This is a genomic window from Streptomyces sp. NBC_01803, assembly GCF_035917415.1.
Classification (GTDB): Bacteria; Actinomycetota; Actinomycetes; order Streptomycetales; family Streptomycetaceae; genus Streptomyces.
This window is the reverse complement of sequence record NZ_CP109073.1, coordinates 1,880,299-1,934,972: the sequence shown is the minus strand read 5'-3', so window position 1 is coordinate 1,934,972 and position 54,674 is coordinate 1,880,299. Positions and strand designations below refer to the sequence as shown.

General features: G+C 72.1%; 60 protein-coding genes, 1 tRNA gene and 1 pseudogene (1 of these 62 running past the window's edge). 35 read left to right on the top strand and 27 right to left on the bottom strand.

What is annotated here, in order from left to right; translation table 11 throughout:
- Positions 1-15 precede the first annotated feature (15 nt).
- Entirely contained in the window at positions 16-381 is a 366-nt protein-coding gene (locus tag OIE51_RS08220; protein ID WP_326596561.1) for a VOC family protein, read from the bottom strand.
- A gap of 938 nt (positions 382-1,319) precedes the next feature.
- Between OIE51_RS08220 and OIE51_RS08215 the strand changes: the two genes are divergently transcribed.
- Both OIE51_RS08215 and OIE51_RS08210 read left to right on the top strand, forming a co-directional pair.
- Positions 1,320-1,448, top strand: coding sequence for a hypothetical protein (locus tag OIE51_RS08215; RefSeq protein ID WP_326596560.1), 129 nt, complete (start codon positions 1,320-1,322; stop codon positions 1,446-1,448).
- Between the two features lie 61 nt (positions 1,449-1,509).
- Positions 1,510-2,493, top strand: a pseudogene (locus OIE51_RS08210) (recombinase family protein); the annotation flags it as partial.
- Between the two features lie 905 nt (positions 2,494-3,398).
- On the opposite strand, the gene OIE51_RS08205 reads toward OIE51_RS08210, so the two are convergent.
- A tRNA-Arg gene (locus tag OIE51_RS08205) sits at positions 3,399-3,470 on the bottom strand.
- Between the two features lie 157 nt (positions 3,471-3,627).
- Between OIE51_RS08205 and OIE51_RS08200 the strand changes: the two genes are divergently transcribed.
- The 24 genes from OIE51_RS08200 to OIE51_RS08085 all read left to right on the top strand — a co-directional run bounded on the left by OIE51_RS08200 (position 3,628) and on the right by OIE51_RS08085 (position 27,752).
- Positions 3,628-4,050 carry a response regulator gene (locus OIE51_RS08200; RefSeq protein WP_442811884.1) on the top strand — a complete coding sequence of 141 codons (423 nt, stop codon included), beginning with the start codon at positions 3,628-3,630 and terminating at the stop codon, positions 4,048-4,050.
- A complete protein-coding gene (locus OIE51_RS08195) occupies positions 4,047-4,820 on the top strand; it encodes a DALR anticodon-binding domain-containing protein (protein WP_326596557.1) in 774 nt (257 codons plus the stop codon). Before OIE51_RS08200 ends, OIE51_RS08195 begins: the two co-directional genes overlap by 4 nt.
- A 31-nt stretch (positions 4,821-4,851) precedes the next feature.
- Positions 4,852-6,243, top strand: a complete 1,392-nt coding sequence (lysA, locus tag OIE51_RS08190; protein ID WP_326596555.1) for a diaminopimelate decarboxylase — start codon at positions 4,852-4,854, stop codon at positions 6,241-6,243.
- Between the two features lie 93 nt (positions 6,244-6,336).
- Positions 6,337-7,629 (top strand): homoserine dehydrogenase, encoded by a 1,293-nt coding sequence (locus tag OIE51_RS08185; protein ID WP_326600550.1) that lies wholly within the window; start codon positions 6,337-6,339, stop codon positions 7,627-7,629.
- An 11-nt stretch (positions 7,630-7,640) separates the two neighbouring features.
- The gene (gene thrC, locus OIE51_RS08180; RefSeq protein ID WP_442811883.1) at positions 7,641-8,726 is read left to right on the top strand and encodes a threonine synthase; all 1,086 of its coding nucleotides are present in this window, start codon (positions 7,641-7,643) and stop codon (positions 8,724-8,726) included.
- 538 nt (positions 8,727-9,264) lie between these two features.
- Complete coding sequence (thrB, locus tag OIE51_RS08175) at positions 9,265-10,191, top strand: homoserine kinase (RefSeq protein ID WP_326596554.1); 927 nt, start codon at positions 9,265-9,267, stop codon at positions 10,189-10,191.
- Between the two features lie 413 nt (positions 10,192-10,604).
- Positions 10,605-12,629, top strand: coding sequence for a transcription termination factor Rho (gene rho, locus OIE51_RS08170; RefSeq protein ID WP_326596551.1), 2,025 nt, complete (start codon positions 10,605-10,607; stop codon positions 12,627-12,629).
- Positions 12,630-12,727: 98 nt separating this feature from the next.
- Entirely contained in the window at positions 12,728-13,819 is a 1,092-nt protein-coding gene (locus OIE51_RS08165; RefSeq protein ID WP_326596550.1) for an LCP family protein, read from the top strand.
- A 240-nt stretch (positions 13,820-14,059) separates the two neighbouring features.
- Complete coding sequence (gene rpmE, locus OIE51_RS08160) at positions 14,060-14,284, top strand: 50S ribosomal protein L31 (RefSeq protein WP_326596548.1); 225 nt, start codon at positions 14,060-14,062, stop codon at positions 14,282-14,284.
- 126 nt (positions 14,285-14,410) lie between these two features.
- Positions 14,411-15,481 carry a peptide chain release factor 1 gene (gene prfA, locus OIE51_RS08155; protein ID WP_326596547.1) on the top strand — a complete coding sequence of 357 codons (1,071 nt, stop codon included), beginning with the start codon at positions 14,411-14,413 and terminating at the stop codon, positions 15,479-15,481.
- 16 nt (positions 15,482-15,497) lie between these two features.
- Complete coding sequence (prmC, locus tag OIE51_RS08150) at positions 15,498-16,376, top strand: peptide chain release factor N(5)-glutamine methyltransferase (protein WP_326596545.1); 879 nt, start codon at positions 15,498-15,500, stop codon at positions 16,374-16,376.
- Positions 16,377-16,392: 16 nt separating this feature from the next.
- Positions 16,393-17,040: an L-threonylcarbamoyladenylate synthase gene (locus OIE51_RS08145; RefSeq protein WP_326596543.1), complete on the top strand. Its 648-nt coding sequence runs from the start codon at positions 16,393-16,395 to the stop codon at positions 17,038-17,040.
- 11 nt (positions 17,041-17,051) lie between these two features.
- Positions 17,052-17,732 (top strand): arsenate reductase/protein-tyrosine-phosphatase family protein, encoded by a 681-nt coding sequence (locus OIE51_RS08140; RefSeq protein WP_326600546.1) that lies wholly within the window; start codon positions 17,052-17,054, stop codon positions 17,730-17,732.
- Positions 17,733-17,855: 123 nt separating this feature from the next.
- Complete coding sequence (locus tag OIE51_RS08135; protein WP_326596542.1) at positions 17,856-19,223, top strand: MraY family glycosyltransferase; 1,368 nt, start codon at positions 17,856-17,858, stop codon at positions 19,221-19,223.
- A gap of 201 nt (positions 19,224-19,424) precedes the next feature.
- On the top strand, positions 19,425-19,850 hold the full coding sequence (locus tag OIE51_RS08130; RefSeq protein WP_326596541.1) for a hypothetical protein: 426 nt from the start codon (positions 19,425-19,427) through the stop codon (positions 19,848-19,850).
- Positions 19,851-20,079: 229 nt separating this feature from the next.
- Positions 20,080-20,907: a F0F1 ATP synthase subunit A gene (gene atpB / locus OIE51_RS08125; protein ID WP_326596539.1), complete on the top strand. Its 828-nt coding sequence runs from the start codon at positions 20,080-20,082 to the stop codon at positions 20,905-20,907.
- 90 nt (positions 20,908-20,997) lie between these two features.
- Positions 20,998-21,222, top strand: a complete 225-nt coding sequence (atpE, locus tag OIE51_RS08120; protein WP_326596538.1) for an ATP synthase F0 subunit C — start codon at positions 20,998-21,000, stop codon at positions 21,220-21,222.
- 41 nt (positions 21,223-21,263) lie between these two features.
- Positions 21,264-21,827 (top strand): F0F1 ATP synthase subunit B, encoded by a 564-nt coding sequence (locus tag OIE51_RS08115; protein WP_326596536.1) that lies wholly within the window; start codon positions 21,264-21,266, stop codon positions 21,825-21,827.
- Complete coding sequence (locus OIE51_RS08110) at positions 21,824-22,648, top strand: F0F1 ATP synthase subunit delta (RefSeq protein ID WP_326596534.1); 825 nt, start codon at positions 21,824-21,826, stop codon at positions 22,646-22,648. Before OIE51_RS08115 ends, OIE51_RS08110 begins: the two co-directional genes overlap by 4 nt.
- Before the next feature lie 119 nt (positions 22,649-22,767).
- On the top strand, positions 22,768-24,339 hold the full coding sequence (gene atpA / locus OIE51_RS08105) for a F0F1 ATP synthase subunit alpha (RefSeq protein ID WP_326596532.1): 1,572 nt from the start codon (positions 22,768-22,770) through the stop codon (positions 24,337-24,339).
- 2 nt (positions 24,340-24,341) lie between these two features.
- Positions 24,342-25,271 (top strand): F0F1 ATP synthase subunit gamma, encoded by a 930-nt coding sequence (locus tag OIE51_RS08100; RefSeq protein ID WP_326596530.1) that lies wholly within the window; start codon positions 24,342-24,344, stop codon positions 25,269-25,271.
- Between the two features lie 2 nt (positions 25,272-25,273).
- The gene (atpD, locus tag OIE51_RS08095) at positions 25,274-26,728 is read left to right on the top strand and encodes a F0F1 ATP synthase subunit beta (protein WP_326596529.1); all 1,455 of its coding nucleotides are present in this window, start codon (positions 25,274-25,276) and stop codon (positions 26,726-26,728) included.
- Positions 26,729-26,843: 115 nt separating this feature from the next.
- Positions 26,844-27,230 (top strand): F0F1 ATP synthase subunit epsilon, encoded by a 387-nt coding sequence (locus OIE51_RS08090; RefSeq protein WP_326596527.1) that lies wholly within the window; start codon positions 26,844-26,846, stop codon positions 27,228-27,230.
- Positions 27,231-27,302: 72 nt separating this feature from the next.
- On the top strand, positions 27,303-27,752 hold the full coding sequence (locus tag OIE51_RS08085; protein WP_326596525.1) for a DUF2550 domain-containing protein: 450 nt from the start codon (positions 27,303-27,305) through the stop codon (positions 27,750-27,752).
- A gap of 5 nt (positions 27,753-27,757) precedes the next feature.
- Here the strand turns inward: OIE51_RS08085 and OIE51_RS08080 are convergent, their stop codons facing one another.
- The 12 genes from OIE51_RS08080 to OIE51_RS08025 all read right to left on the bottom strand — a co-directional run bounded on the left by OIE51_RS08080 (position 27,758) and on the right by OIE51_RS08025 (position 34,870).
- Positions 27,758-28,066, bottom strand: coding sequence for a gas vesicle protein K (locus OIE51_RS08080; protein WP_442811882.1), 309 nt, complete (start codon positions 28,064-28,066; stop codon positions 27,758-27,760).
- Entirely contained in the window at positions 28,063-28,293 is a 231-nt protein-coding gene (locus OIE51_RS08075; protein ID WP_326596523.1) for a gas vesicle protein, read from the bottom strand. Before OIE51_RS08075 ends, OIE51_RS08080 begins: the two co-directional genes overlap by 4 nt.
- Positions 28,280-29,164: a GvpL/GvpF family gas vesicle protein gene (locus OIE51_RS08070; RefSeq protein ID WP_326596522.1), complete on the bottom strand. Its 885-nt coding sequence runs from the start codon at positions 29,162-29,164 to the stop codon at positions 28,280-28,282. Before OIE51_RS08070 ends, OIE51_RS08075 begins: the two co-directional genes overlap by 14 nt.
- Positions 29,161-29,508, bottom strand: a complete 348-nt coding sequence (locus tag OIE51_RS08065; RefSeq protein WP_442811881.1) for a gas vesicle protein — start codon at positions 29,506-29,508, stop codon at positions 29,161-29,163. Before OIE51_RS08065 ends, OIE51_RS08070 begins: the two co-directional genes overlap by 4 nt.
- A 2-nt stretch (positions 29,509-29,510) precedes the next feature.
- Complete coding sequence (locus OIE51_RS08060; protein ID WP_326596521.1) at positions 29,511-30,452, bottom strand: SRPBCC family protein; 942 nt, start codon at positions 30,450-30,452, stop codon at positions 29,511-29,513.
- 6 nt (positions 30,453-30,458) lie between these two features.
- Positions 30,459-31,106 carry a hypothetical protein gene (locus OIE51_RS08055; protein ID WP_326596519.1) on the bottom strand — a complete coding sequence of 216 codons (648 nt, stop codon included), beginning with the start codon at positions 31,104-31,106 and terminating at the stop codon, positions 30,459-30,461.
- Positions 31,103-31,354, bottom strand: coding sequence for a gas vesicle protein GvpG (locus tag OIE51_RS08050; protein WP_326596518.1), 252 nt, complete (start codon positions 31,352-31,354; stop codon positions 31,103-31,105). Before OIE51_RS08050 ends, OIE51_RS08055 begins: the two co-directional genes overlap by 4 nt.
- Positions 31,354-32,109, bottom strand: coding sequence for a GvpL/GvpF family gas vesicle protein (locus OIE51_RS08045; RefSeq protein ID WP_326596517.1), 756 nt, complete (start codon positions 32,107-32,109; stop codon positions 31,354-31,356). The genes OIE51_RS08050 and OIE51_RS08045 overlap by 1 nt, the downstream gene beginning before the upstream one ends.
- A 3-nt stretch (positions 32,110-32,112) precedes the next feature.
- Entirely contained in the window at positions 32,113-32,583 is a 471-nt protein-coding gene (gene gvpJ / locus OIE51_RS08040; RefSeq protein ID WP_326596516.1) for a gas vesicle protein GvpJ, read from the bottom strand.
- A gap of 36 nt (positions 32,584-32,619) precedes the next feature.
- Complete coding sequence (locus OIE51_RS08035; RefSeq protein ID WP_326596515.1) at positions 32,620-32,928, bottom strand: gas vesicle protein GvpO; 309 nt, start codon at positions 32,926-32,928, stop codon at positions 32,620-32,622.
- Positions 32,929-33,002: 74 nt separating this feature from the next.
- The gene (locus tag OIE51_RS08030) at positions 33,003-33,671 is read right to left on the bottom strand and encodes a response regulator transcription factor (protein ID WP_326596514.1); all 669 of its coding nucleotides are present in this window, start codon (positions 33,669-33,671) and stop codon (positions 33,003-33,005) included.
- Entirely contained in the window at positions 33,668-34,870 is a 1,203-nt protein-coding gene (locus tag OIE51_RS08025) for a sensor histidine kinase (RefSeq protein ID WP_326596513.1), read from the bottom strand. The genes OIE51_RS08030 and OIE51_RS08025 overlap by 4 nt, the downstream gene beginning before the upstream one ends.
- A 167-nt stretch (positions 34,871-35,037) precedes the next feature.
- On the opposite strand from OIE51_RS08025, the gene OIE51_RS08020 reads away from it, so the two are divergent.
- Entirely contained in the window at positions 35,038-35,595 is a 558-nt protein-coding gene (locus OIE51_RS08020) for a hypothetical protein (protein WP_326600540.1), read from the top strand.
- A 27-nt stretch (positions 35,596-35,622) separates the two neighbouring features.
- Here OIE51_RS08020 and OIE51_RS08015 read toward each other — a convergent pair whose 3' ends face one another.
- From OIE51_RS08015 to OIE51_RS07995, 5 genes are all read right to left on the bottom strand, one after another.
- Complete coding sequence (locus tag OIE51_RS08015; RefSeq protein WP_326596511.1) at positions 35,623-35,955, bottom strand: DUF3140 domain-containing protein; 333 nt, start codon at positions 35,953-35,955, stop codon at positions 35,623-35,625.
- Positions 35,952-36,182, bottom strand: a complete 231-nt coding sequence (locus OIE51_RS08010) for a DUF2945 domain-containing protein (protein WP_326596509.1) — start codon at positions 36,180-36,182, stop codon at positions 35,952-35,954. The genes OIE51_RS08015 and OIE51_RS08010 overlap by 4 nt, the downstream gene beginning before the upstream one ends.
- An 81-nt stretch (positions 36,183-36,263) precedes the next feature.
- Positions 36,264-36,836 (bottom strand): cob(I)yrinic acid a,c-diamide adenosyltransferase, encoded by a 573-nt coding sequence (locus OIE51_RS08005; protein WP_326596507.1) that lies wholly within the window; start codon positions 36,834-36,836, stop codon positions 36,264-36,266.
- Between the two features lie 23 nt (positions 36,837-36,859).
- On the bottom strand, positions 36,860-37,615 hold the full coding sequence (locus OIE51_RS08000) for an ABC transporter permease (protein ID WP_326596506.1): 756 nt from the start codon (positions 37,613-37,615) through the stop codon (positions 36,860-36,862).
- 32 nt (positions 37,616-37,647) lie between these two features.
- Positions 37,648-38,433, bottom strand: a complete 786-nt coding sequence (locus OIE51_RS07995) for an ABC transporter ATP-binding protein (protein WP_326596505.1) — start codon at positions 38,431-38,433, stop codon at positions 37,648-37,650.
- Between the two features lie 80 nt (positions 38,434-38,513).
- Between OIE51_RS07995 and OIE51_RS07990 the strand changes: the two genes are divergently transcribed.
- From OIE51_RS07990 to OIE51_RS07975, 4 genes are all read left to right on the top strand, one after another.
- Complete coding sequence (locus OIE51_RS07990; RefSeq protein WP_326596503.1) at positions 38,514-39,152, top strand: TetR/AcrR family transcriptional regulator; 639 nt, start codon at positions 38,514-38,516, stop codon at positions 39,150-39,152.
- A gap of 199 nt (positions 39,153-39,351) precedes the next feature.
- Positions 39,352-40,200: a 3-hydroxyacyl-CoA dehydrogenase family protein gene (locus OIE51_RS07985; RefSeq protein WP_326596502.1), complete on the top strand. Its 849-nt coding sequence runs from the start codon at positions 39,352-39,354 to the stop codon at positions 40,198-40,200.
- 167 nt (positions 40,201-40,367) lie between these two features.
- The gene (locus OIE51_RS07980; RefSeq protein ID WP_326596500.1) at positions 40,368-40,661 is read left to right on the top strand and encodes an STAS domain-containing protein; all 294 of its coding nucleotides are present in this window, start codon (positions 40,368-40,370) and stop codon (positions 40,659-40,661) included.
- Between the two features lie 115 nt (positions 40,662-40,776).
- The gene (locus tag OIE51_RS07975) at positions 40,777-43,053 is read left to right on the top strand and encodes an ATP-binding protein (protein ID WP_326596499.1); all 2,277 of its coding nucleotides are present in this window, start codon (positions 40,777-40,779) and stop codon (positions 43,051-43,053) included.
- 9 nt (positions 43,054-43,062) lie between these two features.
- On the opposite strand, the gene nucS is transcribed toward OIE51_RS07975, so the two are convergent.
- Positions 43,063-43,734, bottom strand: a complete 672-nt coding sequence (gene nucS, locus OIE51_RS07970) for an endonuclease NucS (RefSeq protein WP_326596498.1) — start codon at positions 43,732-43,734, stop codon at positions 43,063-43,065.
- 32 nt (positions 43,735-43,766) lie between these two features.
- A complete protein-coding gene (locus OIE51_RS07965; RefSeq protein WP_326596497.1) occupies positions 43,767-45,170 on the bottom strand; it encodes a cation:dicarboxylate symporter family transporter in 1,404 nt (467 codons plus the stop codon).
- A 311-nt stretch (positions 45,171-45,481) separates the two neighbouring features.
- Here OIE51_RS07965 and OIE51_RS07960 point away from each other — a divergent pair, with 311 nt between their 5' ends.
- The 3 genes from OIE51_RS07960 (at position 45,482) to OIE51_RS07950 (ending at position 48,440) form a co-directional block, all read left to right on the top strand.
- Positions 45,482-47,098, top strand: coding sequence for a sensor histidine kinase (locus OIE51_RS07960; protein ID WP_326596496.1), 1,617 nt, complete (start codon positions 45,482-45,484; stop codon positions 47,096-47,098).
- On the top strand, positions 47,095-47,799 hold the full coding sequence (locus OIE51_RS07955) for a response regulator (protein WP_326596495.1): 705 nt from the start codon (positions 47,095-47,097) through the stop codon (positions 47,797-47,799). Before OIE51_RS07960 ends, OIE51_RS07955 begins: the two co-directional genes overlap by 4 nt.
- A 248-nt stretch (positions 47,800-48,047) precedes the next feature.
- On the top strand, positions 48,048-48,440 hold the full coding sequence (locus OIE51_RS07950) for an SCO5389 family protein (RefSeq protein ID WP_326596494.1): 393 nt from the start codon (positions 48,048-48,050) through the stop codon (positions 48,438-48,440).
- Here OIE51_RS07950 and OIE51_RS07945 read toward each other — a convergent pair.
- On the bottom strand, positions 48,409-49,536 hold the full coding sequence (locus OIE51_RS07945) for an LLM class flavin-dependent oxidoreductase (protein ID WP_326596493.1): 1,128 nt from the start codon (positions 49,534-49,536) through the stop codon (positions 48,409-48,411). The genes OIE51_RS07950 and OIE51_RS07945 overlap by 32 nt on opposite strands.
- A gap of 204 nt (positions 49,537-49,740) precedes the next feature.
- On the opposite strand from OIE51_RS07945, the gene OIE51_RS07940 reads away from it, so the two are divergent.
- Positions 49,741-50,058: an ATP/GTP-binding protein gene (locus tag OIE51_RS07940; RefSeq protein ID WP_326596492.1), complete on the top strand. Its 318-nt coding sequence runs from the start codon at positions 49,741-49,743 to the stop codon at positions 50,056-50,058.
- 100 nt (positions 50,059-50,158) lie between these two features.
- On the opposite strand, the gene OIE51_RS07935 is transcribed toward OIE51_RS07940, so the two are convergent.
- The 5 genes from OIE51_RS07935 to OIE51_RS07915 all read right to left on the bottom strand — a co-directional run.
- The gene (locus OIE51_RS07935; RefSeq protein WP_326596491.1) at positions 50,159-51,076 is read right to left on the bottom strand and encodes an ABC transporter permease; all 918 of its coding nucleotides are present in this window, start codon (positions 51,074-51,076) and stop codon (positions 50,159-50,161) included.
- Positions 51,073-52,512: an ABC transporter ATP-binding protein gene (locus OIE51_RS07930; RefSeq protein ID WP_326596490.1), complete on the bottom strand. Its 1,440-nt coding sequence runs from the start codon at positions 52,510-52,512 to the stop codon at positions 51,073-51,075. Before OIE51_RS07930 ends, OIE51_RS07935 begins: the two co-directional genes overlap by 4 nt.
- 78 nt (positions 52,513-52,590) lie before the next feature.
- Positions 52,591-53,355, bottom strand: coding sequence for an ABC transporter permease (locus OIE51_RS07925; RefSeq protein WP_326596489.1), 765 nt, complete (start codon positions 53,353-53,355; stop codon positions 52,591-52,593).
- Between the two features lie 3 nt (positions 53,356-53,358).
- Positions 53,359-54,276 carry an ABC transporter ATP-binding protein gene (locus OIE51_RS07920; RefSeq protein ID WP_326596488.1) on the bottom strand — a complete coding sequence of 306 codons (918 nt, stop codon included), beginning with the start codon at positions 54,274-54,276 and terminating at the stop codon, positions 53,359-53,361.
- Positions 54,277-54,385: 109 nt separating this feature from the next.
- Positions 54,386-54,674, bottom strand: the end of a protein-coding gene (locus tag OIE51_RS07915; protein WP_326596487.1) for a cellulose-binding protein. It continues 659 nt past the right edge of the window; 289 of the gene's 948 nt are visible here — the last part of the coding sequence; the start codon falls outside the window, past its right edge; it ends in the stop codon at positions 54,386-54,388.

Genomic DNA, 54,674 nt, shown 5'->3' with positions numbered 1-54,674 from the left:
GTCACGCCAGTGATGTCAGGAAGACGTCAGGCAGAAGGGGTGGCCAGCCGGATCCAGAAGTACGCGCCAGCGTCCGTCGCCGGGCTGATGATCCGGTTTGGCCGCGCCGAGTTCCAGCGCCAGCTCTTCCGTCGCATCCAGGTCGTCAGTGCGGAAATCCAGGTGGAACTGTTGCGGCACGTCCTGACCCGGCCACTGCGGAGCCCGGTATCCGTCAACCCGCTGGAATCCCAGATCACAGCCGGAGCCGTCCGACAGCGCGACGAACTCGTCCGTACTGAAGATCTCGCGCATCCCGGTCAGCGCACCGTAGAAGCCCGCCAGCGTCCGCGGGTCGGCACAGTCCAGAGTCACCCCTCGCAGTTCAGCGCCTGGCATCATTCGCTCCTTCGTGTCCGCGGGTCTGACTCCGTAAGCCGACGCTGCACGCGATCACCAGCCCACAGCCACACCGTACTCGCCACATCCACCACTGAAGTAACGGTTTAACCCGTGCCTCAGAGCAACGGGTGGCTGTGACCAGCGCTTTCGATACACGCCCTAGCGGACCTCATCGATCCCGGTTACCACGGCCGGATCGCCCTCGTCGTCACCTCACCCCCCTATGGCGCTTCCGCCCACGGCCAGGTCCGCTCCTCCCGGGAGACCGGCACCCCCGGCGTCGTCAAGAGCAACTGGCGCTACAGCCGCGACCCCCGCAACCTCGCCCACGCCCCCACCGATCACCTCCTCGCGGCTGTCACTCGCATCCTGGCCCAGTCGAACCGCGTGCTGCGCCCCGGTGGCACGGTCGTGGTCACCGCCCGCCCGTGGAGGGAACGCGGTGAACTCGTCGACTTGCCCACCGGCGTCCTGGCTGCCGGACGCCAGGCCGGGCTGGTGCCGGTCGAGCGCTGTGCCGCTCTGCTGGCCGGTATCCGAGACAACCGGCTCATCCTCCGACCCTCCTTCTTCCAGATGAAGAACATCTCCGACGCTCGCCGCACCGGACTACCCCTTCACCTCATCGCCCACGAAGATGTCCTCATCTTCCGCAAGCCCGGCGCGCATACCCCCAGCCGGAGTCAGTGCGGCAGACCCCGCCGCTCGGCGCCGTGCCGGACGGGGGTCCTCAGCTGTACGGCGAACCGCTGCCACGCGGTGCCACCTCTGGCGGAGACACCTCGGTGACTGAGGCCATTTCCCCCGCCGTCCCCCTTCCGGGGGACGGCGGGCTTGAAGAGCGTGCCGAGGTGGAGCGTCCATGGTCGTTGGTCGCCCGTCACGGGGCAGGGGCCGCCGATGACGGAGAGACACCGTCGGGAGCGGCCCGGCCCCGGGTGATCGTCGAGTACGTCGTCGTCGACGGCGAGGATGCTGAGGTCCTCCGGGAGCGTCAGGCCATGGCCATCCGAGTGGTCGTCGAGTGGGTCTTCCACCACTCCACGACCGCCGGCCGGGAAGCGTGAGAACGGCCGTGGGGTTCGTTGGCACTTCTCGCCGCGCGACCGTGGAAAGGTCAACAGCCCTATGCAGCACACGCCGTCCCGGGCCCATGCCTGGTCACCCCCCGTCCCTGACCGGCCATGGTCCGCAGCCGCCGTTCCCGACGTGCTCTCGGCCCCGGTCACCGTTCCGGTCGCGTGGCTCGGCCGTACCTCTACGGAGGATCAGCAGGACCCGACCCTCTCGCTTCCCCGCCAACTGGAGAACGCGAGGAAAGCCCTGCCACCGGGCTGGGTCATCGTCGCCCACTTCTACGACGTCGAATCCGGCCGCAAGGACCCTGACGCCCGCGGCCGGTCCGCCGCCTACACCCGATTCAATATCCCGATCCCGCGCGACGGCGGCATCGCCGACCTGCTGGGAGAGTCCCAGCGCCCCGATCGGCGTTTCGCCGCCGTCATCTGCGAATCCATCGAACGCGTCGCCCGCCGCACCTACTTCGGCACCAAGATCGAGTACCAGCTCGAACAGTCCGGTGTCGCTCTGTGCGCCGCCGACGAGCCCATCGTCACCGGCCGCCGCGCCAAGCGGGCGACGCCGGTCCTGACCCGCAGGGTCAAGCAAGCGGTCTCCGAGTGGTACGTCCTGCAGATGCTGGAGCTATCCTGGGACGGCTTCGTCGAACACACACGCCAAGGGTGGAACACCGGCAAACCACCCTACGGATACCTCGCCCAGAAGGTCCCTCACCCCGTTCCGGCCCGCCGCGCCGAAGGCCGAACCAAACACCGGCTCGTCCCGGACCCGGAACGGGCACCCGCCGTCACCAGGATCTTCCAGCTTCGCGCCCTGGACGGGCTTGGTTACGACAGCATCGCCGACCGGCTCAACCTCCGTCCCGACCGGTACCCACCACCCCAGCCGACCCGCTCTCACGCGGCTCTCGGCCGGTGGAGCGGATCCGCGGTCCGGGAGATCCTGCGCAACCCCAAGTACACCGGCTACCAGGTGTGGAACCGCCGCGCTACGAAGAAAGGCGGGCGCAACAACGACGCCACCGAATGGGTCTGGTCACCCCAGCCCACGCACGAACCGCTCATCACCCGCGAACTGTTCGACAAAGCAGCCGTTCTGGCCGGGAAACGCCAGGGATCACGCACAACCCCGGGACTGAATACGCACCCAGCAGCCCGCCGCTCCTACACCCTGCGCTCCTACGTGCGCTGCGACATCTGCGACCGACGCATGCACGGCAAGACGCGCCGTGGCATCGCCTATTACGCCTGTCAGCCCGACTCCAACGAACACCGTGACGAGGACTGGTACCGCCTCCACCCGCGCGGCCTGTGGATCCGCGAGGAAGTGCTCCTCACAGCCGTATCCGACTTCTTCACCACGCGCCTCTTCGGCCCTGACCGCCGCACGCACCTCGCCACCACCCTCGCGGCCGTGAAGCCGCCGGACGAGGACGCCCAAGCGGTAGAGCGGGCCGGGCTGGAACGTTCGATCACGGAGTTGGAACGCAGGCAGTCCCGGCTCATCCGGAGCCTCGCCGAGGGCATCGCGGGGGACGACACCGAGACGGAGAGGAGCTTTCGGGAGGCGATCCGCACCGAACATGCCGCGCTTGAGCGGCAGCGGCAGGACCTTCGCCGCCGACTCGCCGCGCTCGACGCCACGGCCACCGGGGGACCGCCTGACGATGACCCGAGCCTGCTGGACGCGCTGCCGCGACTCAACCTGAGAGTGGCCGACTGCCCGGAGGCCGTCCAGCGACAGTTGTACGACGCCTTCGGGATGGAAGTGCGTTACAGCCGCCCGCGCGAAGAGATCGCGATCCGGGTTCTGGTCACTGGCGACACTCTCGAAGCTGCGCAGCAGACCGCCGAGCAGCTAGGGAAGAAAGGCGAGCGGGACAAAAACCGGCTCGATTCGATGAACCGCCATGGATCAAAGCGTTCCCATGTTCTGGGTGCCCCCGGCAGGATTCGAACCTGCGCACACGGCTCCGGAGGCCGTTGCTCTATCCCCTGAGCTACGGGGGCGGTTGTCGTCTCGATGCGGCGACGGGTAGAACCCTACCAGCTCGGCGGAGGTCTCCCGCACTCCGCTTTCCGTACGTGGGTGCGGGTGGCGCTACTACCGGGTACTTCTTTGCGAAAGTGCCGGACGCGGGGTCGGGAGCGTGCTTACCCTTGGGGTGTGCCAGGCGCTCCCGGCCGGGTCCTTGTCGTTGACGACAGCCAGGTCATCCGGCAGTTGATCAGAGTGAATCTTGAGCTCGACGGCTTCGAGGTCGAGACCGCGTCCGATGGCGCCGAGTGTCTGGAGGCCGTGCTCCTCTTCCAGCCCGACGCGATCACGCTCGACCTCGCCATGCCCCGGCTCGACGGGCTGCGGACCGTCGCCAGGCTGCGGCACGATCCGCGTACGGCGGATATTCCGCTCGTTCTCGTCAGCGCCAGCGTTCTCGTGCGGGACCTGCCGTGCGGGGACGGCGGGGTCGACGCCGTGCTCGCCAAGCCCTTCGAGCCGGCCGAGTTGGTGCGGCTCGTGCGGCGGCTCTGTGACGAGGGACGGCCGCCCGCCGTGCGGCTGGCGGGGCCTCGTACGCTTGCCCCGTGACCCCGGCCCAGCTCTCCCGCGCCGTGCTGCGCTCCGCGCGTGAGCTGGGCGTGGCCGGCCCGCTGCCCGACCGTGTGCAATTGCGACCACGTGGGGACGGGATCTGGGGGACCGCGATCGCCCTGCGGCTGGCCGGGGCGGCGGGCCTGTCCGCCGACGACGTGGCCCGGGGCATCGGCGAGCGGCTCGTCGCCGTGCCGGGGGTGCGGGGCGTCGAGGTGCGCGAGGGCGGGTTCCTGCAGATCACGCTGGCCGAGGGGCATCAGGCGGACCTGCTCCGCGAGCTCACCGACGGGCCGGCGCCCGGAAATCCGCCCGAGCAGCTGCCCGAGCAGCTGCCCGAGGACCCGGCCAACGACGCCGCCCGCTGGGCCGAGGCCGCCGGAGGGCCGGTCTCGCTCGTGCAGCGCGACGAGAATCCACTGTTCCGCGTCCGCTACGCGCACGCCCGCGCCCAGGCGTTGCTGCGCGGCGGCCGGGCGCTCGGGCTCGCGCCCGAGCCCGGCGCCGCCGTGCTCGCGCACCGGAGCGAACGGGCGCTCCTCGCCGCCCTCGGCGAGCAGGTCACCGGCGGCGAACGGATGGCCCGGCGGCTGCTCCTCGTCGCCGACGCCTTTCTCGCGACGGAACGGGAGCGGTCCGCCCTGCCCGTCGGGGACGAGGAGCCCGCGGCCCGCCACCGGGCCCGGCTGGCCCTCGCCCGGGCCGCGGCGCTGGTGCTCGCCCGCGGACTGCGCGAGCTCGGCATCAGCGCGCCCGACCATCTGTAAGCCTGTAAGCGCGCACGAAGGAGACACGACCATGAGCCGTTCCGCTCATCCCGCCGGGCCACGGCACGCCGACGTGATGCCCGAGGGGCACTACACCGCGCCGCCCGTCGACATCAACGCGCTCGTGCCCAAGATCTGGGCCCGGACCGTGCGGCGCGGCGCCGACGGGGCGCTCACTGTCTCCGGGGTCGCCGTGCGGGAGCTGGCCCGCGAGTTCGGCACCCCGGCCTTCGTGCTGGACGAGGCCGACTTCCGCGCCCGCTGCCGTGCCTGGCACGACGCCTTCGGGGCCGGGGGCGACGTCTACTACGCGGGCAAGGCGTTCCTGTCGCGGGCCGTCGTCCGCTGGCTGGACGAGGAGGGGCTCAACCTCGACGTCTGCACGGGCGGCGAGCTCGCCACCGCGCTGGCGGGCGGCATGCCGCCCGAGCGCCTCGCCCTGCACGGGAACAACAAGTCGGTCGCCGAGATCGACCGCGCCGTCGAGGTGGGGGTCGGGCGGATCGTCATCGACTCGTTCCAGGAGATCGAACGGGTCGCCGCCGCCGCGGCCCGGCACGGCGTCCGGCAGTGCGTGCAGATCCGCGTCACGGTCGGCGTCGAGGCCCACACCCACGAGTTCATCGCGACCGCGCACGAGGACCAGAAGTTCGGGCTGGGGCTCGCCGATGGCGCCGCCGCCGAGGCCGTCCGCCGCGTGCTGGGGCAGCCGGACCTCGTGCTGGCCGGGCTCCACTCGCACATCGGCTCGCAGATCTTCGACGTGGCCGGGTTCGAGGTCTCGGCCCGACGCCTGGTGGCCCTGCTGGCGGACGTGCGCGACGAGCACGGCGTCGAGCTGCCCGAGCTCGACCTCGGCGGCGGTCTCGGCATCGCCTACACTCCCACCGACGACCCGCGCGAGCCGCACGAGATCGCCAAGTCGCTGGGCGAGATCGTCAGCCGCGAGTGCCACGTCTCCGGGCTGAGCGTGCCGCGGCTGTCCGTGGAGCCGGGCCGGGCGATCGTCGGGCCGACCGCGTTCACGCTCTACGAGGTGGGCACCATCAAGCCGCTCCCCGGCCTGCGTACCTACGTCAGCGTCGACGGCGGGATGTCGGACAACATCAGGACCGCGCTGTACGACGCCGAGTACTCGGTGGTCCTGGCGTCCCGTGCCTCGGACGCCGAGCCGGTGCTCGTCCGGGTCGTCGGCAAGCACTGTGAGAGCGGCGACATCGTGGTCCGTGACGCCTGGCTGCCGGCCGACGTCGCCCCCGGCGATCTGCTCGCCGTGCCCGCCACCGGCGCGTACTGCCGCTCGATGGCCAGCAACTACAACCACACGCCCCGCCCGCCCGTGGTCGCTGTCGCGGACGGCTCGGCCCGGGTCATCGTGCGCCGCGAGACCGAAGAGGATTTGCTGCGGCTGGACGTCGGCTGAGGAAGGCCGTCCGCATACTGAACGTGTGGCGGACGTTTCTTCGTATGTACGTGAGACTGGTAGTCCCTGAGTGATGTCGGAAGGCGAGGTCGAATCGTGCGCGCTCGTCCGTTGAAGGTGGCGCTGCTTGGCTGCGGAGTCGTCGGCTCGCAGGTGGCCCGCCTGATGGCGACGCACGCCGACGATCTCGCGGCCCGCATCGGCGCACCCGTGGAGCTGGCCGGAGTCGCCGTGCGGCGCCCCGGGAGGGCGCATGGCACGGTGGCCCCCGAGCTGATCACCACGGACGCCGCCGCGCTCGTCGCGCGCGGCGACATCGACGTCGTCGTGGAGCTGATCGGCGGCATCGAGCCGGCCCGCACGCTGATCAACTCCGCGTTCGAGCACGGCGCCAGCGTCGTCACGGCGAACAAGGCGCTGCTGGCCGAGGACGGCCCCGCGCTGTACGCCGCCGCCGCCCGGCGGGCGGCCGATCTGTACTTCGAGGCGTCCGTCGCCGGGGCCATCCCGCTGCTGCGGCCGTTGCGCGAGTCCCTGGCCGGGGACAAGGTCAACCGCGTCCTCGGCATTGTCAACGGCACCACCAACTTCATCCTCGACCGCATGGAGTCCAGCGGCGCCGGCTACGGCGAGGCGCTGGAGGAGGCGACGGCCCTCGGATACGCCGAGGCCGACCCGACCGCCGACGTCGAGGGCTTCGACGCCGCCGCCAAGGCCGCGATCCTGGCCGGGATCGCCTTCCACACCCGCGTCCGTCTCGACGACGTGCACCGCGAGGGCATCACCGAGGTCACCGCCGCCGACATCGCCTCCGCGCGGCAGATGGGCTGCACGGTCAAGCTGCTGGCCATCTGCGAGCGCACCGAGGACGGCCGCTCGGTGACCGCCCGCGTGCACCCGGCGATGATCCCGCTCAGCCACCCGCTGGCGTCGGTGCGCGAGGCGTACAACGCGGTCTTCGTCGAGGCCGACGCCGCCGGCCAGCTCATGTTCTACGGGCCGGGCGCGGGCGGCGCGCCCACCGCGTCGGCGGTGCTGGGCGACCTCGTCGCCGCCTGCCGCAACAAGCTCGGCGGGGGCCGCGGGCCGGGGGAGTCGGCGTACGCCCGGCTTCCGGTGAGCCCGATGGGCGAGGTCGTCACGCGGTACCACATCAGTCTGGACGTGGCGGACAAACCCGGTGTGCTCGCGCAGTGCGCCATGGTTTTCGCCGATCACGGCGTGTCCATCGACACCGTCCGGCAGACCGGCAAGGACGGCGAGGCCCAGCTCGTCGTCGTCACGCACCGGGCGTCCGACGCCGCGCTGAGCGCGACGGTCGAGGCGTTGCGCAGACTGGATACCGTGCACGGTGTCGCGAGCACCATGCGGGTCGAAGGGGAATAGGGAGCACTGCCATGGACGCACCCGTCATGTCCGCTACCACCAGCCGCCAGTGGCGCGGGGTGATCGAGGAGTACCGGGACCGGCTGCCGGTCACCCCCGAGACGCCCGTCGTGTCGCTGGGGGAGGGTGGCACTCCACTCGTACGGGCCCAGGTGCTCTCGGAGCGCACGCGCTGTGACGTTCATCTCAAGGTCGAGGGCGCCAATCCGACCGGATCGTTCAAGGACCGGGGGATGACGCTGGCGATCTCGCGGGCCAAGGAGGAAGGGGCCCGGGCCGTCATCTGCGCCTCGACGGGGAACACCTCGGCCTCGGCCGCCGCGTACGCGGTGCGGGCCGGGATGGTCTGCGCGGTGCTGGTCCCGCAGGGCAAGATCGCACTGGGCAAGATGGGCCAGGCGCTGGTCCACGGCTCGCGCATCCTCCAGGTCGACGGGAATTTCGACGACTGCCTGACGCTGGCCCGCGGCCTCGCCGAGAAGTACCCGGTGGCGCTGGTCAACTCGGTGAACCCGGTGCGGATCGAGGGCCAGAAGACCGCCGCGTTCGAGATCGTCGACATGCTCGGCGACGCCCCGGACATCCACGTGCTGCCGGTGGGCAACGCGGGGAACATCACGGCGTACTGGAAGGGCTACGGGGAGTACGCGGCCGACGGCCCGGCCTCGCGTACGCCCCGCATGTGGGGGTACCAGGCGTCCGGCTCGGCGCCGATCGTGCGCGGCGCGCCGGTGAAGGACCCGGCCACCATCGCCACCGCGATCCGCATCGGCAACCCGGCGTCCTGGGCCTTCGCCGAGCGCGCGCGCGACGAGTCGGGTGGGCACATCGACGAGGTGACGGACCGCCAGATCCTCGCGGCCTACCGGCTGTTGGCGGCTCAGGAGGGCGTCTTCGTGGAGCCGGCCTCGGCCGCCTCGGTGGCCGGCCTGCTGAAGGCGGCTGAGGAGGGCAAGGTCGATCCGGGCCAGCGCATCGTGTGCACGGTGACCGGCAACGGCCTGAAGGACCCCGACTGGGCCGTCTCCGGTGCCCCCCGCCCCGAAACGGTCCCGGTCGACGCGACCGCCGCCGCCGCCCGCCTCGGCCTGGCCTGAGACACGCGGCCCGGCGGGACCCCGGACCCGGACCACGACCCCGGACCCCGGACGCCGGCCACGGTCGGCACGCCGCTCCGTCGGCCCCGCGGCGCGGCGGCGACCGACTCACCGACGCCGCCGTCGTCCGCGAAGATCAACCAGCCGCCGGATGGCGGCACTTGTGCCGGGGAGACCCGGACCCCGGCCTCGGCCTCGGCCCCGGCACGTCGCCGGGTCCGGGCCGGACGTGCCTCACCGACGCCCGGCCCGAGTCACCGTCCCGGCCCGAGTCACCGTCCCGGCCCGGTCACCGTCCCGGACAGAGCACCGTCCTGGAGAGGAAAAGGGGACGCCCCGACACGCCCCGGGGCGGGGAGTGCGGAACGACACCGGTCGTCCCTGTATCGCGTCTGAACCTTCCTTCGATAGGCTGGTATTCGTCCCTCGCCGTGTCCTGCTCGCTGTCACCTCCGCGATGCAGGGCGCACGCCGCTGTTTCGGCGTCCCGCGCCAGCGGGGACATGCCGCACATCTCACCAAGGAGAGTCATCGAGCGATGGCCCATCCCGCCTTCCGAGCCGCCGCCGTACGGGTGCGTACGCCCGCGACCAGCGCCAATCTCGGGCCCGGTTTCGACGCTCTCGGCCTGGCCCTGGGTCTTTACGACGACGTGGTCGTCCGGGTGGCGGAGTCCGGGCTGCACGTGGACATCGCGGGTGAGGGCGCCGACTCCCTGCCCCGCGACGAGCGGAATCTCCTGATCCGCACCCTGCGCACCGCCTTCGACGCGCTCGGCGGGCAGCCGCGCGGCCTGGAGGTCGTCTGCGCCAACCGCATCCCGCACGGGCGCGGCCTCGGCTCGTCGTCGGCCGCGATCTGCGCCGGGCTCGTCGCCGCCAGGGCCGTGACCACGGGCGCGGAGAGCCGGCTCGACGACGCGGCGCTGCTGGAGCTGGCGGCGGAGATCGAGGGGCATCCGGACAACGTCGCGGCCTGCCTGCTCGGTGGCTTCACGCTGGCCTGGGGCGAGGGTGCCGCCGTCCGGGCGATCCGGATGGAGCCGGCCGCCACGATCGTGCCCGTCGTCTTCGTGCCCGCCCGTCCGCTGGCCACCGAGACCGCGCGCGGGCTGCTGCCGCAGTCGGTGCCGCATGTGGACGCCGCGGCGAACGCGGGCCGGGCCGCTCTGCTGGTCGAGGCGCTGACGCGCCGCCCCGAGCTGCTGTTTCCGGCCACGGAGGACCGCCTGCACCAGGACTACCGGGCGTCCGCGATGCCCGAGTCCACGGACCTGGTCACCCGGCTGCGGGCGGACGGCGTGCCCGCCGTCATCTCCGGCGCGGGGCCCACGGTGCTCGCCCTCGCGGAGGCCGGCGAGGCCGACAAGATCGCCCGGCTGGCGGGCGACGGCTGGACGGCCAACAGGCTGGCCCTGGACACGGTGGGAGCCTGCGTCCTGCCGCTGGCCGGAGCCGGTCAGTGACGCGGTCGCGCGGCGGCGACAGGGGGATCGCCGAAGAATGGGGAGAGGGGGAATGAAGGCAGGATCCAGTAGTGTTAATCTCAAGTCTGCACGTACCGCCCCGCTGGGCGCCGTGCTGAATTCCGGGGTCCCACCTCCTGGGACCACCTCTTCTTCCGGGAGCCTCCACTCATCTGCCTGAGCAGCCTGCCTGGTAGCACCGAGCGCACGCTCCGGAACCGGTGTGACGGTTTCCGACTCCGAGACCTCGGTTTCCGAAGCCCCCCGCACCACCACCTTGAAATGATCCTCCGCCGCGCGACGCGCGGGCGGGATTACCGCACCGGCCGGCCCACCGCACGAGGCCGCAGCCGGACAGCACGACCGGTCGCCGAGCCAGACAGGCCGACGTCCGCTCCAGGGAAGGACCCTTCGTGAGCGACACCACCGATCTGATGGGCGTGAGTGCCGACACCGCCGACAAGACTGCCGGTGCTGCCACCGCGTCCGCCACGGACGCTCCTGCCGCCACCGCCGCGCCGCGGCGCCGGCGCTCGGGTACCGGCCTCGACGGCATGGTTCTCGCCGAGTTGCAGCAGGTCGCCGCCAGGCTGGGGATCAGGGGCACCGCGCGGATGCGCAAGAGCCAACTGATCGAGGTCATCAAGGAGAAGCAGGCCGACGGCGGCGCGGGCGCCGCGCCGACGGCGAACGGTGACGGCAAGGCGGCTGACGCCGCGTCCGCCGAGAAGCCGAAGCGCCGCACCACCTCACGGGCCCGCACCGGTGAGGAAGCCGCTCAGCAGCAGATCGAGATCCCGGTCCAGGCCGCCGAGACCAAGGCGGCGCCGGCCGAGACCGGCGACCGGGACCGCGCCGACCGGACCGAGCGCGCCGACCGGACCGACACGGCGCAGGACGCCTCGGCCATCGGTGACGCGGCCAAGGCCGGCGAGGGCCAGTCCGACCGGCAGGGCAAGCGGGACCGCGACCGCCGGGGCGGTGGCAAGAACGGCGGCCAGGGCCAGGGCGGCCAGAGCCAGACCGGCAAGGGTGAGGGCCGCGGCGGCCGGGACAGCCGCGACAACCGGGAGAACCGTGACAGTCGCGGTGGCCGGGACAATCGTGACAGCCGTGACAGCCGTGACAGCCGCGACAACCGTGACAGCCGGGAGAACCGCGACGGCCGCGACAACCGTGACAACGGCGGTCCGGACGACGACTTCGACGGCGGACGCCGGGGCCGCAGGGGCCGCTACCGCGACCGCCGCGGGCGGCGCGGGCGCGACGAGATCAGCGAGCCGCAGGTCGCCGACGACGACGTCCTGATCCCGGTCGCGGGCATCCTCGACATCCTCGACAACTACGCCTTCGTCCGGACCTCCGGCTACCTGCCGGGCCCCAACGACGTGTACGTGTCGCTGGCTCAGGTCCGCAAGAACGGCCTGCGCAAGGGCGACCACGTCACCGGCGCGGTCCGCCAGCCCCGCGAGGGCGAGCGGCGCGAGAAGTTCAACGCGCTGGTCCGCCTGGACTCGGTGAACGGCATGGCCGCCGAATCCGGGCGCGGGCGCCCGGAGTTCAACAAGCTGACCCCGCTGTACCCGCAGGAGCGGCTGCGCCTGGAGAACGACCCGGGCGCGCTGACCCCGCGGATCATCGACATGGTCTCGCCCATCGGCAAGGGCCAGCGCGGTCTGATCGTGGCCCCGCCGAAGACCGGCAAGACCATGATCATGCAGTCGGTGGCCAACGCCATCACCCGCAACAACCCCGAGTGCCACCTGATGGTCGTCCTCGTCGACGAGCGCCCGGAAGAGGTCACCGACATGCAGCGCTCGGTGAAGGGCGAGGTCATCTCCTCGACCTTCGACCGGCCTTCGGAGGACCACACCACGGTCGCGGAGCTGGCCATCGAGCGGGCCAAGCGGCTCGTCGAGCTCGGCCACGACGTGGTCGTTCTGCTGGACTCGATCACCCGCCTCGGCCGCGCGTACAACCTGGCCGCGCCCGCCTCGGGCCGCATCCTGTCCGGTGGTGTCGACTCCGCCGCGCTCTACCCGCCGAAGAAGTTCTTCGGCGCCGCCCGCAACATCGAGGACGGCGGCTCGCTGACCATCCTCGCCACCGCGCTGGTCGAGACCGGCTCGCGGATGGACGAGGTGATCTTCGAGGAGTTCAAGGGCACCGGCAACATGGAGCTCAAGCTCGACCGGAAGCTCGCCGACAAGCGGATCTTCCCGGCCGTGGACGTGGACGCCTCCGGCACCCGTAAGGAGGAGATCCTGATGGGCAGCGACGAGCTGGCCATCGTCTGGAAGCTCCGCCGGGTGCTGCACGCGCTGGACCAGCAGCAGGCCATCGAGCTGCTGCTGGACAAGATGAAGCAGACGAAGTCGAACGCCGAGTTCCTGCTCCAGATCCAGAAGACCACGCCCACCCCGGGCAACGGCGACTGATCCGTACCGCTCCGCCCTCCGCCCCTCTCGGCCCGCCGCGGCCGAGGGGGGCGGAGGCATGACAGGCGAAGTCCGGCATATGGGGGCACAATGGGTGAATGGGCCCCCTGTCGGATAGTGAACGGGCGGCGGCGCGGCCCCGTCGTTCGGGGCGGGCTCGTCTGCTGCGGACCGCGGTCATCGCGCTGATCGCGGTTCTGGTGCTGACCGGGGCGGGGGCCGGGGCGCTGTATCTCAAGCTCGACGGCAACATCTCGCACATCGACATCGACGCCGCCCTCGGCCGGGACCGGCCCGCCGACAGCCCGGGCGACTCCCTCGACATCCTCGTCCTCGGCTCCGACTCCCGCTCGGGGGAGAACGGCGCCTACGGTGGCCCGGACGCCCAGGAGGACGCCCGCGCCGACACCGCGATGGTCGTCCACGTCAACGAGGCGCGCGACGCGGCCACCGTCGTCTCCATTCCCCGCGACACCCTCGTGCCCCGCCCCGCGTGCGAGCGCGGCGACGGCTCCACCGCCCCCGCCGAGCGCCGCGCGATGTTCAACGAGGCGTACACCGTCGGCGGCCCGGTCTGCGCCGTCAAGACCGTCGAGGACCTGACCGGCCTGCGCATGGACCACTACATCGAGGTGGACTTCAAGGGCTTCGCCGAGCTGATCGACACCCTCGGCGGCGTGGAGATCACCACCAGCGAGGCGATCGAGGACGAGGACAGCCACCTGAGCCTCCCGGCCGGTACCCACACCCTCGACGGCGAGCAGTCCCTCGCCCTGGTCCGCACCCGGAAGGCGATCGGCGACGGCAGCGACCTCAGCCGCATCGAGGTCCAGCAGGCGTTCGTCAAGGCGCTGGCCGGACAGGTCGGTTCCCTGGGGCTGACGACCAATCCCAAGCGGCTCTACGAGCTCGCCGACACCGCCACCTCCGCCGTGACCACCGACTCGGATCTCGCCTCGGTCTCCGAGCTCACCGGGCTGGCGCGCGACCTGGCGGACATCGGCCCGGCCGATCTGGAGATGATCACCCTCCCCGTCGCCCGCGATCCCGCCGACCCCAACCGCGTCGCGCCGCTGGAGCGCGAGTCCCGCCAGGTGTGGACCGCCCTGCGGCGCGACGAGCCGGTCCCCGAGTCCGCGATCCCGGACTCCGGCGACGACGGGGACGACACCCTCGTCGCCGACGAGTGACCGGACGGGTGACCGGGCGGGTGACCGGGCGGGCGACCGGGCGGGTGACCGGGCGGGTGACCGGGCGGGTGACCGGGCGGGTGACCGTCCCGCCGACCGGGGCGGGCGGCGGGAATAGCGGTGCCCCCGGGCTCGTTTTGGCAGGTGCGCCCAGTCCTGGCAGACTGGAGCGTCGGTCCCGGTTCACGGCGCGCATCCCGCGTGCCGACCCGGTGCCCTCCCGGAATCTAGGAGACGACCTTGAAGCGCGATATCCACCCGGAGTATGTCGAGACCCAGGTGAGCTGCACCTGTGGCGCGACGTTCACCACCCGTAGCACCGTCAGCGGGGGCAGCATCCGCGCCGACATGTGCTCCGAGTGCCACCCCTTCTACACCGGCAAGCAGAAGATCCTCGACACCGGTGGCCGCGTGGCCCGCTTCGAGGCGCGCTTCGGCAAGAACGCCGGGTCCGCCCGCAAGTAGCGACCCTGCCGGCGCCGGGCCCGGCCGCCCCTCACGGGAGCGGCCGGCTCGGCGCCTTTCGCGTCCCGCGCGCCCTGCCCGTCCGGTCCCCGAGTCCCATCCGAGTCCATCCCAGGAGCGCACACGATGTTCGAGGCGGTCGAGGATCTCATCGGCGAACACGCCGACCTCGAACGGCGGCTCGCGGACCCCGCGGTCCACGCCGATCAGGCCACCGCGCGCCGGTTCTCCAAGCGCTACGCCGAGCTGACGCCGATCATCACCGCTTACCGCTCCTGGCGGCGCTATGGCGACGACATCGAGACCGCTCGTGAACTGGCCCTGGAGGACCCGGAGTTCGGCGCCGAGGTGAAGGAGCTCCAGGCCCGCCGCGACGAGCTCACCGACGAGTTGCGGCTGCTGCTGGTCCCGCGCGACCCCAGCGACGACAAGGACGTCATCCTGGAGATCAAGGCGGGGGAGGGCGGCGACGAGTCGGCCCTCTTCGCCGGGGACCTGCTGCGGATGTATCTGCGGTACGCCGAACGGCGCGGCTGGCAGACCGAGCTCATCGACGCCAACGAGTCGGACCTCGGTGGCTACAAGGACGTCTCGGTGGCCGTCAAGACCCGCGGCACCGCGGCCCCCGGGCAGGGCGTGTGGGCCCGGCTGAAGTACGAGGGTGGCGTCCACCGCGTGCAACGGGTGCCCGCCACCGAGTCCCAGGGCCGCATCCACACCTCGGCGGCCGGCGTGCTGGTGCTCCCCGAGGCCGAGGACGTCGAGGTCGAGATCAACGCGGGCGACCTGCGGATCGACGTCTACCGCTCCTCGGGCCCCGGTGGCCAGTCGGTCAACACCACCGACTCCGCCGTCCGCATCACTCACCTGCCCACCGGCATCGTGGTCTCCTGCCAGAACGAGAAGAGCCAGCTCCAGAACAAGGAGCAGGCCCTGCGCATCCTGCGCGCCCGGCTGCTGGCCGCCGCGCGCGAGGAGGCGGACAGGGAGGCGTCCGACGCCCGGCGCAGCCAGGTGCGCACCGTGGACCGCTCCGAGCGCGTCCGCACGTACAACTTCCCGGAGAACCGCATCTCCGACCACCGCGTCGGGTTCAAGGCGTACAACCTGGACCAGGTGCTCGACGGAGAGCTCGACGCGGTCATCCAGGCGTGTGTGGACGCCGATTCGGCCGCCAAGCTCGCCGCGGCCCAATGAACGTAGGGTGGGCGACGTGACTGCAACATCCGGGTCCGGGGGTTCGGCCCGCTCCCTGCTGCTCGCCGAAGTGGCCCGTGCCACCCAGCGGCTGGCCGACGCCGGGGTGCCCTCACCGCGCTTCGACGCCGAGGAGCTGGCGGCCTTCGTGCACGGCACCGACCGCTCCAAGCTGCACACCGTGCCGGACGGGGACTTCGACGCCCGGTACTGGGAGGCCGTGGCCCGGCGCGAGGCGCGTGAGCCGCTTCAGCACATCACCGGGCGCGCGTTCTTCCGATTCCTCGAACTCCAGGTGGGGCCGGGCGTCTTCGTGCCGCGCCCGGAGACCGAGTCGGTGGTCGGCTGGGCGATAGACGCGGTCCGGGCGATGGACGTGGTCGAGCCGTTGATCGTGGATCTGTGCACCGGCTCCGGCGCCATCGCGCTGGCCCTCGCCCAGGAGGTGCCGCGCTCCCGGGTGCACGCGGTGGAGCTGGACGAGTCGGCCCTGGAGTGGGCCCGCAAGAACGCCGAGGGCAGCCGGGTCGTCCTGCACCACGGGGACGCCCGCACCGCCCTGCCCGAGCTGTCCGGCCAGGTCGACCTGGTGATCTCCAACCCGCCCTACATCCCGCTCACCGAGTGGGAGCACGTGGCGCCCGAGGCGCGCGACCACGATCCTCAACTGGCGCTGTTCTCCGGCGAGGACGGCCTGGAGATGATCCGCGGCCTGGAGCGCGCCGCGCACCGGCTGCTGCGGCCCGGTGGCATGGTGGTCGTGGAGCACGCCGACACCCAGGGCGGCCAGGTGCCGTGGATCTTCACCGAGGACCGCGGCTGGGCCGACGCCGCCGATCACCCGGACCTGAACAACCGGCCCCGATTCGCCACCGCCCGCCGCGTCGCGCGGTGAGAGGAGGACCATCACAATGGCACGGCGCTACGACTGCGCGGACGTGGTCGATCGCAAGCACGGTCTGCGGGAGGCGGCCTCCGCCGTCCGGCGCGGGGACCTCGTGGTCCTGCCCACCGACACCGTCTACGGCATCGGCGCGGACGCCTTCAACACCGGGGCCGTGGGCGACCTCCTCAAGGCCAAGGGCCGCGGCCGGGGCATGCCCTCGCCGGTGCTGATCGGCTCGCCCACCACCCTGCACGGCATCGTCACCGACTTCTCCGAGCGGGCCTGGCAGCTGGTGGACGCCTTCTGGCCCGGCGCGCTGACCCTCGTCGCCCGCCATCAGCCGTCCCTCACCTGGGACTTGGGGGAGACCCGCGGCACCGTCGCGGTGCGGATGCCGCTGCATCCGGTCGCCCTGGAGCTGCTCAAGGACGTCGGCCCGATGGCCGTCACGAGCGCCAACCTCACCGGCCACGCCCCGCCGCAGGACTGCGACGGCGCGCAGCGGATGCTGGGCGACTCGGTCTCCGTCTACCTCGACGGCGGCTCGACCCCGGACACCGTGCCGTCCTCCATCGTCGACGTCACCGGCCGGGTTCCGGTGCTGCTGCGCGCCGGGGCGGTGAGCGAGGAAGAGCTGCGCAAGGTCGTTCCCGATCTGGAGACCTCGCATTGAGGGCGCCCTCGCTGAGCACCGCGAACGTCGGCATACGGGCTCCCGAGCTGTCCGGCCGGCCGCGGCAGGACTTCCGGATCCTGCACGTCAGCACGGGGAACGTGTGCCGTTCCCCGATCACCGAGCGGCTCACCCGGCAGGCGCTGGCCGACCGCCTCGGTCCCGCCGCGCACGGCCTGGTGGTCGAGAGCGCGGGCACCTGGGGGCACGAGGGGGCGCCGATGGAGGCGCACGCCGCGGAGCTGCTGGCCGAGTACGGGGCGGACGCCGACGGCTTCCACGGCCGGGAGCTGCTCGACGAACACGTCATCGAGGCCGACCTCGTGCTGACCGCCACCCGCGATCACCGGGCGCAGGTCATCTCGATGGGGCACTCGGCCGGGCTGCGCACGTTCACGCTCAAGGAGTTCACCCGGCTGGTGCGGGCCATCGACACCGCCACGCTGCCGGTCGCGGAGTCGCCCGAGGAATTGGTCGAGCGCGCCCGCGCGCTGGCCCGTGCCGCCGCCGCGCTGCGCGGCTGGCTGCTGGCGCCCAACGCCGAGGCCGACGAGGTACAGGACCCGTACGGCGCGCCGCTGCCGTACTTCCGCAGCATCGGCGAGGAGATCCGGGACGCGCTCGACCCGGTCGTCACGGCGCTCACCGGGGTCCCGCCGCGTCCGGTGCGGGCCGGGCGGGCGCTCCTGTGAGGGGCTCCGGACGAGCTCCGGACCGGCGGGACGGCCGTGAAGTGGCCGCATCGAGTCCGCACAGGGGGGTCCGGGCATGAGAGGGTGTTGCGCGGTAGTCCTGCGAGACCACTGGGGCATTGTGTGCGCGAGTATCTGCTGACCCTCTGCGTCGCGGCGGCCGTCACCTATCTGCTGACCGGGCCGGTGCGGAAGTTCGCCATCGCGTGGGGAGCGATGCCGCCCATCAGAGCGCGTGACGTGCACCGCGAGCCCACGCCGAGACTGGGTGGCATCGCGATGTTCGGCGGGCTGTGCGCGGGGCTGCTGGTCGCCTCGCAGCTCACCAACGTGGGCGAGGTGTTCCGGCAGTCCGACGAGCCGCGCGCGCTGCTGTCCGGGGCGGTGCTGATCTGGGTGATCGGCGTGCTGGACGACAAGTACGGCGTGGACGCCCTGGTCAAGCTGGGCCTGCAGATGATCGCGGCCGGCGTGATGGTCCTGCAGGGCCTGACCATCCTGTGGTTGCCCGTCCCGACCTTCGGCATGATCGCGCTCACCCCTCTTCAGGGCACCCTGCTGACGGTCGCGATCGTGGTGATCACCATCAACGCGGTGAACTTCGTGGACGGCCTCGACGGTCTGGCGGCCGGCATGGTCGGCATCGCCGCGGCGGCGTTCTTCCTGTACGCCTACCGCATCTGGTACGGGTACGGCATCGAGGCCGCCGCCCCCGCCACCCTCTTCTCGGCCGTGCTGATGGGCATGTGCGTGGGCTTCCTGCCGCACAACCTGCACCCGGCGCGGATCTTCATGGGCGACTCCGGCTCGATGCTCCTCGGGCTGGTGCTGGCGGCCGGCGCGGTCTCCGTCACCGGCCAGGTGGACCCGGACGCCATGGCGCTGTTCTCCGGCTCCGAGCGCAGCGCGGTCATCGAGATGGTCCCGGTCTACATGCCGCTGATCCTGCCGCTGACGATCATCGCCGTGCCGTTCGTCGACCTGGTGATGGCGATCGTGCGCCGCACCTGGAACGGGCACTCGCCGTTCACCGCCGACCGGGGGCATCTCCACCACCGGCTGCTGGAGATCGGGCACTCGCAGAGCAGGGCCGTGCTGATCATGTACTTCTGGTCGGCGCTGATCGCCTTCGGCGCCGTGGCGTACTCGGTGCAGTCCGCCAACGCCGTGATCGTGCCGGTCGTGATGTCGCTCAGCGCCGTCGGGCTGGTGGTGCTGCTGATGCCGCGCTTCACCCCGCGCGTGCCCCGGTGGGCGCAGCGCGTGGTGCCGCCCCGCTACCGGGACCGGCGGCGGTCGGCCGCCGGTGCCGCCGGGTCCGCGTCGCCGACGGCCCAGGCCGGGGAGACGGACGGCGGGCGGCCCGTGGCTGATGGCGTGGCCGACGAGGCGGGGGGCGCCGGTCCTTCGCTGTCGGGGCTGCACGGCGCGACGGCGGTGGGCGACCGCCAGCGGTTCGCGCTGCGCCGGAAGATCGACAGCCGCTCATAACACAGAGGCGCCGCTGTGTCAGCTATGCAACGCGCGAAATACCTCTCACGTGTGAGGTCATCCACACTAACTGAGTAAAGACCTCATCAAATACTTTGTGATAGCGTTCACGAGACGTCCCGGAACCCTACCCACGTTCCAGCACGTCAGCACCGCTCGTCAAAGACGACAGTCCCCGAAGCCCGCCGGAGAAGCACTTCGATGCAGTCCAACGACGCCCGGATCATCCGCGGCGCCGCGATCCCCACTGCCGCGGTAGGTGCGGTCGCCATCGCCATCGGCGCCGTGGTCGCAGGGGTGGACGGTGCGAGCGGTGTCGCGCTCGGCGTGCTCGTCGCCGCCGGATTCTTCGCCATCGGCCTGCTGGCCCTCGCGGTCGTGGGAAAGCGCTGGCCCGACCTGTTCTTCGGCGCCGCCTTCCTGATCTACACCACGCAGATGGGCCTGCTGGTCCTCCTGCTCCTGCTGCTGCGCGACGCCTCGTTCCTCCACGGACGGGCCTTCGCCGCCGGGGTGCTGGTGGGCACGGCCACCTGGCTCGCGGGCCAGGTCAGGGTCCACATGACCCTCAAGGTGCTTTATGTGGAGCCGGAGTCCAGCTCCGCGTCCGCCGGCGGCCGGCCATGACCCCGGGCCCACGGGCACGGGGTCAGCGAAAAGCGGGAGTTCGCGGACTGCTATCGTCCGTCGCCAGAAGTTCAGGTCGCGGTGTCCGTCGAGGCGCCGGTGACGCGCAGGCCGTGCGGGACGGCCGTGCGAGCGCAGACCCCGGTTCTTCCTCCCGCCCCATCCAGTCCAGTGCCGCTCCGTGGTCCGTCACCACGCCGACACATCGAGGTAGCCGTATCCATGCGCCATGCCGAGGGAGCTCGCGGTGAGTAACGACCAGGTGCTCGCCTTCGAGACCGACTGCCATCTGTTCAAGGACTGCGCCTTCCACGCGCCGTCCGTCTGGTCGTTCGTCTTCGACCCGATCTTCAGCATCGGGTCCTTCGAGTTCAACAAGGCGATGCTGCTGGTGCTGCTCAGCACCGTGCTGGTCGTCGGCTTCTTCTGGACGGCGTTCTCCAAGCCCAAGGTCGTGCCCGGGAAGTTCCAGCTCCTCGCCGAGGTGTTCTACGACTTCGTGCGCAACGGGATCGCGCGGGAAGTGATCGGCAAGAAGGCCGAGCCCTATGTGCCGCTGCTGGTCTCGCTGTTCTTCTTCATCTGGATGATGAACCTCTGGGCGATCATCCCCTTCGCGCAGTTCCCGGCGACCTCGATCTTCGCCTACCCGGTGGCGCTCGCCCTGATCGTCTGGGTGACGTACATGACCCTGACGTTCAAGACGAACGGCTTCGTCGGCGGCCTGCGGAACCTGTGTGTGCCCAGCGGACTGCCCAAGGGGATCTACGTGATCCTCACGCCCCTGGAGTTCCTGTCCAACGTCATCGTCCGGCCGTTCACGCTGGCCGTGCGACTCTTCGCGAACATGTTCGCGGGCCACCTGCTGCTCCTGGTGTTCATCATCGGCACCTGGTACACGCTGGGCACCGTCGTCGGCACCGCCTACTCGGTGACCTCGATGTTCCTGACGATCCTGCTCACCGCCTTCGAGATCTTCATCCAGGCGCTCCAGGCATACGTCTTCACCGTGCTGACCGCCACCTACATCTCCCAGGCGCTGGAAGAAGCGCACTGAGAGACGGCCGACCGCGGCCACCCCTCGACCGCACCACCCCCGGCGGACATTCCCCCCGCCGGTTCACAACAGAGAAGGATGACAACGGACATGTCCGCAACTCTCGCCGCGATTGAAGGAAGCATCAACACCGTCGGTTTCGGCGTCGCGGCCGTTGGCCCCGGTGTCGGCATCGGCATCATCTTCGGTAACGGCGTCCAGGCCATCGCCCGTCAGCCCGAGGCCGCCGGTCTCATCCGGCAGAACATGCTCCTCGGCTTCGCCGTCGTCGAGGCCCTGGCCCTCATGGGCTTCGTGCTCGCGTTCGCGATCTGAGCCTCGCGCCCGAAGCCCTTACCGATGAAAGGTCCGCCATCATGATTTTCCTGGCTGAGGAAGAGCCGCAGAGCCCCCTCCTGCCGGTGGTTCCCGAGATCATCATCGGCCTGATCTGCTTCGGTGTCGTCTTCTTCGTCTTCTACAAGAAGCTCCTTCCCGCCATCAACAAGGCGCTCGACGAGCGGCGTGAGGCGATCGAAGGCGGTATGGAGAAGGCCGAGGCGGCGCAGGCCGAGGCCCGGCAGACGCTGGAGAGCTACAAGGAGCAGCTCGCCGAGGCCCGTCACGAGGCGGCCCGGATGCGTCAGGACGCGCAGGAGCAGGGCGCCGCGCTCATCGCCGAGATGCGCGCGGAGGGTCAGCGGCAGCGTGAGGAGATCATCGCCGCCGGCCACGCCCAGATCGCGGCCGACCGCAAGCAGGCCGCCGAGCTGCTGCGCCAGGACGTCGGCAGGCTCGCCATCGATCTGGCCGGGCGGCTGGTCGGGGAGTCCCTGGAGGATCACGCCCGGCAGAGCCGCACCATCGACCGCTTCCTCGATGACCTGGAGCAGCAGGCCACCGTCACGGTGCCGTCCCAGTCCGAGGCGGGCAGCCGATGATGGGAGCGAGCCGGGAGGCGCTGGACGCGGCGCGGGAGCGTCTCGTCGCGCTGACGGACAACACCGGCGTCGACGCGGCGGCCCTCGCCACGGACCTCGCCGCCGTCACCGGTCTGCTCGACCGCGAGACCTCGCTGCGCCGGGTCCTGACCGACCCGGCGCAAGCCGGGGAGCGCAAGGCCGAGCTGGTCCGGCGGCTGCTGACCGGCCAGGTCGGCGGGGAGGCCGTCGATCTGGTCTCCGGCACGGTCCGCTCCCGGTGGTCCTCCTCCCGCGGCCTGGTGGACGCGATCGAGGAGCTGGCCGACACGGCCGACCTGATCGCGGCTGAGCGGGCCGGCGTGCTGGACTCGGTGGAGGACGAGCTGTTCCGGTTCGGCCGTGTCGTGTCCACGTCGCCCGAACTGCGGGCGGCGCTCAGCGTCAAGGACGACAGCCCCGCCGCGGTCTCCGCCAAGGCCGGGCTGGTCCGCGAGCTGCTGAGCGGCCGGGTGCAGGCGGTCACCGAGCGGCTCGTCATCCGACTGGTGGAACGGCCGCGGGGACGTAGCCTGGATGCGGGGCTCAACGCGCTCAGCACCATGGCCGCGGCCCGGCGCAACCGCTCGGTCGCCGTCGTCACCTCGGCGGTGCCGCTCGACGATCGGCAGCGGCAGCGGCTGGGCGACGCCCTCGCGCGGCTGTACGGCCGCCCGGTTCAGCTGAATCTGGATGTCGACCCGGCGGTCGTCGGCGGGATCTCGGTCCGTATCGGTGACGAGGTCATCCACGGCACCGTCGCCGACCGCCTGGACGAGGTCAACCGGCGGATGGCGGGCTGACGGCGCCGGCGGCGCGACCAACTCAAGACGCGATCACCACAAGATCGAAGGAAAAGCGGCCCGAGTTGGGCCGTATGTGGACGTACTTACGGGCCCAACAAGGAGAGCAGGGAACCCAGATGGCGGAGCTCACGATCCGGCCGGATGAGATCCGGGACGCGCTGGAGAATTTCGTCCAGTCGTACACGCCGGACGCGGCCTCGCGGGAAGAGGTCGGGACGGTCAGCGTTGCCGGTGACGGCATCGCGAAGGTCGAGGGGCTGCCCTCGGCCATGGCGAACGAGCTGCTGAAGTTCGAGGACGGCACCCTCGGCCTCGCCCTCAACCTTGAGGAGCGGGAGATCGGCGTCGTCGTTCTCGGTGAGTTCAGCGGCATCGAGGAGGGACAGCCGGTGCGCCGCACCGGAGAGGTCCTGTCCGTCGGTGTCGGCGAGGGCTACCTCGGCCGGGTCGTGGACCCGCTGGGCAACCCGATCGACGGCCTCGGCGAGATCGAGACCACGGGCCGCCGCGCCCTGGAGCTGCAGGCCCCCTCGGTCATGCAGCGCAAGTCGGTGCACGAGCCCATGGAGACCGGCTACAAGGCCGTCGACACCATGACCCCGATCGGCCGCGGCCAGCGCCAGCTCATCATCGGCGACCGGCAGACCGGCAAGACCGCCCTCGCGGTGGACACGATCATCAACCAGCGCGACAACTGGCGTTCCGGCGACCCGAGCAAGCAGGTCCGCTGCATCTACGTGGCGATCGGCCAGAAGGGCTCGACCATCGCGTCCGTGCGCGGCGCGCTGGAGGAGGCGGGCGCCCTGGAGTACACCACGATCGTGGCGGCTCCGGCGTCCGACCCGGCCGGTTTCAAGTACATCGCGCCCTACACCGGCTCGGCCATCGGCCAGCACTGGATGTATGACGGCAAGCACGTGCTGATCGTCTTCGACGACCTGTCGAAGCAGGCCGACGCCTACCGCGCCGTCTCTCTCCTGCTGCGCCGCCCGCCGGGCCGTGAGGCGTACCCGGGCGACGTCTTCTACCTGCACTCCCGGCTGCTGGAGCGCTGCGCGAAGCTGTCCGACGAGATGGGCGCCGGCTCCATGACGGGCCTGCCGATCGTGGAGACCAAGGCCAACGACGTGTCGGCGTTCATCCCGACCAACGTCATCTCCATCACCGACGGCCAGTGCTTCCTGGAGTCCGACCTGTTCAACGCGGGCCAGCGCCCGGCGCTGAACGTCGGCATCTCCGTCTCCCGCGTCGGCGGCTCCGCCCAGCACAAGGCGATCCGGCAGATCACCGGCTCGCTGCGGGTGGACCTCGCCCAGTACCGTGAGCTGGAGGCGTTCGCCGCCTTCGGTTCCGACCTGGACGCGGCGTCCAAGTCCGCCCTGGCCCGGGGCCAGCGGATGGTGGAGCTGCTCAAGCAGGAGCAGTACAGCCCGTACTCGACGGAGAACCAGGTGGTCTCCATCTGGTCCGGCACCAACGGCCTGATGGACGACATCCCCGTGCCGGACATCCGCCGCTTCGAGCGCGAGCTGCTCGACTACCTGGGCCGTGAGCACAAGGACCTGATGACGTCCATCCGCGAGGGCGGCAAGCTGTCGGACGACACCGTCCAGGCCATCGGCTCCGCGGTCAACAAGTTCAAGCAGCAGTTCGAGACCTCGGACGGCAAGCTGCTGGGCGAGGACTGATCATGGGCTCCCAGCTTCGGGTCTACAAGCGCCGGATCAAGACCGTCAGCGCGACCAAGAAGATCACGCGGGCGATGGAGATGATCGCCGCCTCGCGCATCGTCAAGGCGCAGCGCAAGGTGGCGGCCTCCAAGCCGTACGCGGACGAGCTGACCGCCGCCGTCACGGCGGTGGCGAACGGCTCGACCGTCAAGCACCCGCTCACCACCGAGGCGGAGCGTCCCCGGCGGGCCGCGGTGCTGCTGATCACCAGCGACCGCGGACTGGCCGGCGGGTACTCGAGCAACGCCATCAAGGCCGGGGAGCGCCTGACCGACGAGCTGGTCGCGCGGGATCTTGAGGTCGACACCTACATCGTCGGCCGCAAGGGTGTGGGGTACTACGCCTTCCGCGAGCGGGCCACGACCCAGTCGTGGACCGGCTTCACCGACAGCCCGACGTACGCCGACGCCAAGGAGGTGGCGGCGCCGCTGATCGAGGCCATGCAGCGGGACACCGACGAGGGCGGCGTGGATGAGCTGCACATCGTCTACACCGAGTTCGTGTCGATGATGACGCAGACGCCCGTGGGGCGCCGGCTGCTGCCGCTGAGTCTGGCGGAGGTGGCGGAGGAGTCCGCGGAGTCCCCCGCCAGGGCCACGGACCCGAAGGCGCTCTACGACTTCGAGCCGTCGGCCGAAGAGGTCCTCGACGCGCTGATGCCGCGCTATGTGGAGAGCCGTATCTACAACGCGCTCCTCCAGGCGGCGGCCTCCAAGCACGCGGCCACCCGGCGGGCCATGAAGTCGGCGACGGACAACGCGGAAGACCTCATCAGGTCGTTCACGCGGCTCGCCAACGCGGCCCGCCAGGCCGAAATCACCCAGGAAATCACCGAGATCGTCGGTGGCGCGAGCGCCTTGGCCGACGCGACCGCGGGAAGTGAACGCTAATCATGACCACTGCTGCTGAGGCCCCCACCGAGCGGGCCGTGGCGACGGGCCGTGTGGCGCGAGTCATCGGCCCGGTCGTCGACGTGGAGTTCCCCGTCGACACCATGCCGGAGATCTACAACGCCCTGACCGTCCAGATCGCCGACCCGGCGAACGCCGGCGAGAGCAAGACGCTGACCCTGGAGGTCGCGCAGCACCTGGGCGAGGGCCTGGTGCGCACGATCGCCCTGGAGCCGAACGACGGCCTGGTGCGCCAGTCGCCGGTCACCGACACCGGCGCCGGCATCACCGTGCCGGTCGGCGACGTGACCAAGGGCCGGGTGTTCAACACCCTGGGCCGCATCCTGAACGAGCCCGAGGCCGAGTCGGAGATCACCGACCGGTGGGAGATTCACCGCAAGGCCCCCGCGTTCGACCAGCTTGAGTCGAAGACCGAGATGTTCGAGACCGGTCTGAAGGTCATCGACCTGCTCACCCCGTACGTCAAGGGCGGCAAGATCGGCCTGTTCGGCGGCGCGGGCGTGGGCAAGACCGTGCTCATCCAGGAGATGATCATGCGTGTGGCGAAGCTGCACGAGGGCGTCTCCGTCTTCGCCGGCGTCGGCGAGCGCACCCGTGAGGGCAACGACCTGATCGCGGAGATGGACGAGTCCGGTGTACTGCCGCAGACCGCGCTCGTCTTCGGTCAGATGGACGAGCCGCCGGGCACCCGGCTGCGGGTCGCGCTGGCCGGTCTGACCATGGCGGAGTACTTCCGCGATGTGCAGAAGCAGGACGTGCTGTTCTTCATCGACAACATCTTCCGCTTCACCCAGGCCGGTTCCGAGGTCTCCACGCTGCTGGGCCGCATGCCCTCGGCCGTGGGGTACCAGCCGAACCTGGCGGACGAGATGGGCGTGCTCCAGGAACGCATCACCTCGACGCGCGGTCACTCGATCACCTCGATGCAGGCGATCTACGTGCCCGCCGACGACCTGACCGACCCGGCGCCCGCCACCACGTTCGCCCACCTGGACGCCACCACGGTGCTCTCCCGGCCGATCTCCGAGAAGGGCATCTACCCGGCGGTGGACCCGCTGGACTCCACCTCGCGGATCCTGGACCCGCGGTATGTCTCGCAGGACCACTACGAGTGCGCCTCGCGCGTCAAGGGGATCCTGCAGAAGTACAAGGACCTCCAGGACATCATCGCGATTCTGGGCATGGACGAGCTGAGCGAGGAGGACAAGCTCACCGTTCAGCGCGCCCGCCGTATCGAGCGCTTCCTGTCGCAGAACACCCACGCGGCGAAGCAGTTCACCGGTCTGGACGGCTCGGACGTGCCGCTGGACGAGTCGATCTCCGCGTTCAACTCGATCGCCGACGGTGAGTTCGATCACTTCCCGGAGCAGGCGTTCTTCATGTGCGGTGGCCTCGACGACCTGAAGGCCAAGGCCAAGAAGCTGGGCGTTTCCTGACGCACGGGCGCGGATACCCGGTCCGGGGCGGGGTGGATGCTTACCCCGCCCCTCGGGTAACCGCGCGCGCCAATTATTCTTCTGCAAGCCAGATATCCAGGGATGAGGAGCCATCGTGGCTGAGCTGCACGTCGAGTTGGTCGCCGCCGACCGCCAGGTATGGTCCGGCGAGGCCAGTCTGGTCGTCGCGCGCATCACCTCCGGCGACATCGGCATCATGCCGGGGCACCAGCCGCTGCTCGGCGTTCTCCGCGAAGGCCCGGTGACCATCCGCACGACGGGTGAGACCGGCGAGGGCACGGTCGTGGCCGCGGTGCATGGCGGTTTCCTTTCGTACACGGACGGTAAGCTGTCGCTGCTCGCCGAGATCGCCGAGCTGTCGGAGGAGATCGACGTCCAGCGGGCCGAGCGGGCCTTGGAGCAGGCGCGGGCCGACGCGGACGCGGCGGCCGAGCGGCGTGCGGATGTCCGTCTGCGGGCCGTGGCGGCGTCGGGGCGCTGACGCCCGCCAGACGCGCGAGGGATTCGGCACCGGGCACGAGAGCACACCACGAAGGCGAGGAGGTCGGTCAAGATGGTCCTCGCCTTGCTTGTGGCGGTCGGCGTGGTGCTTCTGCTCGTCGTCGTCGGCCTGTTCGGCTTCGGCGCCCGGCGGCGGCTGATCCAGCGCTCGGGCGGCACGTTCGACTGCAGCGCCCGGTTCGTTCCGCCCCGGGCCGGCCAGTCGTCCGGTAAGGGCTGGCTCTACGGCGTCGCCCGGTACAACGGGGACAACGTCGAGTGGTTCCGCGTCTTCTCCTACGCGCCGCGCCCGCGGCGGACTTTGCAGCGCGACCGCATCCAGGTGCGGGAGCGGCGGCATCCGCAGGGCGACGAGGAGCTGGCGCTGCTGCCGGGCGCGATGGTGCTGAGCTGTCGGCACAACGGCTTCGACGTGGAGCTGGCGATGAGCGAGGACGCGCTGACCGGCTTCCTGGCCTGGCTGGAGGCGGCCCCGCCCGGCCAGCGGGTGAACGTCGCCTGAGCCCGCTAGTCGCGGGGCAGCAGTGAACCGAGCGGACCGAGATCGAGGTTGAGGTCTTCCGGCCGCAGCCCGAAGGACTCCCGCAGCTCGTCCATGCGCTGGTCGAGCAGCATCAGCGTGGTGCCCATCCGTTCGATCTGGCCGTCGGTCAGCTCGCCGGAGTCGGCGCGGCGCAGGGCCTGGCGCTCCATGAGCTGCCGCAGCAGCTCCACCACGGTCAGCACCAGCGCGGCCAGGTCCCGGCCGACCGTCTCCGGCGCGATGTCCAGCGCGCGGCCTCCGCTCCGTCCGGGGACGATGCCACCGCCGGTCACAGCGGGCCGCCGTCCGCCCAGGGCGAGGGCACACGGTCGTTGACCGAGGAGATCAGCGCCTGGAGCGAGACCCGGATCAGCGGCACCTCGGCGATGGCGATGACCAGATCGCCGCTGATCACGACGCCCGCGGCCAGGACGCGGTCGAGCAGGTCCACCAGGGGGACGCCGAGCGGTCCGTAGGGGCCGTCCTCGCCCGTCCAGGGCACCGGGTCAGCGGTCGCCATCGTCACCGGCCTCGGTCTCCGCGCCGCCCGTGAAGGAGTACGGCGCCCAGGGGCCGGTCAGCTCGATCGTCAGCCGGTCGCCGATGTCCGGGTCCCGACGCAGTGTCTCGACGGCCGCCGCCAGCTCGGCGGCGCGCGAAGCGTCCACCAGGTAGGCGGCGTTGAGCACCTGGCGGTGCCGCTCGCCGGTCACCCCGGGGCCGTGCGCGCGCAGCCGGCGGGCGGCGGCGGAGAGGCCGCTGAGGGTGGTGTGCACCCACTCGGCGGCGCGCAGCGCGGCCTCGCGCCGCTCCTCGCCGGCCTGGCGACGGGTGCGCAGCCGGTCCAGATACGCCCGGCCGGTGACGGCGGTGTCCGGGGGAGCGGCCTTGGCAGTGGCAGTGGCAGTGGCAGTGGCCGGGGCGGGGGCCGGGGCGGGGGCGGCGGGTGGCTCGTCGGGTGCCGCGGCGACGGACACCTTGACGCCCCACTCGGCCCGTCCCTCGATCCGGTCCAGGACGGCGCGCAGCCGCGGCTCGTCCCGCACGAGCGCGGCGCGGGCCCGGTCCTCGTCCAGGTAGAGCGTCGCCAGGGGCAGCGGAACGGCGGGGCCGGTGGCCGCGGCGGCGGCGACCACCTCGTGGTGGGCGCGCGCGCAGCGTTCGAGGGCGTCCCGGTCGGAGAACCGCTCGCGCAGGGCCGCCTCGGAGAACTCGTCGGCCGGCACGTCCTGGATCACGGCGGCCAGCGTGCCGACGGTGACCGTGCGGACCGGGCCGCCGCCCGCGTGGCCGGTGACCGGGGGCAGGGCGGGCTCCCGGCCGGTGGCCCGGCGGACGGCGAAGACACAGATGGCGATGGACGTGCGCGGGGCGGCGGCCTGCGTCGTCATGCGGGATCGGGCTCCTTCCGGTCCAGGGCCCACTCCAGCGCCGCCAGGCGCTCGCGCAGCCGCGTGTTCTCGTCGGCCAGCTCGTCGTGGGCGGCGCGGGTGGAGAGGGACGGCTCCGTCTCCCACCAGTTGATGCCGGCCCGCTTGGCGGTGTCGACGGAGGAGATGAACAGCCGCAGCCTGATGGTCAGCAGCTCGATGTCGAGCAGGTCGATCTTGATGTCGCCCGCGATGACGATGCCCTTGTCGAGGATGCGTTCGAGGATGTCGGCGAGGTTGGCGGTGCGCGGCGGGTACGGCTCCAGCGGCTCGTACGCCTCCAGCGGCTTGGCGGTCCGGGTCACCGTCAGTCCTCTTCCTCGTCGTCGAAGTCCTCGTCGTCCTCGTGCTCGTCGTCGTGGCCTGCCTGCTCGCCGTTCTCGCCGTTCTCGCCGCTCTCGTCGTGCTCGGCGCTCATGGCGTCCTCGTGGCTGCGGACCACCTCGCCGTCGCGGATCTCGCCGCGCCAGCCCTCGGGCACCTCGTCGGCCTCCAGCGTCACATGGCGCTGGAAGTGCTTCAGGTCCAGCCGCAGGCGGCGGCCCTGGGCGCGCCAGAGGTTGGCCGTCTTCTCGAAGAAGCCCGACGGGTAGTACTCGACGACCACGACGATCCTGGTCAGGGTGGGCGTGATCTCGTGGAAGGTGACCACGCCGCGCGTGCTGGCCTGGGCGCCCTCCGACGTCCACTCGATGCGTTCGTCGGGGATCTGCTCCTCCACGGTGGCGTGCCAGCCGCGGCTGGAGGGACCGATCTTCAGCTTCCAGTCGCTGGTGGTCTCGTCCGGCCGCTGGACGCCCTGCACGCCCTTCATGAAGTCGCCGAACTTCTCGAACTCGGTCCAGTGGTTGTAGCAGGCGCGCAGCGGCATGCCGATGTCGATGGTCTCGATGACGTTCGTGACCTTGGTGCCGCCGCCCTTGCCCTTCTTGTCGTCCTCCTTCTTGCCGCCGCCGACGGCCTTCTTGACCGTGCCGGCCGTCTTGTCCTTGACTCCCTTGGCGCCTTCCTTGATCACCGAGGTGGCGGGTGACTCGCCGTGCAGGACGCGGGCGCCCACCTTGGGCAGGGCCCCGGCGCCGCCGGGGACGGCCGAACCCAGCTTCTCGGTGAGGTCCGTGACCCGCTCGCCCGCCGTGTCGGCGAGCCGCTGCACCTGGGCGCCGAGGAAGCCGACGAGCTCGTGGCGGAGCCGCTCGACGCTCTCGGAGAGACCGTCGTGCGAGTCGGTCTGCGTGGGCTTGGGCATCTCCTGCTACCTCCGGCTCTCGGGGCGGGCGGCGGTGGCCCGTGCCGTCTTCTTCTTGGGACCGGGGCGCTTGTCCTGGGCGGACTTCCGGGGGCGCGGCCTGGCCGCCTGCTCGTGCGCGCGCTCCTCCTCGGGGTCGTGCGTCCGGTGCCGCTCCCGCCTGCGCCGGTGTGCGGGGGCGGGCTCCTGCTTCTCGTCGTCCGCGTGCTCGTCCTCGTGCTCGTCCGCGTGCTCGTCCTCGTGCTCCGCGTGCTCGTCGTGCTCGTCGTGCTCTTCCCGCTCGTCGTGCTCGTCGTGCTCGTCGCGGGCCCGGTCCTCGTCGTCCGGGTGCTCCTCGTCGTCTCCCGGCTTGCCGCCGTCGAGGGCCTGGCTGCGCTGGTGCAGCGCCTCGGCCAGCGCCTCGATGCGGCTGCCGGCCGCCGTGGAGGCCGCCGTCCGGCCGGCGGTCAGCAGGTCGCCGCCGAGCTGCGAGAACTGGGGGTGGTCGCGCAGCTTGCGGATGCTCTCGCCCGCGATGTCCTTGGGATTGAGCTTGAATCTCCGGCCGACGACATAGGAGGCGAGGGCGAAGGCCAGCTTGGCCTTGCGGGTCCTGCCCATGAGATAGCCACTCGCGATCCCGGCCGCGAGCGCCGCCTTGGTGCTTTCGTTCATCGCAAACCCTCCGGGGTGCCCGTCTCGCGCTCCCGCAGCAGGAGCAGCAGGCGCTCTTCCTCTTCCTCGAAATCGGCCAGGCCGATCTCGCCCGCGTCCAGGGCGCGGTGCAAATCGCCGAGGCGTGCCATGAGCGGTGCCGGGTCGCGCACCTCCTCCTCGGCCGCCTCCGCGATCCGGTCGGCCACCCAGCCGATGCCGCGCACGGGCGCGAGCGGCAGCAGGAGCAGCCCCGACAGCAGGCCCATCAGGATCGCCTCGCCGCGACGGGTGGCTCGGGGCGGGCCGCGGGGACGAAGCTGAAGCAGGGCAGCGGGCCGGTCAGCCGCAGCTCGGCGCGGCGCCCGAGGCCCGCCGCGCAGTCCGCGACGGCCGTGCGGAAGCGGTCGATCCGGGTCCGGGCGACGAGGAACGAGACGTTGGCGACGCAGCCCGCCACGTCGGGACCCTCGGCGGCGGCCTCGGCGAGCGGTGCCAGGTCGCTGACGGTGCGGGCCGCCGCCTGGGCCGCACGGCGGTGCAGACCGGCGGCGATCGCCTCGCCCAGCCGGACGCTGGTCTCGTATCCGGGGCGCGACCGGGAGGCGGCGTGCAGGCGGCTCACCGCCGGGTCAGCGCGGACCAGGTCGGGGAGCGCGTCCTCGACCGGGAAAACCTTCAGGTTCATCTCCAGCCGGCCGTCCAGTCGGGCCAGGGTCGCCGCGTACTCGGCCTCGCGGGCGACGAGCTGGTCGACCACGGCGGCCTCGTCGGGGGAGACCACGCCGAAGCGCATGGGCAGGACCGGGCCGGTCTCGGCCATGGTGAGCAGGGTCTCCTGATGGGCCAGCAGGTCGCGCCGCCGGGCGAGCAGGCTCTCGGGGGCCTCGCTGACCACGGCGGCCAGCGTCTCGGTGCGCACGGTCCGGACGCGGGCCGGCGGGGAGCCGACTCCCCGACAGGCGGGTGAGAGCCCGTGATCGGCGCGGATGATGCCATAGACGTACACGCCTCGTTCGTCCACCGCTCAGTCCTCCTCTCCGCGATGGCGACGGGCCTTGCCGCCGCCGTGCTTCTTGGAGCGCCCGGCCCCGGCCGGCACCGGCTCCTCCTCGGTGTGGTGCTCGTCCTCGTCGTCGTCCTCACCGACGAGGGCCTCCTTGGCCGCGTGGCCGGCGCCCTTCGCCGCCTTGCTCAGGCCCTTGCGGCCCAGGCCGGAGACGGCTCCGCCGCCGCCGAACAGCTCGGGGACCGTGCGGCTGCGGGTGTCGGCCTCCAGATCGATCCGGTTGCATGCCTCGGCGAAGCGGAGATAGGTGTCGACGCTGGCGATGACGACGCGGACATCGATCTTCAGGATCTCGATGCCGACCAACGAGACGCGCAGGAAGACATCGATGACCATGCCGCGGTCGAGGATGATGTCGATGACGTCGTAGAGGGTGCCGGTGCGGGGCACGCACGCGACATCGTCGCGGTAGGTGGTGGTCACGGTCATGCGGGTGCCTCCTGGGCGGGCCGACGGGCGCCGGGCTCAGCAGTCGTCGGTGGCGGAGCGCCGGTAGCGGCGCACTCTGCGGTAGTTGAGGAGCCGTCCTTCCGAGTCGAGCTCGACCTGGTAGGTGGCGAGCAGGCTGGTTGTATCGGGGATGCGGGGCACTTCCAGGACATCGACGTCGACGCGCCAGCCGTCCTCTTCCCGGCAGACCGCGGACACCCCGTCGACGGGGTGGCCCGTCAGCTTTTCCAGGCGGCGGCTCGCGCGGCGTGCCGCGCCGACTGGGCCTCGCACCGGGGCGTTGCGGTCCGGGCCGGATCGGCGCCGGTCAGGGTGATCTGCCATGGCCTCAGTCTGGGCACGACCGGCCCGCCGACGCCCCCGCTGATGGGCTGACCGGGGGACGGCGCTTCCGCGGGCTACCGGGACGGGCCGCCGTCGCGCTCCAACCGCTGGGCGAGGACGGCGGCTTGGACGCGGCTGCGGAGGCCGAGCTTGCCCAGGACGCGGCTGACGTGCGTCTTCACAGTGGCCTCGGCCATGCGTAGCCGCTCGGCGATTTCCGCGTTCGACAGGCCCTCGCCGATATGGGTGAGCACCTCGCGCTCGCGCGGGGTGAGCGTGCCGAGCGTGCTCGCGTCCGGCTGCGGCGGGCGTGGTCCCGGGGTGCGGCGCGCGAACTCGGCGATCAGGCGGCGAGTGACGGCCGGGGCGATCAGGCCGTCGCCCGCCGCCACCGTGCGGACGGCCGAGACGAGGGCCGCCGCGTCGCTGTCCTTGAGCAGGAAGCCGCTCGCTCCGGCCCGGAGCGCCCCGAAGACATACTCGTCGAAGTCGAACGTGGTGAGGATCAGCACCTCAGCCAGGCCCTCGGTGGTGATCACGCGCGTCGCCGAGACGCCGTCCAGGCGCGGCATCTGAATGTCCATCAGCACCAGATCCGGTCGCGACTCGCGGGCCACCCGGACCGCCTGCTCGCCGTCGGCCGCCTCCCCGACCACCTCAACGCCGGGGGCTGCCCGCAGGATCAGCACCAGACCCTGCCGGACCGATGCCTGGTCCTCGGCGACGACCACCCGGATGGTCATATGGTCAACGTCCTTTCCGCGAGAGGGAGATCGGCCCGGACCCGCCAGACGGGCACGCCGTCCGCCCCCGTGCCGGGGCCGGCCGAGAAACCGCCGTCCAGCAGCTCGACGCGCTCGCGCATGCCGATCAGTCCGGCACCGAAGCCGGGCGCGCGGGAGGGCGTCCGGTCGTGGAACGGGCTGGTGACGGTGACGGTCAGCACCCCGGCGTCCTGCCGCAGGATCACCGTGACCTCGCCGGGCGCGGCGTGCTTCACCGCGTTCGCCAGGGATTCCTGGACGATGCGGTATGCCGCCAGCTCGACGGGGGCCGACAGGGCGGCGCCGGGCGGGCGCTCGTCGCGGCCCGTGAACCGCAGGCGGCCCGCCGCGCCGTCGCGGGCGGCCCGGCACAGGAGGGCGTCGAGGCCCGCCGGGCCGGCCAGGGTGGGCGTCGCCTCGACGGCGCTGCCGCCACCCGCCTCCCGCAACAGGCCGATGAGGCGGCGCATCTCGGTCAGGCCCTGGGTGCTGTTCTCCCTGATGACCGTCAGCGCCTCGCGGGCGGCGACCGGCTCGTCGACGGCGAGCGCGGCGGTGGAGTGGATGGCTATGGCGGACAGGTGGTTGGCCACCCGGTCGTGCAACTCGCGGGCCATCCGGGAGCGCTCGGCTGCGACCGCCTGGACGCGGTCCATCTCGGCCAGCAACGCGGTCTGCTCGGCGCGCAGCCGCTCGGCCGCCGCGGTCGCGCGGTGGTCGCGGATGATCACCCCGGTCCAGGCGGGAGCCGCGGTGATCCCCGCGCACAGGGCGCCGAGCACCAGGCCCTCGCCGTCGCGCAGCCAGGCGACGGCGGCGAGGGTGGCCGTGACGCTGAAGACCCCGCTGCCCAGGACCACGGCCCGGGAGAACCGGGGGCGGCCGTAGACGACCGCCGCGTACACCAGGTCGGTGAACATGATCACGACGGCGAGCAGGCCGCCGGTGAGCGTGTCGGCGACGAGGGCGGCGACCGCCAGGGCCAGCGCCGGGGCGGGCGCGGTGCGGCGCAGCAGCTCGGCGCCGCACATCGCCAGCAGCCCCGCCAGGACGGCGGGGCCGTGCGGGCGGTCGGGCAGGACGGTGTAGAGGCCGAGGGCGATGGACACCAGCCCGCCGGCCAGTCCGGCCGTGGCGATCCACACGTCGTGACGGTGCGGGCGGGGCGGGCTGTGCATGGCTCCATGAGAGCACGCGGGGGCCGGACGGCGGGACCGTCGAACGGTGTACATCGAACGGTGCAGGTGGGACGGCGGGAATCAGCACGCGAGCTGACGACCGGGCCCGGCCGGGCGGGGAGTCTGGGAGTGCGGTGCAGCCCGACCGGAAGGAGACCGCCTTGCTCGTGACTCTGATCGCCGCCGCCGAAGTGGGCTTCTGGCTTTTGCTGGTGGCCGGCCTCGCGGCCAGGTATCCCCTGCGCATGCCCCGGCTCGGCGGCGCGCTGCTGCTGTGCGTGCCGCTGATCGACGTGCTGCTGCTGGCCGCCGCCGCCGTGGATCTGCGCCGGGGCGAGGAGCCGTCGGCCGCGCACGGTCTGGCGGCCCTGTATCTCGGCTTCACCGTGGCGTATGGGCATTATGTGATCGGCTGGGCCGACCGCCACGCGGCCCACCGCTGGGCCGGCGGGCCGCGCCCCGAGAAGCCGCCGCGCTTCGGCACGGCCCGGGCATCGCACGAGTGGCGAATATGGCGCATGACGCTGGTCGCGGTGGTGATCGCACTCGCGGTGCTTCAGGCGATGATCTGGGCGATCGACGACGCGGGGCGGACGGAGCCGCTGCGCGGTTGGCAGTTCACGGCGCTGCGCGTGCTCGGCATCCATGGGCTGATCGCGCTGAGCTACATGGTCTGGCCCCGCCGGGAGACCCGGCCGCGCGATGCGGCCGGGCACCGCCGCTGAGCCGTTCGCGGCGGGCGGCGCGCGGGGTCAGCGGAGGGGATCGTGGCCCCAGTTCATGAGGGAGTGGCGCCAGCGGGTGTCGCGGACGTCGCCCTTGGGGCGTTGCGCGGTGTGGCGGCTGACGTAGCCGACGACCTTGCGCATGTGGGCGACATCGTCGTCCGACAGGTCGGCCTTCCTGGTGCGCTGGAGCCGCACGATCCGGCGGCCCGAGGCGTGGCCGGTGCTCTCGCCACCACCCTTGTGCTGGCCGGCGGCGCGCGACGGCTCGGTCCGCAGCCACCGCTCCAGCTCGGCCGGCGGCAGGTTGACCGCCCGGGCGAACGCCTTGATCGTCTCATCGCGGTCGCGGGGGCTCATGATCCGTCGCCCTTCCGCTTCCGCAGCGCGTCCGCCTTGTGGACCGCTCTGCCGCCCGACTTCTCGCTCTGCACCTCGTACTGGGGGGCGTCGGGGGACGCGGCGACGGTCCGGCCGGCCGCCCGTGTCCGCTTGTCGATCCTGCGCTTCACCGTGCCCTCGGCGGTGCTGCCGTGGCTCTTCCAGGAGACCCGGTCGCCCTCGTGGAGCTCGGGATCCTTAGCCATGACTGTGCCCCTTTCCTGGGATTTCGTCCGTTTCCGGTACGGGACGGGTTCCCCGGGGCACGGGCGGCGATTCCTCCGGGCTCAGCGATTCTCGCCGGGCACCCACAGCACGTCGCCGATCTCCTTGTTCGCCGTCCTGGCCAGGATGAACAGGAGGTCGGAGAGCCGGTTGAGATAGGTGGCGGTGAGCTGGTTCATCGTCTCGCCGTGGACCTCCAGCGCGGCCCAGGTGGACCGCTCGGCCCGGCGGACCACCGTGCACGCCTGGTGGAGCAGGGCCGCGCCGGGGGTGCCGCCGGGGAGGATGAAGCTGCGCAGCTTCTCCAAGTCCGCCAGGAAGCGGTCGCAGTCGGCTTCGAGTCGGTCGATGTAGCTCTGCTCGACCCGCAGCGGCGGGTACGGGGGGCTCTCGACGACCGGGGTGGCGAGGTCTGCCCCGACGTCGAACAGGTCGTTCTGGATCCGCACGAGCACGGGCTTGACGTCCTCGGGCAGCTGCCCGAGGGCCAACGCCGTGCCGATGACGGCGTTGGCCTCGTTCGTGTCGGCGTAGGCGGCGATCCGCAGGTCCGTCTTGGCCGTGCGGCTCATGTCGCCCAGGGCGGTGGTGCCGGAGTCTCCGGTACGGGTGTAGATCCGCGTGAGGTTGACCATGCGGGGAGCGTACCGCGCGGCTCTCAGGCGCCCGCCTTGCGGAAGAGCTGCGTACCAAGGCTCAGGGACACGGCGGTGAACGCGAGGGTGACCACCGCGCCCAGCGCGAGCGAGCCGTCGCCGTAGTCGCCGACGAACGCCGCCCGCACGCCCTCCACCAGGTACCGGAAGGGCACGAAGTGGGAGATGACGTCGAGCCAGGCCGGCGCCAAGGCCATGGGGAGGAGGATGCCGGAAAGCAGCATCGCGGGCAGGTTGATGGAGTTGATCACCGGGGCGAACTCCTGGATGGTGTTCACCCGCATCGCGAAGGCATAGGACAGCGAGGCCAGGGATATGGCCAGCGCGGCGACGAAGACGAAGCCGATCGCGACGCCCAGCACCGGCGCGCGGAGGCCGAACGCCACGCCCGCCGTCACCAGGATCAGCGACTGGACGAGCAGCAGGGTCGCGTCCCGCAGGACCCGGCCCAGCAGCAGGGCGAGGCGGCTGACCGGGGTCACCCGCATCCGCTCGACGACGCCGAGCTGCTTCTCGACGATGATGCCGAAGCCGGCGAACGCGGCGCTGAACAGGCCGAGTTGGACCAGGAGGCCGGGGACCAGCGTCTGCCAGGAGTCGCCGTCGCCGCCCAGCGGCACGTCCTCCAGGAGCGGGCCGAAGAAGGCGAGGAACAGCATCGGCTGGAGCAGCCCGAAGACGAGGCTGATCCGGGAGCGCAGGGTCTGCCGCAGATAGCGGTCATAGATGAGGGCGGTGTCGGACAGCACGGTGGACATGACGGGGGCGATCCCTTGGCGTTGTCGGGCGGTCACAGGGCGACCGGGGTCAGGTCGTCCTTCTTCGGGCCGCGGCCCGTGATGGCGATGAAGGTGTCCTGGAGGGTGGCGTCGGGCGAGCCGCCGTGGCGGGCCTTCAGCTCCTTCGGGGTGCCCTCGGCCACGACGCGGCCGCCGTCGACGATGATCAGCCGGTCGGCGAGGGCGTCGGCCTCGTCCAGGTAGTGCGTGGTGAGGAACACGGTGGTGCCGTGCTCGGCCCTCACCCGGCGGATCAGGTCCCACAGGTCGGCGCGGCTGCCCGGGTCCAGGCCCGTGGTGGGCTCGTCCAGGAAGACGATCTCGGGCCGGTGGGTGAGCGCCATCGCGATGTCCAGCCGGCGCTTCTGGCCGCCGGAGAGCTCGGAGCACTTGCGCTCCAGCAGCTCGGTCAGGTCCAGATCGACGGCGAGCGCCTCGGTGCGGGCGGCGGCCTCGGTCTTGGACAGTCGGTACAGGCGGCCCTGGAGTGTCAGCTCGTTCCGCACCGTCTCGTTCGGGTCGACACCGCTGGACTGGGCCACATATCCGATGCGCTGCCGGACCCGGTCGGGCTCGCGGGCCAGGTCGTGCCCGGCCACGGTGGCCGTGCCGCGGGTGGGGGGCAGGAGCGTGGTCAGCATGCGCAGGCTGGTGCTCTTCCCCGCTCCGTTGGGTCCGAGGAAGCCGAGGATCTCGCCGGGCTCGACGGTCATGTCGATGCCGCGCACAGCCTCCACCGTGCCGCGCTTGGTCTCGAAGGTGCGGGCGAGGTCGTGTGTCGTGAGGATCGGAGCCATGTCCTCAGAAAACCAGACCACTTGCAAATTTGCAACGCCACCAAGTTTTCAGGTTAGTCAAGAATCGCTACCATGGCGGCATGGCCGGGCTCAGAGAACGCAAGAAGCAGCAGACGAGACAGCACATCTCCGATGTGGCGACCGGGCTGTTCCTGGAGCGCGGCTTCGACGCGGTGACGGTCGCGGAGGTGGCGGAGGCGGCCGACGTCTCCGTCAACACCGTCTACAACTACTTCCCGGCCAAGGAGGACCTCTTTCTCGACCGGGGCGCCGAAGCCGTCGACCGCCCCTCCCGTCGCGTCCGCGAGCGCGAGCCCGGCGAGTCCGCGGCCGAGGCGCTGCTGCGCGGCCTGCGCGACGACATCGTCAACCGGCGCGAGTGGATGGGCCTCACCGAGGGATATTTCCGCTTCATGCGCATCGCTTTCGGCTCCCCGGCGCTGATGGCCCGGCTCATGCGGATGCAGCACGAGACGACGGAGCGGCTCGCCCAGACGCTCCGCACTGAGGCCGGCGCTCCCGCCGGCGACCACACGCCCGCCCTGATCGCGGTTCAGCTCATGGCGTTCCATGGCGACCTCTACCGCACGGCGGGCGCCTGCGCGATGGCCCGGCGCCCCGTCGACGCCACCGCGGGAATGATGCTGGAGAGGCTGGAGGTGGCCGAGTCGCTGATGAGCGAGCGGGTGCGCGGCTACGCGCGCCGCCCCCGCGCCTGACCTCCCGCGCCTGACCTCCCGCGCCTGACGCCCCGCGCCTGACCTCCCGCGCCTGACGCCCCGCGCACGCCGTCCCGCGCCTGACCCCCGCGCACGCCGTCCCGCGCGCCGTGACGCGCGTCTCTTCTCCCCCCACGGACGCCCAACGGTCGCTAGGGTCTGGGGTTCCCGGCTCGTCATGCATCGAGGGAGATCACACGTGGCCAGGAAGCTCGCCGTCGTCGGAGCCGGACTCATGGGGTCCGGCATCGCCCAGGTCGCCGCTCAGGCGGGCTGGGACGTCGTCCTGCGGGACGTCACCGAGGACGCCCTCGCCCGTGGCGTGCGCGGCATCGAGTCCTCGGTCGCCAAGTTCGCCGCCAAGGGCCGGCTGACGGAGGCCGACGCGGAGGCGACCCTCGCCCGGATCAGCACCACCACGGACCTCGGGGCCGCCGGCGACGCCGACGTCGTGATCGAGGCGGTGTTCGAGGACGTCGAGGTCAAGCAGGAGCTGTTCCGCACCCTCGACGGGCTGGTGAAGGACAGCACCGTGCTGGCCTCCAACACCTCGGCCATCCCCATCACCAAGCTCGCCGCCGTCACCTCGGCCCCCGAGCGCGTGGTAGGGACCCACTTCTTCTCGCCGGTGCCGATGATGGCGCTGTGCGAGCTCGTCCGCGGTCACAAGACCAGCGACGCGACGCTCGCCACCGCGCGGGAGTTCGCCGAGTCCACCGGTAAGACCTGCGTCGTCGTCAACCGCGACGTCGCGGGCTTCGTCACCACGCGCCTGATCTCGGCGCTGGTGGTGGAGGCGATCAAGCTCTACGAGTCGGGCGTGGCCAGCGCCGAGGACATCGACACGGCCTGCCGGCTGGGCTTCGGGCACGCCATGGGCCCACTGGCCACCGCCGACCTCACCGGCCTCGACATCATCCGGAACGCCACCGAGAACATCTACGCGGAGTCCCGCGACAAGAAGTTCGCGGCCCCGGAGCTGCTCCGGCGCATGGTGGACGCCGGGGACATCGGCAGGAAGAGCGGACAGGGCTTCTATCAGCACTGAGGCCCCATCAGCAGGGAGTCTCCGCCGTTGCCGCACCCACAAGGCTTAAGGATCACTCTTGCGGGTGATTTCGGTATCGGTTAGAGCGCGCACGGCAACTCAGCGGCCCCTCGGGCCGTCAGGTTGAGCAGTCGTTGACAATCGTTCCAGGGGAGCGGGAGCGCATCATGCACATCACGGGCGACCACGCCAGGCTGGTCGTCGGCGGGCGCCTGGACGTGCGCAGTGCGGCGGACGCGAAGACGGCGCTGCACCGCGCCGTCGACTCCGGCCAGGGAGATCTCGTCCTCGACCTCAAGCACCTCGACTCGTGGGACGCCACGGGCCTCGGAGTCATCATGGGCGCGCACCGCCGGGCCGGCCGGTGCGGTCGGCGGCTGGTGCTACGGGACGTGCCGCCGCAGATGCAGCGGGTGCTGGTCGCCACGAGGCTGCACCGCATCCTCACGATTACCCCTTAACGGGCGGGCATTTCTTGCGTATCGTGCGGCCCCCGGCCGTCGTGCGCGTGAAAGGCGGCGGTAGCGTTCGCACCAGCAGCCGGTTCCGCCGCACCGCACCCGAGAGACATCGACCATGGACCAGAATCACTCCGCATCCGAGGGGGAGCAGCCCGGCGCACCGAAGGGCGCCCAGGCGGGTCCCGCGCGGGCCGTCGAGTTGGTCGCCGGGGACTTCCTGCTCACCGTCAATCCCGTCGACGGCAGCGAGATCGAGTCCTGTCCGCCCGGACGCCGTCCGATCACCCCGCGCCGCGCGCCCGCCTCCGCGAGCGAGGCCGGGTCCGGGCAGGACGACGAGACACCGCTCCTGGAGCGCGACGAGATACGGCACCGGCTCGGCCGGCTGCTGGCCCACGGCCGTTCCGTCCGCATCGCCGGTGCCCCCGGCACCGGCCGCACGGCGCTCCTCGACGCCGTCGCCCGGGACTGCGCCGGGCTCGCCCCGCTCGGGGTCATACGCCTCGACGGCTACCGGCGCTCCCCGAAGGACCTGCTGCACGAGCTGTACGCCGCCGCGCACCACATCCCCGCGTACCGCCCCGGCCCGACCGAACTCGCCGCCGCCCTGCGGGAGATCGGCGCCGTGGTCATCATCGACGACATCGAGTTCGGCGGCGCGGGGCTCGATGAGATCCTCGACGCCACCCCCGAGTGCGCGCTCCTGGTGGCCGGCCTCCCCGGCCTGCCCGCCGCGACCGGCGCCGCCCGCGTCGAGGAGCTTCTCCTCCCCGGCCTCAGCCGCACCGCCGCCCTGGAGCTGCTGGAATTCCGCATCGGCCGCCCCCTCGACCAGGCCGAGACCGACTGGGCGGCCGACCTGTGGTTCGACACCGAGGGCCTGCCGCAACGTTTCGTCCAGGCCGCCGCGGCCTTCCACCGCCGCGGCGGCCCGGAGGTCCCGCTCCCCGACTCGGTCACGCTCACCGTGACCCTCGCCGCCGCGCTGTCCGAGGCGGCCCGCGAGGTCCTGCGGCTCGCCACCGCGCTCGGGGGCGACATGCCCGAGGCGGCCCGCCTGCCCTCGCTCACCGGGGAGCCGCAGGCCGCCGAGGCGTACACGGAGCTGCTGGAATCCGGCCTGCTGACGGGGCTCGGCGGGCGCCACCGGCTGGCCTCGGGCGTGGTCGCGGACCTGCTCGCGGCCGGTTACGGGGAGGGCTCGGCCGACCGCACGCTCAGCGCCGCCTGGCGTTACACATGGTGGCTGTCCGAGGCGAGCGTCACTCCGGCGGCGGTCGCGGCCGAGGCCGAGGTGCTGCTCGCCGTCCTGCGGGCGGCGCACCGTGCCGGACACGTCACCGCCGTCGCCACACTCGCCCGCGCGGCGGCCCCCATGCTGGCCGGCACACCGCGCTGGGGGATGTGGGAACGGGTCCTCCGCGGCGGCCAGGAGGCGGCGCGGACCGCCGGAGAGGTCGCCCAGGAGGCGTACTTCCACCACGAGCTGGGCGTGCTCGCCATCTGCGAGGGCCGCCTCGACCGCGCCCGCGCCGAGCTGGAGGCGGCCGCGGCCCTGCGCGCCGCCGTCGCCGACGCGGCCGGCGCGGTGGCGGGCCGCCGGGCGCTCGCCCTCGTCGCGGACCTGACCGGCCCGCGCGCCCTGCCGCCCGGCGGGACCGCGCGGACCCAGCCCCTCGCCCTCCCGGCGGGGGCCCTGGCCACCCCGGCGGGCGCGGCTCCCGGGCCGGTGCCGGGGTCGGATGACCTCACACAGGTGATCCTCCGGCCGCCGACGGGCGCGGACGAGGACGAGCCGGAGGCCGCGCCGGGCATGCGCCGGGGCGCGGTCGCGGCGGCGGGCGGTCTGCTGCTCGCCGTGCTCGGCACGGTCGTGGCACTCGGCCTCAGCTCGGGCCAGGACAACGCCCCGGAGAACGTCCAGCACCGCGACCCGGCGGTCACCGACCCCGACGTCCCCCTCACCGAGCACACCGGCACCCCGTCCGCATCCCCGGCGAACCGTTCCCCGAAGCCGTCGGACAGCCCGTCCGGGACAGAGACTCCCGCGGAGTCGGCCACCTCACGGGACCCGTATGTGCCCACCGACCCGGACCCGACCACTCCGGACCCGACGGGGGAGGAGGACGGGGCCGCCGGCGGCCAGGGCAGCGGCGGCGCGTCGAACGGCGACGGCGACTCCGACCCGACCGGAACGCCCACGGAGCCGGAAGAACCGACGGACCCGCCCACCGAGACCGAAGAGCCCACCGACCCGCCGACGGACCCGCCGACGCCGACCGAAGAACCGACGAACCCACCGACCGATCCTCCGACCGAGCAGGTGACCGGCGTGATTGGCGCGCCGCCCGTCACGCCGACCCCGGGTGGCGCGCGGGCGTCCGTCCTCTGAGTCCGGGCGTCAGAACAGGCGGAGCTTGTCGTCGTCGATGCCGCGCAGGGCCTCGTAGTCGAGCGTCACGCACCGGATGCCCCGGTCCGTGGCCAGAGTGCGAGCCTGGAGCTTGATCTCCTGGGCCGCGAACACGCCCTTCACGGGGGACAGCAGCGGATCGCGGTTGAGCAGCTCCAGATAGCGCGTGAGCTGCTCGACCCCGTCGATCTCGCCGCGCCGCTTGATCTCCACGGCGATGGTGCCGCCCCCGGCGTCGCGGCCCAGGATGTCCACCGGGCCGATCGCCGTGGGGTATTCGCGGCGGATCAGCGTGCAGCCCTCGCCCAGCGTGTCCATCCGGTCCGCCAGCAGCTCCTGGAGGTGGGCCTCCACGCCGTCCTTGATCAGCCCCGGGTCGACGCCCAGTTCGTGCGAGGAGTCGTGCAGTATCTCCGCCATCGTGATGATGAGCTTCTCGCCCGCCTTGTTCTCCACCGTCCACACCGGCGTTCCGTCCCCAGTGGCCTCCTTCAGCGTGCACGGCGGCGACATCCAGTTGAGCGGCTTGTAGGCCCGGTCGTCGGCGTGGATGGACACCGAGTTGTCCGCCTTGACGAGGATCAGCCGTGGTGCCAGGGGGAGATGGGCGGTGAGCCGGCCGGCGTAGTCGACCGAGCAGCGGGCGATGACGAGACGCATGGGCTCAGCCTAGAGGTCCGCCGGCCGGCCGATCACACCCCGACCGGCTCCCGGTCGGTCGCGGGCGTCTCGCCCCGGTCGCCGCCGTGGCCCTTGCCGTCGTCTCCGCCGTGGCCGTCGTCGATCAGCGTGGCCTCGTCGAACGGCAGGGCTCCGGTGAGGACTTCGCGCATCCGGCCCTTGTCGATCTCCTTGGTCCAGGTTCCGATCACGACGGTGGCCACCGCGTTGCCCGCGAAGTTGGTCAGCGCCCTGGCCTCGCTCATGAAGCGGTCGATGCCGACGATCAGCCCAACGCCGTCGAGGAGTTCGGGGCGGTGCGACTGGAGGCCGCCGGCCAGGGTGGCCATGCCCGCGCCGGTCACGCCGGCCGCGCCCTTGGAGGCGATGATCATGAAGCCGAGCAGCGAGATCTGCTCGCCGAGCGACAGCGGGTCGCCCATCGCCTCGGCGATGAACAGCGACGCCATGGTGAGGTAGATCGCGGTGCCGTCGAGGTTGAACGAGTAGCCCGTCGGCACGGTGATGCCGACGACCGGGCGGCTCACGCCCGCGTGCTCCATCTTCGCTATCAGGCGCGGCAGCGCCGACTCCGACGACGACGTCGACAGGATCAGCAGGAACTCACGGCCGAGGTAGCGCAGCAGGGTGAAGATGTTCACCCCGGCGACCACCCGCAGCACCAGTCCGAGGATGCCGAAGACGAAGATCAGACAGGTCGCGTAGAAGCCGAACATGATGACCGCCAGCGACCGCAGGGCGTCCGTGCCCGTCTCGCCGACCACCGCCGCGATCGCGCCGAACGCGCCGACCGGGGCCAGCCACATGATCATGGCCAGCACGCGGAACACCAGCCGCTGGATGGAGCCCACACCGCGCAGCACCGGCTCGCCGGCCGGGCCGAGGGCCTGCAGCGCGAAGCCCGCGAGCAGGGCGATCAGCAGGGTCTGGAGCACCTCGCCCTCGGTGAAGGCGGACACCATCGTGGTCGGGATGATCCCGAGCAGGAAGTCGACGGTCGACTCGCTCGCGCCCTCGGCCTGGGCCGCGCCCGCGTCCCGGGTCGCCTCCGTGAGGTGCAGTCCGGAGCCCGGCTCCAGGATGTTGCCGACGAGCAGGCCGATGGCGAGCGCGAAGGTCGACATCACGAGGAAGTAGCCCAGCGCGAGCCCGCCGACCGCGCCGACCTTGGCGGCCTTGCGGACGGAGCCGATGCCCAGCACGATCGTGCAGAAGATGACCGGCGAGATCATCATCTTGATCAGGTTGACGAACCCGGTGCCGAGCGGCTTCAGCTCGACGCCGGCGTCCGGCGCCGCCAGCCCCACCGCGATGCCGGCGACCACCGCCAGGATCACGGCGATGTACAGGTAGTGGGTGCGATCGCGTCTGCGGCCCGGGGGTTCGGTCGCGGTCGTGGTCACCGTCTCGGTCATAGCGGCGGCCTCCTCGTCTTCGTGGAGTGCGGAGTGGGACTGCGGGAACCGCGGGGACTGCGGGGACTGCGGGGATACCGCCGGGACCGCGGGGACCGCGGGGATACCGCCGGGACCGCGGGGACCGCGGGGACATGGAGCGTGGGGACTTGGAGCGTGGGAGATGTGCGTCGGCTCGACGTCTCCGCGACTATTCACCCGGGTGAGACGCCCGTCACGTTTCCGTTCATAGCGTTCGCGCTCACGCGACCTGCTCCTTTGTCGCCGACGACGGGTTTCGGCCATCGTCGCCGTGCGGGCACACTGACGGCATGCGACTGCCCCGCGCGCCCCGGCCGCGCAGTCTGGCCGGCCAGCTCTTCGCCATGCAGGTCGTGCTGGTCGCCGTCGTGGTGGCGCTGTGCGCGCTGTTCACCTACCTCGCCGACCGGGCGCAGGCGGAGGACGCCGCCCGCGACCTGGTGACCGCCACGGCCCGGGGCGTCGCGGGCGCGCCCTCGGTGCGGTCCGCCGCGCGCGCGGACGATCCGTCGGCGCTGCTCCAGCCGTACGCCGAGCAGGTCCGCCGGGACACCGGGATCACCTTCGTCACGATCATGGCCCCGTCCGGCATCCGGTGGACCCACCCCGACCCGGCGATGATCGGCGAGGAGTTCGTCGGCCACACCGCACCGGCGCTGGCGGGGCGGACCTTCACCGAGACCTACACCGGCACTCTCGGCCGCTCCGTTCGCGCCGTCACCCCGGTCCGCGACGAGGACGGCGAGATCGTGGCACTGGTCAGCGCCGGCCTCGCCGTCGAGGCGATCGGGGACCGGGTCGCCCAGCAGGTCACCGCCCTGTTCGCGGTGGCCGCCGGCGCGCTGGCTCTCGGCGGCCTCGGCACCTACGCCGTCAACGCCAGGCTGCGCCGCCACACCCACGGCATGAACCCCCAGGAGCTGAGCCGGCTGCACGACTACCACCAGGCCACCCTGCACGCGGTGCGCGAGGGACTGCTGCTGCTCGACGGTGACGGCCGGATCGGGCTCATCAACGACGCCGGCCGCGAGCTGCTCGGCGTCAGCGGCGACCAGGTCGGCCGGCACGCCGCCGATCTCGGCCTGACCGCGCCGCTGACCGAGACACTGCTGTCCGCCGAGCCCCGGGTGGACGAGGTGCACGTGACGGAGGACCGCATCGTCGTCGTCAACACGTCCCCGGTCTCCGGCGGCGAGCGGCACGGCACGGTGGTGACCCTGCGCGACCACACCGAGCTCCAGGCGCTGACCGGGGAGCTGGACTCGGTGCGCGGCTTCACCGAGGCGCTGCGCTCCCAGGCGCACGAGGCCGCAGGCCGGCTGCACGCCGTCGTCTCGCTCATCGAGCTGGGGCGGGCGCCGGAGGCCGTCGAGTTCGCCACGGCGGAGCTGGAGCTGGCGCAGGCGCTGACCGACCAGGTGGTGGGGGCGGTCGCCGAGCCCGTGCTGGCCGCGCTGCTGCTGGGCAAGGCGGCCCAGGCCAGCGAACGCGGCGTGGCGCTGACGCTCGCCGACGACAGCCGGATCGACGACGGCGTGCTGCCCGCCACGCTCCCGGCTCGCGACCTGGTGACGATCCTGGGCAACCTGATCGACAACGCCGTGGACGCCGCCCTGGACGGCGCGGACGCCAGGAGCCCGCAGGTCACCGTGACGGCCCACGTCGCCGAGGGCGAGCTGCTGCTGTCCGTGCGCGACACCGGCACCGGGCTCGACCCCGAGCGGACCGCCGACGCCTTCCGCCGGGGCTGGTCCACCAAGAGCGAGGGCCGTGGCCTCGGCCTCGCCCTCGTCGGCCAGTCCGTCCGGCGCAACGACGGCACCATCGGCATATCGCGCGCCCCGGGCGGCGGCGCCGAGTTCACCGTGCGGCTGCCGCTGCGCGCCGACGCGGCGGTGCCGATGTGACCGGGAGCCGCGACGCGGCGTCCGAGATCCGAGTCCTCGTGGTGGAGGACGACCCGCTCGCCGCCGAGGCCCACCGCCAGTACGTACAGCGCGTGCCCGGCTTCACGGTGTGCGGCACGGCCCGCACCGGCGCCCAGGCCCGGCGGGAGGTGGAACGCGCCCCCGTCGACCTCCTCCTGCTCGACCTCTACCTGCCCGATGGCCACGGCCTGCGGCTGGTCCGCGCGCTGCGCGCCGCCGGCCACGACACGGACGTGATCGCGGTGACCTCGGCGCGCGACCTGGCCGTGGTGCGGGAGGGCGTCTCGCTCGGCGTCGTGCAGTACGTGCTGAAGCCGTTCGCGTTCGCCACGCTGCGGGACCGGCTCGGCCGCTACGCCGAGTTCCGCGCGGCGGTGGGCGAGGCGGCCGGCCAGGAGGAGGTCGACCGGGCGCTGTCGGCCCTGCGGGCGCCCCGGCCCGCCGCGCTGCCCAAGGGCATGAGCGACAGCACGCTGGCCGCCGTGACGCGCGTGCTGCGCGCCGCCCCCGAGGAGGGGGTCACGGCGAGCGCGACGGCCGAGGCCGCGGGCGTCTCGCGGATCACCGCGCGCCGCTACCTGGAGCATCTGGTCGACGCGGGCCGGGCCGAACGCCGCCCGCGCTACGGGCATGTGGGCCGGCCCGAGCTGTGCTACCGCTGGCTCGCCGAGCACCGCTGACGCCCCGCCGGACGGGTCCGGCCGCCGTGCGGATGGGGCGGGAGCGGGCCAGCGATATAGGTGGGATTCGTGGGATTCGACAGTGGCCAGTTATGTGCTCAATCCACTGACATGCACGGGCCAGGCAGCCTACGGTTGAGCCGGGGGGCGTCGCCGTCGCAACGGTCCGTGGACAGGACGAACGCGCGCGGGGGGCTCCCTGGCCTGTCCGCAAGACCCCCTGGCCAGGGGTCGCGAGAGGAGAACCCATGTCGCTCGACGTCTCACCGGCCCTGCTGGAGCAGGCCGAGCGAGGCGAGGTCGATGAAGCCGAATTCATCGACTGCGTCCGGAATTCCCTGCCCTTCGCCTGGAACATGATCAGCACGCTGGTCGCCCGGCTCCAGGTCGACGGCGGCGAATTCGCCGACAACACCACGCCCCCACCGGACGAACAGGCGCGCGGTCAGCTGCTGCGCGCCCTGGCCAGCGACGCCATCCGGGGCGCGCTGGAGCGACACTTCGGAGTGAAGCTCGCCTTCCAGAACTGCCACCGGGTGGCGGTCTTCCCCCTCGGAGCCGAGTCCGCGTCGTCCCTGACCAGGTTCACGTCCATACGTGGCCAGATCCTCAACCAGTCGCCGGAGCTGCGGGACTGCTGACGGTCGCACGAGCTTCGGCCACCGCCGTCGTTCCCCGTGCTGCCGCCCCCCTCGGCTCCGCGTGAACCGGGAGGAGCGGCAGCACGTCGCCGGCCAGCCGGCGCACGTTCAGCTCCGTCGTCACGGTGTCGCCGGAGCCCTCCACCAGCAGGGCGAAACGGGTGATGCCGGTGCGCTCCGCGGTCGCCGCCAGCCGGTCCGCGCACAGCTGCGGCGGACCCACCGGATGCAGCTCGCACAGCAGCTCCGTGTACGCGAGGGCGTCGCGCATCCGGCGCGCCCGCCCGTCCACCGTCCGGTGCGCGGCCAGCCCCTGCCGCAGCCAGCCGGGCAGCGCCCGGCGCAGCGTCTCGACGGCCTCCGTCTGGCTGTCGGAGACCTGGGCCACGCCGACCGACACATGGTCGGCGGCGGCGATGGTGTCGCCGTCCACCCCGGCCTCGCCCGCCGCCGCGCGCCATAACGCCACCATGTGCGCCTTCTCCTCGTCGCCGATGTGCATACCCAGCAGCATCGGCAGCCCGTGCCGCGCGGCCTCCCGTACCGTGCCCGGGGAGGTGCAGGCGACCAGCACCGGCGGCCCGTCGGCGGCCCGGGGCACGACCGCCACCTCGCGGAAGCGGTAGCGGTCCCCGTCCGCGCCGACGCTCGCCTCGCCCAGCCAGCGCAGCAGCAGGTCCAGCGCCTCGGGGAACCCCTTCTCCAGCGCCTCGACCCCGCCGCCGAAGACCTCCAGGTCGATCCACGGGCCGCCGCGCCCGACGCCCAGCGAGAACCGGCCCCCGGAGGCGATGTGCAGCAGCGCCGCCTGCTCGCCCAGCGACACCGGGTGCGTGGTCGTCAGCACGCTGATCGCCGTGCCGATCCGGATCCGCCGGGTCCTGCCCAGCAGCAGGGCCGCCAGGGTGGCCGCCGACGGACAGACCCCGTAGGGCACGAAGTGGTGCTCCGCCAGCCATACGGAGTCGAGCCCCGCCTCGTCGGCGGCCACCGCCGAGCGCACCGTCCGGTGCAGCGCCTCCGCGTCGCTCTGCCCCGGGAACCGGCCGGCCAGTGCGAATGTCCCGATCCGTAACGTCTTCGTCGTCGTTGTCATCGCCGTCGCCCTCTCGCCCATGCGTTCATCCACACGCATCACGCTTCCCCCATGCGCCCTAACGCATGACACGTGCCATGGGCACGGGCCCCGGGCAGTTTTTTGATGATGGTCAGTCAGGATCCTGGGGCGTCCGTGACGCGTAGACTCGTGAACCGGCCGCACTGACCCTGTCGGCCTGCCGAACGACTTCGAGGGGTTCCCGTGTCTCCGCGTCGCAACCGTCCGCACGGCGGTCAGCAGCCCCATCACGCCGACGGCCCGCGCGAGTGGGGCCTGGAGGTCGCGGAGGAGTGGCGCGGCGAGGAGTGGGTCGTGCGCCGGATCGCGGGCGCCGCCGCGGCCAAGCACTACCGCTGCCCGGGGTGCGATCAGGAGATCCCGCCCCGGGTGCCGCACGTGGTGGCCTGGCCCCGGCTCGGCGCCGTCGACGACCGCCGCCACTGGCACCGGGCGTGCTGGGACGCCCGCGACCGCCGGGGGGCCAGGGTCCAGCGGTCGCGGAACGCGCCCCGTTACTGAGCGGCTGTTACTGAGCGGCCGTTGCCGAGTGGCCGCTGGCAGTGGCCGCTGGCAGTGGCCGCTGGCAGTGATCCGGCGGCGGCCGGATCACCGTCCGGTGTCAGGCGTCCGTGGTGGTCAGCCGCACATAGGCGCCGACCAGGGCGGCCACGGTCACGGCGGCCAGCAGCCCGAGCAGTGGCCAGCCGGTGGCGCTGTCGTCGCCCTCCATCGGGATACGGTAGAGCGAGGCCAGGCCGTTCAGCGGTGAGTACTCGATCAGCTTCTCGCGCGTCGACGCAAGGCTCTCGCCGACCATGAACAGCGCGGTCAGCAGCGGCAGCAGCACGATGCCGAGCATGGTGGTGATGGCCCCGGCCGAGTGCCGCAGCAGCCCGCCGACGGCCAGCCCGAGCAGCCCGAGCAGCGAGACGTAGAGCGCGGCCCCGACGGTCGCCCCCAGCCAGTGGCCGCCGGTCGCCACCAACTCGCCGTGCTCGATGGAGTCCTCCATGAACGGGTCGTCGGCGGCGTAGGAGGGGAGGATCTGGTCGCCGAGCATGGACGAGTGGATCAGCCCGGTCAGCGCGCAGGCGATGAGCGTCATGGTGAAGGCGAGCAGGAAGAACACCAGCGCCTTCGCGAGCAGCACCCGGCCGCGCTGCGGGCAGGCGGTGAAGGTGGTGCGCATCATGCCGGTGCCGTACTCCGAGGAGATCACCAGGACGCCGAGGGTGATGACGCAGATCTGTCCGAACATCAGCCCGAAGAAGCCGCCCGCCAGGAGCGGCATGCCCACGTACTCCTCGCCGCTGAGCGCGCCCGCGTAGAGCAGACCGACGCCGACGGTGAGCAGGAACATGATGATGAGCGTCCAGACGGTGGAACGGACCGTCCGGATCTTGGTCCACTCCGACGCGATGGCGTGCCCGAGGTGGGTGGCCCGGACGGGAATGGGCGAGGCGTACCCCGGCGCGACGCCCTGCGCGGGCGGCGTGAACGGCGGTGCCTGCGGCGGAACGAGAGGCTGCGTGGTCATCGGACGTCCTCGGAGGTGGCACTGCCGCCCGGCGCGGTGCCCTGGGCGGGCGGCGCCGGCGGAGCGGACGGTGGGGCGGCGGGCATGGCGCGGAGCTGGACGGTGCCGGCACCCTGCGCGGGCGGCGCGGCCGGAGCGATCGGGAAGTCCGCCTCCTCCTGCGGCGCGGCGTCCTGGCTGGGCGGCGTCGACCGCGCGGGCATCGCCTGGAGCCGCATCGTGCCGGGCGCGGCCTGCGGGACGGGGGCCGGTGCCTGGGCCTGGGCCTGGGCGGGGGGCATCGCCTGGAGCCGCATGGTGCCGGGCGCGGCCTGCGGGACGGGGGCCGGTGCCTGGGCGGGGGGCATCGCCTGGAGCCGCATGGTGCCGGGCGCGGCGGGCGCGGCCTGCGCCTGCGGCGGGACCTGGGCCACCGCCGGGGCCGCGACCGGCGCCGGCGCGGCGTAGCCCGCCGCGGTGGGGTGGGGCAGGGGGTGATGGGGGGGCGCGGGGGCGTACTGGAGGCCCGCGCGCTGATCCGCCGTGGAACGGAAATCCACCGCGCCCTGCGTCATCCGCATGTACGCCTCCTCCAGCGACGCCTGATGCGGGGAGAGCTCCCACAGCCGTGCCCCCGCCTCGTGGGCGAGGTCGCTGATCCGGGGGAGCTCCAGGCCGATGACCTTCAGCGCGCCGTCCTGCTCCGGGGTGACGTGGCCGCCCGCCCCGCTCAGGGCGCGGACGAGCGCCTCGTGCTGCTCCCGCTCGCCGTCCGGGACGCGGACCCGCGCGTAGCCCGTGGAGTTCTGCTGGATGAAGTCCTGCACCGGCATGTCGGCCATCAGCTGCCCGCGCCCGATCACGATCAGGTGATCCGCCGTCTGTGCCATCTCGCTCATCAGGTGGCTGGAGACGAACACCGTCCGCCCCTCCGCGGCCAGCCGCCGCATCAGGTGGCGGACCCAGAGGATGCCCTCCGGGTCGAGCCCGTTCACCGGCTCGTCGAACAGCAGCACCTGCGGGTCGCCGAGCAGCGCCGCCGCGATGCCGAGCCGCTGGCCCATGCCGAGCGAGAAGCCCTTGGACCGCTTCCGCGCCACGTCCTGGAGCCCCACCACGCCCAGCACCTCGTCGACCCGCCGGGCCGGGATGCCGGAGAGCTGCGCCAGGCACAGCAGGTGGGCCCGCGCGCTGCGCCCGCCGTGCTTGGCGTTCGCGTCCAGCAGGGCGCCGACCTGGCGCGGCGCGTTCGGGAGCTGCCGGTAGGGATAGCCGCCGATGGTGACGCCGCCGCCGGTCGGCTCGTCCAGGCCGAGGATCATCCGCATGGTGGTGCTCTTGCCCGCGCCGTTCGGGCCGAGAAAACCCGTCACCTTGCCCGGCCGCACCTGGAACGTCAGGTTGTACACGGCCGTCTTCGAGCCGTAGCTCTTCGTCAGGCCGACTGCCTCGATCATCCTGCCTGCCTCACCCGCCCCAGCGGATCTCGTCCCCATGAAGGACTATGACCATATCGGCTGACTGGGTGGCGGGTGCTACGCGTCCCGTTTCCTGAGCACCAGATAGCCGGCGAGCTGCGCCGCCACGATCCACCCGAGCATGATCGCCAGTCCGCCCCACGGTCCGTACGGCTGCTCGCCGTCGTCCACCACCCGCATGATGCGCGAGCCGGCCTGGTCGGGCAGGTAGTCGCCGATCTTCTCGGTGGCGGACACGTTCGCCAGGATGCCGGAGATCAGGAAGAAGAAGGGGATCAGCACCCCGAAGGACAGCACCGGGCCGCGCAGCGCCCACGCCACGCCCATCGCGAAGAGCGCGATCAGCGCCAGGTAGAGGCCGGCGCCGAACACGGCCCGCAGCACGCCCGGTTCACCGAGGTCGGTGCGGTACCGGCCCAGCGCCGTCTGCCCCAGGAAGAACGTCAGGAAGCTGGTCGCCAGCCCGACCGGCAGCGCCGGCGCGGTGGCGACGGCGACCTTGGCGGACATCAGGACCCCACGCCGGGGGACGGCGGCGAGTGAGGCGCGGATCATCCCGGTGCCGTACTCGTTGGACACCACCAGGATGCCGTAGGCGATCATCGCGAGCTGCCCGAGCGTGATGCCCGCGAAGCTGGTGAGGGTCGGGTCGAACGTCAGCCGGTCCGCGCGGGAGAGGTCCTCGTAGGTGTTCCGGAACAGCAGGCTGATCAGCGTGCCGAACGTCGCCGTCACCACCAGGGCGGTGACCAGGGTCCACACCGTGGAGCGGACCGACCTGATCTTCGTCCACTCCGACAGCAGGACACGGCCGTTCGTCATGGCTCAGCCCGCCGCCCGCGCCCCGGCCTGGAACTCGACCGATTCGCGCGTCAGCCGCATGAACGCCTCCTCCAGCGACGCCTGGCACGGGCTCAGCTCGTGCAGCACGAGACCGTGCGCGGCGGCCAGCTCGCCGATCCGGGCGGCCCGTGAACCCTCGACCTCGATGGTGCCGTCGGCCCGCCGCTCGCCCGGCAGCCCGGCTCCGGCCAGCGCGTCGAGCATCCGCTCCGGCTCGGGGGTGCGGACGCGGACGAACGTGCGCGCGTGACCCTCGATGAACCGGGCCATGCTCGTGTCCGCCAGCAGCCTGCCCCGGCCGATGACGACCAGATGATCGGCCGTCAGCGCCATCTCGCTCATCAGGTGGCTGGAGACGAACACCGTCCGGCCCTCGCCCGCCAGGCGCCTCATCAGATTCCGGATCCAGTGGATGCCCTCGGGATCGAGCCCGTTGACCGGCTCGTCGAACATGAGGACGCGCGGATCCCCGAGCAGCGCGCTCGCCATGCCCAGCCGCTGGCCCATGCCCAGCGAGAAGCCCTTGGTCCGTTTGCGGGCCACCCCGGACAGGCCCACCAGCTCCAGCACCTCCCCGATGCGCCGCCGGGGGACGCCGTTGCTCTGCGCCAGGCACAGCAGATGGTGGTAGGCGGTGCGCCCCGGGTGGACCGCCCTGGCCTCCAGCAGCGCGCCGACGCGGGTCAGCGGGGCGGGGAGGTCGGCGTACCGCAGCCCGTCGACGCGCACGTCGCCGCTGGTCGGGCGGTCCAGGCCGAGGATCATGCGCATGGTGGTGGACTTGCCCGCGCCGTTCGGGCCGAGGAAGCCGGTGACCACGCCGGGGCGCACGGTGAACGTCAGCCCGTCCACGGCCGTCGTGGCGCCGTACCGCTTCGTCAGTCCCGCCAGCTCGATCACGGATTCGACGCTAGAACGGCGCGGGGGTCACCGCCCGGTGGAGGCGGCGACCCCGGCGCCGTTGGGGTGACGGGGGCGGCGCCGCCGCGCCGCACCGCGTCATGTCGCGTCAGCGGGACTGCTGCGCGGGCACACCCTTCGACAGACCCTCGTCCACGTCGTCGTCGCCCAGCGTGGCGGCGGCGACCTGCGCACCCGTGAGGGTGGCCAGCATCTCGCGCACGTTGGTGAGCTGGGCGTTGATGCTGTCGCGGCGGTTGGTCAGGGCGGCCAGCTCGCGCTCGGACTCGCTGCGGATGCGGTCGGCCTTGGCGTTGGCGTCGGCCACGATGTCCTCGGCCTGCCGCTGCGCGGTCTCGACGGTCTGGCGGGCGCGGCGCTCGGCGTCCGTGCGCAGC

Excerpts from the sequence above, each read along its gene's own strand:
- OIE51_RS08060 (WP_326596521.1), bottom strand. The coding sequence starts at position 30,452 with ATGCCCAAGCCCACGCAGACCGACTCGCACGACGGTCTCTCCGAGAGC.
- OIE51_RS08070 (WP_326596522.1), bottom strand. The coding sequence starts at position 29,164 with ATGACGACGCAGGCCGCCGCCCCGCGCACGTCCATCGCCATCTGTGTC.
- thrB (WP_326596554.1), top strand. The coding sequence starts at position 9,265 with ATGGCCCATCCCGCCTTCCGAGCCGCCGCCGTACGGGTGCGTACGCCC.
- OIE51_RS08145 (WP_326596543.1), top strand. The coding sequence starts at position 16,393 with ATGGCACGGCGCTACGACTGCGCGGACGTGGTCGATCGCAAGCACGGT.
- OIE51_RS08025 (WP_326596513.1), bottom strand. The coding sequence starts at position 34,870 with ATGCACAGCCCGCCCCGCCCGCACCGTCACGACGTGTGGATCGCCACG.
- OIE51_RS08085 (WP_326596525.1), top strand. The coding sequence starts at position 27,303 with ATGGTCCTCGCCTTGCTTGTGGCGGTCGGCGTGGTGCTTCTGCTCGTC.
- OIE51_RS08015 (WP_326596511.1), bottom strand. The coding sequence starts at position 35,955 with ATGAGCCCCCGCGACCGCGATGAGACGATCAAGGCGTTCGCCCGGGCG.
- gvpJ (WP_326596516.1), bottom strand. The coding sequence starts at position 32,583 with ATGACCGTGACCACCACCTACCGCGACGATGTCGCGTGCGTGCCCCGC.
- OIE51_RS07965 (WP_326596497.1), bottom strand. The coding sequence starts at position 45,170 with ATGACCGAGACGGTGACCACGACCGCGACCGAACCCCCGGGCCGCAGA.
- OIE51_RS07945 (WP_326596493.1), bottom strand. The coding sequence starts at position 49,536 with ATGACAACGACGACGAAGACGTTACGGATCGGGACATTCGCACTGGCC.
- atpA (WP_326596532.1), top strand. The coding sequence starts at position 22,768 with ATGGCGGAGCTCACGATCCGGCCGGATGAGATCCGGGACGCGCTGGAG.
- atpD (WP_326596529.1), top strand. The coding sequence starts at position 25,274 with ATGACCACTGCTGCTGAGGCCCCCACCGAGCGGGCCGTGGCGACGGGC.
- OIE51_RS07990 (WP_326596503.1), top strand. The coding sequence starts at position 38,514 with ATGGCCGGGCTCAGAGAACGCAAGAAGCAGCAGACGAGACAGCACATC.
- nucS (WP_326596498.1), bottom strand. The coding sequence starts at position 43,734 with ATGCGTCTCGTCATCGCCCGCTGCTCGGTCGACTACGCCGGCCGGCTC.
- lysA (WP_326596555.1), top strand. The coding sequence starts at position 4,852 with ATGAGCCGTTCCGCTCATCCCGCCGGGCCACGGCACGCCGACGTGATG.
- OIE51_RS08110 (WP_326596534.1), top strand. The coding sequence starts at position 21,824 with ATGATGGGAGCGAGCCGGGAGGCGCTGGACGCGGCGCGGGAGCGTCTC.
- OIE51_RS08130 (WP_326596541.1), top strand. The coding sequence starts at position 19,425 with ATGCAGTCCAACGACGCCCGGATCATCCGCGGCGCCGCGATCCCCACT.
- OIE51_RS07930 (WP_326596490.1), bottom strand. The coding sequence starts at position 52,512 with ATGATCGAGGCAGTCGGCCTGACGAAGAGCTACGGCTCGAAGACGGCC.
- OIE51_RS08100 (WP_326596530.1), top strand. The coding sequence starts at position 24,342 with ATGGGCTCCCAGCTTCGGGTCTACAAGCGCCGGATCAAGACCGTCAGC.
- OIE51_RS08220 (WP_326596561.1), bottom strand. The coding sequence starts at position 381 with ATGATGCCAGGCGCTGAACTGCGAGGGGTGACTCTGGACTGTGCCGAC.
- OIE51_RS08005 (WP_326596507.1), bottom strand. The coding sequence starts at position 36,836 with ATGGTCAACCTCACGCGGATCTACACCCGTACCGGAGACTCCGGCACC.
- OIE51_RS07935 (WP_326596491.1), bottom strand. The coding sequence starts at position 51,076 with ATGACCACGCAGCCTCTCGTTCCGCCGCAGGCACCGCCGTTCACGCCG.
- atpB (WP_326596539.1), top strand. The coding sequence starts at position 20,080 with ATGCCGAGGGAGCTCGCGGTGAGTAACGACCAGGTGCTCGCCTTCGAG.
- OIE51_RS07950 (WP_326596494.1), top strand. The coding sequence starts at position 48,048 with ATGTCGCTCGACGTCTCACCGGCCCTGCTGGAGCAGGCCGAGCGAGGC.
- OIE51_RS07960 (WP_326596496.1), top strand. The coding sequence starts at position 45,482 with ATGCGACTGCCCCGCGCGCCCCGGCCGCGCAGTCTGGCCGGCCAGCTC.
- thrC (WP_442811883.1), top strand. The coding sequence starts at position 7,641 with ATGGACGCACCCGTCATGTCCGCTACCACCAGCCGCCAGTGGCGCGGG.
- OIE51_RS07975 (WP_326596499.1), top strand. The coding sequence starts at position 40,777 with ATGGACCAGAATCACTCCGCATCCGAGGGGGAGCAGCCCGGCGCACCG.
- OIE51_RS08030 (WP_326596514.1), bottom strand. The coding sequence starts at position 33,671 with ATGACCATCCGGGTGGTCGTCGCCGAGGACCAGGCATCGGTCCGGCAG.
- OIE51_RS07980 (WP_326596500.1), top strand. The coding sequence starts at position 40,368 with ATGCACATCACGGGCGACCACGCCAGGCTGGTCGTCGGCGGGCGCCTG.
- OIE51_RS08075 (WP_326596523.1), bottom strand. The coding sequence starts at position 28,293 with ATGGCGACCGCTGACCCGGTGCCCTGGACGGGCGAGGACGGCCCCTAC.
- OIE51_RS08000 (WP_326596506.1), bottom strand. The coding sequence starts at position 37,615 with ATGTCCACCGTGCTGTCCGACACCGCCCTCATCTATGACCGCTATCTG.
- OIE51_RS08115 (WP_326596536.1), top strand. The coding sequence starts at position 21,264 with ATGATTTTCCTGGCTGAGGAAGAGCCGCAGAGCCCCCTCCTGCCGGTG.
- prfA (WP_326596547.1), top strand. The coding sequence starts at position 14,411 with ATGTTCGAGGCGGTCGAGGATCTCATCGGCGAACACGCCGACCTCGAA.
- OIE51_RS08050 (WP_326596518.1), bottom strand. The coding sequence starts at position 31,354 with ATGGGCCTGCTGTCGGGGCTGCTCCTGCTGCCGCTCGCGCCCGTGCGC.
- atpE (WP_326596538.1), top strand. The coding sequence starts at position 20,998 with ATGTCCGCAACTCTCGCCGCGATTGAAGGAAGCATCAACACCGTCGGT.
- OIE51_RS08055 (WP_326596519.1), bottom strand. The coding sequence starts at position 31,106 with ATGAACGAAAGCACCAAGGCGGCGCTCGCGGCCGGGATCGCGAGTGGC.
- OIE51_RS07925 (WP_326596489.1), bottom strand. The coding sequence starts at position 53,355 with ATGACGAACGGCCGTGTCCTGCTGTCGGAGTGGACGAAGATCAGGTCG.
- OIE51_RS07995 (WP_326596505.1), bottom strand. The coding sequence starts at position 38,433 with ATGGCTCCGATCCTCACGACACACGACCTCGCCCGCACCTTCGAGACC.
- OIE51_RS08165 (WP_326596550.1), top strand. The coding sequence starts at position 12,728 with ATGGGCCCCCTGTCGGATAGTGAACGGGCGGCGGCGCGGCCCCGTCGT.
- OIE51_RS08035 (WP_326596515.1), bottom strand. The coding sequence starts at position 32,928 with ATGGCAGATCACCCTGACCGGCGCCGATCCGGCCCGGACCGCAACGCC.
- OIE51_RS08010 (WP_326596509.1), bottom strand. The coding sequence starts at position 36,182 with ATGGCTAAGGATCCCGAGCTCCACGAGGGCGACCGGGTCTCCTGGAAG.